This is a genomic window from Streptomyces sp. NPDC001415 (assembly GCF_053597395.1).
Genome location: NZ_JBSFIE010000007.1, coordinates 1 through 57163, shown reverse-complemented (window position 1 = coordinate 57163; position 57163 = coordinate 1). Strand labels below are relative to the sequence as shown.

Sequence of the window (57163 nt, the reverse complement as noted above, 5' to 3'; positions counted from 1 at the left end):
ATCACGTTATCCACAGGCAATTTGACAGCTCTGTGGACAACTGGCGCCCCATAAGGTGTGGTTGGTCAAGTTGGTCCATATATAGGTGATATGGGGGATAGGGGCGCTATCCGCTGTCCCGAGTTGAGAGAGTCAAGGCATCCAAGGCGCGGGCCTGGACCTCGCGTTCGGTGGCCGCCGTGATGAACGCGGCGACGTTGTCCGGGCCCACCAGGTCCTGAACGGCCCGGACCGTCGTGGCGGGGAGCGGCACCGGGCCGGGGTCCGGGGCGGTGGGCGCGGCGGCAGGGGTGCCCAGGTGCTTCTGGAGGTGGCGGGTCGCGAACAGGCGCATGGCCCGGGCCAGTTCGGCGTCGACGGTCTGCTGGGCCAGCGGGCGCAGCCGACGTACCAGATCGGCCGCCTCGGCCGCCTCGGTGTCGGTCGGGGGACGGTGGCCCAGGTAGCGGGCGAAGACGTGTTCCGTGGTGAAGTCGAGGAAGCGGGCCGCGATGTGTTCGACCTGGCCGCGCAGCTCGCGCAGGTGCCCCGAGATGGCGTCGAGCGGCACCCCGGCGGCATGCAACTCGGCGGCCACCGCCAGTTCTTGGGGACTGGGGACGAGGAACTCGGCGTCGTTGTCCGGGACGCGTTCCAGGATGCCGAGCTCCACCGCTTCGGCGACGGCCTTGTCGTCGGGGTTGCCGCCGAAGGTCTCGTCGAGATCGGAGCGGGATATGCGGGCGGCCTCCTCGTCCGTCCAGGGTCCGTTGACCTCGGCGACCAGGCCGAGCACGCCGCCGAGCCCCCGACCGGCGTCCCAGGCCTCCAGGAGTTCCTTGATGGAGGCCAGGGTGTAGCCGCGGTCGAGCAGGTCGGCGATCTGGTGCAGCCGGGCCAGGTGGGTGTCGCCGTACACATTGGAGCGGCCGCGCCGCTCGGGCCGGGGCAGCAGACCCCGGTCCTGGTAGGCGCGGATGGTACGGACCGTGGCGCCGCTGGCATGTGCCAGGTCCTCGATCCGGTACTCGGCCGGTGCCGTTGCCTGCGGCGCCACCTGCTGAGGTGCTGACTGCCCGGACAAACCCACTCCCTCTACCCCAGGGCGGCGCGGCCCACCGCGCCCGCCGCCGCTCAGGCCGCCGGCGAGGTCGCGAGGTATTCGACGGCCTTGCGCAGGGAGCCCTCCTGCGAGGGATGGTACGACCGGCGGAAGTAGCGGGGTATGGCCGAGCCCAACTCCTTCCAAGTGGGCAGCAGGCCGCGGCGTACGGCCCGGTTGTGCTCACGCGGCGAGTAGCGCAGCCGGCCCGCCAGTTGCGGGTCGTGCCGCATCAGATAGGAGGCGCCCCACACCCACAGCCACAGCAGCACCGGGGCGACGACCGCCATGCCCTCGACCCGGCGGGCGTACCGGGGCAGGCCCCTGCCGCCGCAGTGCTGGTACATGTCGAAGGCCACCGCCCGGTGCTCGACCTCCTCCGCGCCGTGCCAGCGCAGCAGATCGAGCATGACCGGGTCCGAGCCGGCCCGGTCCAGGCCCTCGGCGTGCAGCACCCAGTTGCCGAGCACCGCCGTGAACTGCTCGATCGCGGCGATCAGCGAGAGCCTGAAGCGCAGCCACTCCTGGGTGGGAATCGGCGCCCCGAACGGCGGCGCCTCGCCGAGGAGCTTCTCGAAGAGGAAGTCGACGTGCCGGGTGTAGGCGGCGGTGTCGAGCCGCTGGTGCGCCAAGTGGTCCAGCACATAAGCGTGTTGGACGCTGTGGGTGGCCTCCTGGCCCATGAACCCCTTGACGTCCTTGAGCAGCACCGGGTCGTCGAGCAGCGGCAGGGCCTCCTTGAACACCTTCACGAACCAGCGCTCGCCCGCCGGAAGCAGCAGGTGCAGCACATTGATGACATGGGTGGCGGTGGGCTCGTCCGGTATCCAGTGCAGCGGCGTCCCGTCCCAGTCGAAAGAGACCCGGCGCGGGGATATCCGGTAGTGCTCCTCGCCTTTCGTTCCTTCTCGGTGCTCCGTACTCACAACGGCGGCTCCAATCGGGCGATCGCGCGCAGCGTCCTCGGCATGAAGCGGGACATGAGGTGGGCGCCGCGCGCCTCGGGCGTCACCGGCACGACGGCCTGGTTCTTCACCACCGCGCGCAGGATCGCCGAAGCGACCTTCTCCGGTGGGAAGTTGCGCAGGCCGTACAGACGCGATGTCCTCCTCTGGAGGCGCCTCTCCTCCTTGGCATCGGTCCCGGCGAAATGTGTGGTCGAGGTGATGTTGGTGTTGACGAGGCCGGGGCAGATCGCCGAGACGCCGATGCCCCGGCCTGCCAGCTCGGCGCGCAGGCACTCGCTGAGCATCAGTACCGCGGCCTTCGACGTGCTGTAGGCGGGCAGCGCCCGGGACGGCTGATAGGCGGCCGCGGAGGCGGTGTTGACGATGTGGCCGCCCTGGCCGCGCTCGGCCATCTGCTTGCCGAAGATGCGGCAGCCGTGGATGACGCCCCACAGATTGACGTCGAGGACCTTTTTCCAGTCGTCGGCCGTGGTGTCGAAGAAGGAGCCCGAAAGGCCGATCCCCGCGTTGTTGACCAGGACGTCGACGACGCCGTACTCGGTGGCGACCTTCTCGGCGAGCTTCTCCATCGCCTGCTCGTCGCTGACGTCGACGGCCTCGCCCCAGGCCTCGGGCGCGCCGATCAGCCGCGACATCTCCGCGGTCCGAGTCGCGCCCTCGGCGTCCCGGTCCACGGCCACGATCCGTGCCCCGGCCTCGGCGAACGCGAAGGCCGTGGCCCGGCCGATGCCGCTCGCCGCCCCCGTCACCAGGACCAGCTGGCCGCCGAACCGGTCGGCGTACGGGCCCGTCGCGACGGTGTCCTTGGCCGGTGTGGCGCCCTCGTTGGAGCGGACGAACTCGCCGATCCAGGCAGCCAGTTGGTCCGGCCTGGTGCGCGGTACCCAGTGCTTCGCCGGGAGGGTGCGGCGGATCAACTGGGGTGCCCAGTGCTCCAGTTCGGCGTACAGCTTCGGCGAGAGGAACGCGTCGTCGAGCGGCGTGATCAGCTGGACGGGAACGTGGGCGTACGCGTCGGGGCGTGGGCGGCGCAGCCGGGCGCGGACGTTGTCCCGGTAGAGCCAGGCGCCGTGTGCCGCGTCCTGCGGAAGGGAGGCCGTGGGGTAGCCGTCGGCGGGCACCTTCTCCACCCGCTGGAGGATCTTCGGCCACTGCTTGCCGAGCGGCCCGCGCCAGGCCAGCTCGGGCAGGACCGGGGTGTGCAGCATGTACACGTACCAGGACTTGGCGCCCTGGCCGAGGAGCTGGCCGACCTTGCGCGGGGTCGGACGGCTCATCCGGTTCTTGATCCAGTGCCCGAAGTGGTCGAGGGAGGGGCCCGACATCGAGGTGAACGAGGCTATGCGGCCCTCGGTGCGCTCGACGGTCGCGAACTCCCAGCCCTGCACCGAACCCCAGTCGTGGCCGACCAGATGCACCGGCCGGTCCGGGCTGACCGCGTCCGCGACCGCCAGGAGGTCGTCCGTCAGCTTCTCCAGCGTGAAGCCGCCGCGCAGCGGGGCCGGCGCGGTGGAGCGGCCGTGCCCGCGGACGTCGTAAAGGACCACGTGGAAGCGCTCGGCCAGCCGCTCGGCGACCGCGGACCACACCTCCTTGCTGTCCGGGTAGCCGTGCACCAGGAGCACGGTCGGCTGGGACGCGTCGCCCAGTTCGGCGACGCACAGCTCCACACCGCCGGTCCTCACCCAGCGCTCGCGCGCTCCCTCGATGTTCACGCTCGTCACGCTCACGCCGCCTTCTCCTCGGCCCAGCGCCGCACATGCGGCAGGTCGTCGTCCAGCCAGAACGCGCTCTGCTCGGGGTCCCTGGAGTCGGTGACGACCAGGATCTCCTCGAACTTCGCGCCCGTACCCCGGAAGCCGAGGTGCGGCTCGACCGCCCACAGCCCCGGCTGCGGCGGGTGGTCGGAGAACTTGTACGGGGACCACAGCGGCGACCAGCCGTCCCGGTGTCCGTGCACCGCATCGCTCGCCAGGCCCTTCAGCGCCTGGGTGCCGAACCCGAACACGTTCGGCGACCAGCGGCGCTCCTTCACCTGGTCGATCTTGTGGGCGATCACGCCGAACGGATAGGCACGGTGCCGGTTGGCATAGCCCTGGCGCACCATGAGCCGGTCCACGTCCTCGTAGATCTCGCGCAGCGGCCGCTTCTCGCGGACCTCGCGCAGGATGAGGGAGCGATGCGCCTCCAGGTCGGCGAGCAGCCGGTCGTGCATCGGGTTGAGCCCGAGGCAGCCCGAGTAGCCGATGTCCGCGGTGAAGCCCTTGTAGACCGGGGCCATGTCGAGGATGAAGGGCATCCCCGCCTCCAGGCGCCGGTTGGTGGGGAAGAACTGCAGCGGGATGCGGAAGTTCACGAACGCCGTGCGGTCGCCGAACCACGCGAACGGCAGGTGGAACCAGTCCCGCACACCCCGCTCGCGCAGCCAGTCCCGCTGCATCCGCGCGGCCTCCCGCTCGGTCACCCCCGGCTTGAGCTGCGCGGCCACCGCCTCCGCGCACTCGTACGCGAGGCTCTGTACTTCCCTGAACCCGCGCAGCCGCGTGTCGGGTTCAGCCTTCAGTGCCGATGGCATCCGTCCACCCCTGTCGCCGTACGCGTGCGTAACTTGACACTGATGAATGTGACAATGACCGGCGGCTGCGTCAAGGGTCCTGCAGCGGCCTGTGGACAACGGCCTGGCTGTGGACAACTCCGTCCCCTGGTCCAGCGACCCCATCAGCCTCACGTACGGGTTCCCCTACGGGGCCGTACCTCTGGAGTCGGACATGGATCCAGCCGTCTGGGCTGACGATTCGTGTGGCCTGCGCCACTACCGTCGATGACGTGACTGTGATCGCGACCGAAAGCCTGAGCAAGCGGTTCCCCAGGGTGACCGCGCTTGACCGGCTCTCGTTGGACATCGGCCCCGGCGTGACCGGGCTGGTGGGCGCCAACGGAGCCGGCAAGTCCACGTTGATCAAGATCCTGCTGGGTCTCTCGCCCGCCACGGAGGGCACCGCCGCCGTGCTCGGCCTGGACGTGGCCACCAGCGGCGGCGCCATCCGCGAGCGGGTGGGGTACATGCCGGAGCACGACTGCCTGCCACCCGATGTCTCGGCCACCGAGTTCGTCGTCCACATGGCGCGCATGTCGGGCCTGCCGGCCACCGCGGCCCGCGAGCGAACCGCCGACACGCTGCGCCACGTGGGGCTCTACGAGGAGCGCTACCGGCCCATCGGCGGCTACTCGACCGGCATGAAGCAGCGGGTCAAGCTCGCCCAGGCGCTCGTCCACGATCCGCGGCTGGTCCTCCTCGACGAGCCGACCAACGGCCTCGACCCGGTCGGCCGCGACGAGATGCTCGGCCTGATCCGCCGCATCCACACGGACTTCGGCATCTCGGTCCTGGTCACCTCGCACCTGTTGGGCGAACTGGAGCGCACCTGCGACCACGTGGTGGTCATCGACGGCGGCCGGCTGCTCCGTTCCAGCTCCACCAGCGACTTCACCCAGACCACCACCACCCTCGCCGTCGAGGTCACCGACTCCGACACCCACCCCGACGGCACGGAGGCGGTCCGCAAGGCGCTCACCGGCGCCGGGATCACACTGCACGCGGGGGTCGAGGACGGACTGCCGGGCGCCGGCCACATCCTCCTCATCGAGGCCACCGGCGAGGACACCTACGACACGGTCCGCGACACCGTGGCCCACCTGGGCCTCGGTCTCGTACGGATGGAACAGCGCCGTCACCACATCGCCGAGGTGTTCCAGACCCCGGCGCGGGAGCCGGTCTCCGAACGCGCCGCCGCATGGGCAGCCACCGCGGCCGGCGCCGAGCAGAAGGGAGGCGGCCGCGATGGCAACTGACAGCGCCCAGACCCAGATCCACAACATCGGCTACCGCAACTACGACGGACCGCGCCTGGGCCGTGCCTACGCCCGCCGCTCGCTCTTCTCGCAGTCCCTGCGCGGGGCGTACGGCCTCGGCCGCAGCGCGAAGTCCAAGGTCCTGCCGATGCTGCTGTTCGCGGTGATGTGCGTGCCTGCGGCCATCATGGTCGCGGTCGCCGTCGCCACCAAGGCCAACGACCTGCCGGTGCAGTACACGCGGTACGCGATCTTCCTCCAGGCCCTCATCGGCCTGTTCATCGCGTCCCAGGCACCCCAGACCGTCTCGCGTGACCTGCGCTTCAAGACGGTGCCGCTGTACTTCTCGCGGCCGATCGAGCGCCTCGACTACGTCCTGGCCAAGTTCGCCGCCATGACCTCGGCCCTGTTCATCATCACCGGCGCGCCGCTGGTGATCCTCTATGTGGGCGCTCTGCTCGCCAAACTCGACTTCGCGGACCAGACGAAGGGGTTCGCCCAGGGGCTGGTCTCAGTGGCACTGCTCTCCCTCCTCTTCGCCGGACTCGGCCTGGTCATCGCCGCGTTGACGCCGCGCCGCGGCTTCGGGGTGGCCGCCGTCATCGCCGTACTGACCGTCTCCTACGGAGCCGTCTCCGCGGTCCAGGGCATCGCCTTCAACCAGGGCTCCCCCGGAGCGATCGAGTGGCTCGGCCTGTTCTCCCCCATCACGCTCATCGACGGCGTGCAGAGCGCGTTCCTCGGCGCCAGCTCGTCCTTCCCCGGCGGGCACGGCCCGGGCTCCGGGGCCGGTGCGGTCTACCTGCTCGTCGTCCTCGCGCTGATCTACGGCTCGTACGCCGTGCTGATGCGCCGCTACCGGAAGGCCGGGCTGTGACCACCATTGACATCGACCACACCTCACGCTGGTTCGGCAACGTGGTGGCGGTCAACGACGTCACCATGACGGTCGGCCCCGGCGTGACCGGACTGCTCGGCCCCAACGGCGCCGGAAAGTCCACCCTCATCAACATGATGGGCGGTTTCCTCGCGCCCTCCACGGGAACGGTCACGCTCGACGGCGAGCAGATCTGGCGCAACGAGTCCGTCTACAAGAAGATCGGCATCGTCCCCGAGCGGGAGGCCATGTACGACTTCCTCACGGGCCGCGAATTCGTCGTCGCCAACGCCGAGTTGCACGGCCTCGGCGCCCGCGAGGCCGGGCAGGCGCTGGCCACGGTCGAGATGGAGTACGCCCAGGACCGCAAGATCCAGACGTACAGCAAGGGCATGCGCCAGCGCGTCAAGATGGCCTCCGCCCTCGTCCACAATCCGTCGGTGCTGCTCCTGGACGAGCCGTTCAACGGCATGGACCCGCGCCAACGCATGCAACTCATGGAGCTGCTGCGGCGGATGGGGGCCGAGGGACGCACGGTCCTGTTCTCCTCGCACATCCTCGAAGAGGTCGAGCAGCTCGCCTCGCACATCGAGGTCATCGTCGCCGGACGGCACGCGGCCAGCGGCGACTTCCGCAAGATCCGCCGCCTGATGACGGACCGCCCGCACCGCTATCTGATCCGCTCCAGCGACGACCGCGCGCTGGCCGCGGCGCTGATCGCCGACCCGTCGACCGCCGGGATCGAGGTGGACCTCAAAGAGGGCGCGCTGCGTATCCAGGCCGTCGACTTCGGCCGGTTCACCACGCTGCTCCCGCAGGTCGCGAAGGCCAACGGCATCCGCCTGCTGACGGTCTCGCCTTCCGACGAGTCCCTCGAATCCGTCTTCTCCTACCTCGTAGCGGCCTGAGCGCCTCCAGAAAGGAGCGGTGACGTTCCCATGTACAACCCGACCGTCGCCCGGCTCACCTACCGGGCTCTGCTCGGCCGCCGCCGGGCCGCCATTCTCTTCGTCCTGCCCGCCCTGCTGATCGTCATCTCGGTGGCCGTACGGTCCTTCAGCGGGGCCGACGACCAGGTCACCGCCGACCTCCTCGGCAGCTTCGCGCTGGCCACGATGGTGCCGCTGATCGGTGTCATCGCCGGCACCGGCGCGATCGGCCCCGAGATCGACGACGGCTCGATCGTGTACCTCCTGGCCAAGCCGGTGAAGCGGTCGACGATCATCTTCACCAAGCTGATCGTCGCGATCGCCGTGACGATGGCGTTCTCCGCGATCCCGACGCTGATCGCCGGGTTCGTCCTCAACGGCAACGGCCAGCAGATCGCGATCGCCTACACGGTGGCCGCCCTGGTCGCTTCCATCGCGTACGCCGCGGTCTTCCTGCTGCTCGGCACCGTCACCCGGCACGCCGTGGTCTTCGGCCTGGTGTACGCGCTGGTCTGGGAGTCGCTGTTCGGCAATCTGGTACCCGGGGCGCGCACCCTGAGCGTCCAGCAGTGGTCGCTCGCCCTGGCCCAGAAGATCGGCGAGAACGACGTGATCTCCTCCGACGTGGGCCTGCCGCTGGCGGTCATCCTCCTGGTGGGCGTGACCACGGTGGCCACCTGGTACGCGGGCCAGAAACTGCGCACCCTGAAGCTGGCCGGGGAGGAGTAACGGGGGCCCGGGACGGGGGCGGTGCCCGGCGACATCAACTTGCCGCCGGGCACCGCCTGTTGACCGCAGCGCCAGGCCGGTTCATCCGGCCGCCTGCGACTCCGAGCCGCTACGTACTGGCGTGTGCCAGTACGTACTGGCACATGCGGCTACCTCCGGCGCTTGCGGCGCGGGTCCGGGGGATGGGGGAGCCGGCGCTGGATGTCGGCGACGTCCTCGGAGAGATCGGTGAGCCGGACGCTCATCGCACCCACCACGCGGTTGGTGGCGTCGAGCCGACGGTCTACGGATTCCAGCCGCCGGTCCATGGATTCGACGTCCTGGGCGTCTCCTCGGTGTCGAGGAGATAGATACGTACATACTGAGCAACTTCGCTGTCGCGAAGAAGCATGGCTATGTTGAGGACGGCTCGGCGAGTGAAAACCCGGAGGCGCGGGCGCCTCTGTGGATAACTTTCGGGGGCACCGTCGGGTGCATCGGATGTCGTGGTCGTTTTGACCACGACATCGCTGCGCAGGTCATCGCCGCTGAGAGTGATCATTCCGTTGCTGGTCGGCTCCTCGCGATGCCGCCTGGCGAGGCTATGCACAGCCTCCTTGTGGACAACGAAGTACTGGGCGGCCCCCTCGGTGGTCACGTGCAGTCCATCAGGTAGCAGCCGCAACGCCTTGACCTTCTCCAGGAGCGCCCGATTGCCCAGCCTGCCAGCCCGCCCCCGCCTAAACCGTCCGGTCCCGGGCCGCGAAGAGGCCCACCGTCAGGGCCGCCGCGCAGACGCCGAGGACGAGTGCGATCGGTACGGTCCAGCCGTCTGTCGCCTGGTGGACCGCGCCCGCCGCGATGGGGCCGACGGCGGCCAGCAGGTAGCCGACCGTCTGGGCCATGCCGGACAGCTGGGCCGCCGTCCTCGCGTCGCCCGAGCGCAGCACGATCAGTGTGAGGGCCAGGCCCACCGCACCGCCCTGCCCGACGCCGAGGACCGCCGCCCACAGCCAGGCGCCGCTCACCGGGGCGATCATCAGGCCCGCGTATCCGGCCGCGACCAGCGAGGTGACCAGGACGATCAGCGGGCGCTGGCTGCGCATCCGGCCGGCCAGGAGCGGCACGCCGAACGCGCCCGCCACCTGGATCAGGTTGTTGAACGCGAAGATCACGCCCGCCGTGGAGCGGCTCATCCCGTGGTCCGTGAAGATCGTCGGCATCCAGGCGATCAGCACGTACGACCAGAGCGACTGGAGCCCCATGAAGAGGGTGACCTGCCAGGCCAGGGCCGAGCGCCACACGCTCTTGCCCGCGCGGGACGAGGCCGAGGAAGTCGGGAGCCGTACCTCATGGCCCGTACGGCCACGGGCGATCAGTACCTGCGGCAGCCAGGCCACCGCCGCGAGGACCGCGAGCAGCGACCACACCGCCAAGGACGCCTCCCAGCTGCCGCCGAACGCCTTCTCCAGTGGCACCGACGAGGCCGCCACAAGCGTCGCGCCCGCGATCATCGCGCCGGTGTAGACGGACGTCATGGACGCCGCCCGGTCCGGGAAGTCCCGCTTGATCAGGCCGGGCATCAGCACGTTGAGCAGGGCTATGGCCGTGCCGACGAGCACGCCTCCGCCGTACAGCGCCACCGCCGAAGGGGCCACCCGCACCAGGATGCCGGCGGCCAGGAGCAGCAGGGCGAACAGCAGCACCGGCTCGCTCCCGAAACGGCGGGCCAGCCAGGGTGCCACCAGCGCGCCGAGCCCCAGGAAGAGCACCGGCACCGAGGTCACCAGGCTGCTCGCCGTCGACGACAGGCCGAACGACTGGCTGATCTCGCTCACCAGCGGCGACACGCTGGCCAGCGCCGCCCGCATGTTCACCGACGCCAGCACGATCCCGACCAGCAGTACCACCGGATGCGCGAGCAGCGCCCGCCGCGCTGCGGCGCGCTGCGGCGACGGCTGGACATCGGCCTCGGCATCGGGCAACAGCAGGCGATCAGCATCCGGGCGTGACAAAACAAGCACCTTTCTCAACAGTTCAGATCTCGACGACTTCAGATATCGACGACTTCAGCTCGCGACGACTTCAGGCCTCAAGGGGTTCAGACGGCTTCAGATTTCGGACGTCGGCCCCGGTATTCGGGCCTCACCCACTCCGCCGGGCCGCCACCGCCCGCACCGCCTCCAGCGGCTTCCGCAGCAGTTCGCGTACCGCCTGCTCGGCCGCTGCGGGGTCACCGCTCTCGATCGCGTCGACCAGTGCCTCGTGGGTGTCGAGGTCGATCGGGGGCATCTCCTGGTCGCGCAGCGACGTGATCAGGCTCTCGTGCACCTGCACCGAGAAGAACCGGTAGACCTCGATGAATGCCGTGTTGTGCGTGGCCTGCACCACGCCCATGTGGAACGCCATGTCGGCGTCGGCGGCGCGATCGCCGTGTTCGCGCAGGGTCTGCAGCGCGCCCCGCAGGGCCACCATGTCGGCGGTGTCCCGGCGTTCGGCGGCGAGCCGGGCGGCCTCGGCCTCCAATGCGACGCGGAGTTCGAGTACGTCAAGGGCGTCGGCGGCGCGGATTCCCTGCAGGACCGCGGAGGGGTCGGCGGTGGAGCGTACGAAGGTGCCATTGCCCTGGCGCGATTCGAGCAGCCCGGCGTGCACCAGGACACGTACCGCCTCACGGATGGTGTTGCGGCTGACGGCCAGCTGCTCGGCGAGCTCGTGCTCGGTCGGAATGCGGTCGTCGACCGCCCACTCGCCGTTGGTCAGCTGGGCCTTCAGCTGATCGACCACGGTGTCCACCAAGGACTGCCGCCCCGCCGTACGAAGAGCCATGTCGCCCACTCCATTCACCCGGTTGCCCAGTCATCCTACAACTGGCTGCATCCCGGTCCCGCAACCGCAGTCGTCCCGCCGCCTCTCACCTGCTCCTCAGAGTTTCGCGACATCATTTGGGGATGACGACCCTGCTCCCCCGCGGCACCGAGCGCTCGCGGCCGGTCCGGTCCTGGGTGCGCTCCGCCCCCGGGACGCACATCTGGCTGCTGATCATCGCCATCACCAGCCTCGTCATCCAGCTCTCCACCCAGGGCCTGGAGCACTTCCTGCTGCACCGCAACAGCAGCAACATCCACGAGCTGACCAAGCACCCCGCGCAGTCCCTCTTCACCAGCGCGTTCTGGATCGAGAACCCGTCCTCACTCCTGCTCTACCTGGTGCTGTTCGAGGTCGTCCACGCCACGGTGGAGCGCTGGCTGGGCACGCTGCGCTGGCTGTGCACGGTCGTCGTCGGGCATGTGGTGGCGACGCTGATCAGCCAGGAGTACGTCCTGTGGTCGATCCAGAACCAGCATCTGCCCAAGCGGCTCGCGCACGCCATGTCCCATGTCGTCGACATCGGGGTGAGCTACGGGCTCGCCGCGGCGGCGGGCATCCTCGTCTACAGGCTGCCGTATCCCTGGCGCTGGCTATACCTCGTAGGGGTGATCGGGTTCTTCGGGATCCCGCTCGCCACCGGCGGTACGTTCACCGACCTCGGCCATGTGACCGCGCTGTTGATCGGCTTCGCCTGCTGGCCGCTGACCCGGGACGTGCCCACGCGAAAACCAGTGGCGGCCAACGACCGTGCCGGGCACAGTGGTTGAGGCAGTCGCACGCGGCAGGCGCGGGCCCGCCGGACGGGGGAAAGAGCACGACGAGGGCGGTTCGTACGAGTCCGAAGAGGACCGTACGGTCGAGTCCGTCGCGCTCCCGGCGGGGTCGCGCGGGGCATCGGAGCAGCACCGACGACTCCGACGGGCCGCCCGCGAGCGGCTGCCCGGGGCGGCCGCTTCGAGCGCGCGTCAGCGCGAGGCCGCCCCTCCCACATGAGTAAGGGGCGCCCACCATGGTGGGCGCCCCTTACTCATGTCCAATTCGCGTTACCGATGCCCAACTCGCGCCCTATAGGCGGCGTTTGCCGCGCGTGCCTAGGGCGTGCTCCAAAGTCACCAAGCCGCAAGGGCCCAAGGGCCCAAGGGCTCAAGGGCTCACGGGCTCAACGCTGAAGCAGTTGCTCAAGGACGACCGCGATGCCGTCGTCCTCGTTCGACGCGGTGATCTCGTGGGCCACGGCCTTCAGCTCGTCGTGGGCGTTGGCCATCGCGACACCGTGCTGGGCCCAGCCGAACATCGGGATGTCGTTCGGCATGTCCCCGAACGCGATCGTGTCCGCCGCCTTGCAGCCGAGCCGGCGCGCGGCCAGCGAGAGCCCGGTCGCCTTGCTCAGACCGAGCGGCAGCAGCTCCACGACGCCGGCGCCCGCCATGACCACGTCCACCAGGCTGCCGACGACCTGCCGGGTGATCCTCGCCAGCGCGTCGTCGTCGTACCCGGGGTGCTGGATGTAGACCTTGTTCAGCGGGGCCGACCACAGCTCGGCCAAGTCCTCGAAGGACCGGACCGGCAGCGGGCCCTCCTGGACCTGGTAGCCGGGGCCGACCAGGACCTCGCCGTCGATGCCGTCGCGGCTGGCGGCGAGCGCCAGCGGGCCGATCTCCGCCTCGACCTTGGACAGGGCGAGCCCCGCGAGCTGGCGATCGAGCGTCACCGAGGTCAGCAGCCGGTGCTCACCGGCGTGGTAGACCTGCGCGCCCTGCCCGCACACCGCGAGGCCCTCATAGCCGAGGTCGTCGAGGATGTGCCGGGTCCAGGGCACCGACCGGCCGGTCACCACGATGTGCGCGGCGCCCGTCGCGGTGGCCGCGGCCAGCGCGTCACGGGTGCGCTGCGAGACCGACTCGTCGGACCGCAGCAGCGTCCCGTCCAGGTCGGTCGCGATCAGCTTGTACGGGAACGGGCGCCCCACGGCGGTGCTCACTTGGAGATCGGCTCCAGGACCTCGCGACCGCCGAGATACGGGCGGAGCACGGCCGGGACCCGCACCGAGCCGTCGGCCTGCTGGTGGTTCTCCAGGATCGCCACGATGGTGCGCGGGACGGCGCACAGCGTGCCGTTCAGGGTGGCCAGCGGGGTGACCTTGCTCTTGCCCTCGCTGGTGTCACGCATGCGGACCGACAGGCGGCGGGCCTGGAAGCCGTCGCAGTTGGAGGCCGAGGTCAGCTCGCGGTACTTGCCCTGCGTGGGGATCCACGCCTCGCAGTCGAACTTGCGCGAGGCCGAGGCGCCGAGGTCGCCGGTGGCGACGTCGATGACCTGGAAGGGAAGCTCAAGAGCGGTCAGCCACTGCTTCTCCCAGTCGAGGAGCCGCTTGTGCTCGTTCTCGGCGTCGTCCGGGTGGACGTAGGAGAACATCTCGACCTTGTCGAACTGGTGGACCCGGAAGATGCCCCGGGTGTCCTTGCCGTACGTACCGGCCTCGCGGCGGAAGCACGGCGAGAATCCGGCGTAGCGCAGCGGCAGCTTGTCCGCGTCGATGATCTCGTCCATGTGGTACGCCGCGAGCGGGACCTCGGAGGTACCGACCAGGTAGTAGTCGTCCTTCTCCAGGTGGTACACGTTCTCGGCGGCCTGGCCGAGGAAGCCGGTGCCTTCCATGGCGCGCGGGCGGACCAGGGCCGGCGTCAGCATCGGGATGAACCCGGCCTCGGTGGCCTGTGCGATCGCCGCGTTGACCAGGGCGAGCTCCAGGAGCGCGCCGACACCGGTCAGGTAGTAGAAGCGCGAGCCCGACACCTTGGCGCCGCGCTCGACGTCGATGGCGCCCAGCGCCTCGCCGAGCTCCAGGTGGTCCTTGGGCTCGAAGCCCTCGGCGCCGAAGTCGCGGATGGTGCCGTGCGTCTCCAGGACGACGAAGTCCTCCTCGCCGCCGACCGGCACGTCCGTGTGGACGATGTTGCCGAGCTGGAGGAGCAGCTGCTTGGCCTGCTCGTCGGCCTCGTTCTGCGCGGCCTCCGCGGCCTTGACGTCTGCCTTGAGCTGCTCGGCCTTCTTCAGGAGCTCGGCGCGCTCGTCCGGCGTGGCCTTGGGGATGAGCTTGCCGAGCGACTTCTGCTCGGAGCGCAGCTCGTCGAAGCGGAGGCCCGAGGACCTGCGCAGCTCGTCGGCGGAGAGCAGGGCGTCGACGAGGGCGACGTCCTCTCCACGGGCGCGCTGGGAGGCGCGAACACGGTCGGGGTCCTCACGGAGCAGGCGAAGGTCAATCACGCCTCCAGGCTACCGGTGCGGACTCCCGGCACCCCACCGGATATCCCGGCGCCCGCCACCAGCGTGTCACTTTGTCCGAATTGCCCGTATTGGGAAATCTGATCCGGGAATTCCGTGCCGGGCGTCAGGCGGGTGTCAATGAAATCGCCGCTATCCCCCGAAAAGAGGCGCTTTCCGGTTCACCGTTGACCGACTCCCTTGCGGTGCACAGGACTTGTCCACAGAAGCGCACAGTCGCGGAAACTTATCCACAGGCTGTGCGGTGGATCTGTGGACTGCGGAAGGGATCGTTCCGAAAGCCGCATGCGGGACGGAGGTTTCCCCTCTCAAACCCGTTCCACACGCTCATTCGGGTGGGAATTACTCGCTCTAAAGAGTTGATCAATGGAATTGAGGTGACAGAGGATGTCCTGGCGGCCTGTGGACTGCTGTGTCGTCACTAGAGTGATTTGTCGACTGTGTCCGATTGTGTTGTCGACTTACCCACAGGTCGAGAAGTGAGCCTGTGGATAACTTTGTGGACAAAGAAAATCAGCAGGTAGGACCGGCCGCCGGGCTGGATGAGGGGCTGGGGCAGCGCTCTCGAATGCCCCCGGCCCCGGCTTACGCCTGAGCCCTGCGGCCCCGGCCTACGCCCGGCCGTCCTGGCAGCGGGCCAGCCACTCCGCCGCCTCGACGAACTCGGCGTCCGAGGTCCCCGCCCGCAGCGCTCGTACGTCGTCGAGCGTCACCTCGGCCCGGGGGTACGAACCGAGGAAGCGCACCTCCGGGCAGATCCGCCGCAGCCCCATCAGCGCCTCCCCCACCCGGCGCTCCGAGATGTGACCCTCGGCGTCGATGGCGAAGCAGTAGTTGCCGATGCCCTGACCGGTCGGCCGGGACTGGAGCAGCATCAGGTTGACCCCGCGCACCGAGAACTCCTGGAGCAGTTCGAGGAGGGCGCCCGGATGGTCCTCGCGCTGCCACAGGACCACCGAGGTCTTGTCCGCGCCGGTCGGCGCCGCCGGGCGGGCCGGGCGGCCGACGAGCACAAAGCGCGTCTGCGCGTTGACCGCGTCGTGGATGTCGGTGATCAGCGGTTCCAGACCGTACGTCGCCGCCGCGAACTCGCCCGCGAACGCCGCGTCATAACGCCCCTCCTGGACGAGACGGGCGCCGTCCGCGTTGGAGGCGGACGATTCCCAGAGCGCCTCCGGCAGGTTCGCCTTCAGCCAGTTGCGGACCTGGGGCTGGGCGGCCGGGTGCGCGGTGACCGTCTTGATGTCCGCCAGCGTCGTCCCGGGGCGTACGAGCAGGGCGAACTTGATGGAGAGCAGCACCTCGCGGTAGATCATCAACGGCTCGCCCGAGACCAGCTCGTCGAGGGTGGTGGTGATGCCGCCCTCCACCGAGTTCTCGATCGGGACCAGGGCCGCGGCCGCCTCCCCGCTGCGCACCGCGTCCAGGGCGGCCGGCACGGACACCATCGGAACGAGTTCGCGGGTCGCGGCCTCGGGGAGCGTGCGCAGGGCGGCCTCGGTGAACGTGCCCTCGGGACCCAGATAGGTGTATCGCGTGGCGGACATGCACGTCACACTAATGGCCCGAAGTCACGGGCACCCACCGCTCGGCGCGACCGGGGGCGACCCGCGGCGAACCGTTCCACCGGGCGGGCTCACCCACAGCGGCCGTCGGTCGCCACCGTCACGACTCCAGGAGCCGCTGGCCCACGTACTCGCCCGCCCGCGGCCCGCCCGGCACCGCGAACAGGCCGCTCGCCTCGTGCCGCAGGAACGCGGACAGGGCGTCCCCCCGGTCGAGTTTGCGCTGCACCGGTACGAATCCCTTGACCGGGTCGGCCTGCCAGGCGACGAAGAGCAGGCCCGCGTCCGGGGTCCCGTCCGCCGCGATGCCGTCGTGGTACGAGAACGCGCGGCGCAGCATGGCCGCGCCGCCGTTCTGCTCCGGGGCGGCGATGCGGGCGTGGGCGTTCTCCGGGATGACCAGCTTGCCGTCCGGGCCGAACTTGTCGAGCTGCATCTTCGTCGTCTCCGTACCCCCCGAAAGAGGGGCGCCGTTCGACTTCCTGCGGCCGATCACCTGCTCCTGCTGGGGGACCGGCAGCTTCTCCCAGGTGTCCAGGAGCATCCGGATCCGGCGTACGACCGCGTACGAGCCGCCCGCCATCCACGCGGGCTGCGCGGTGTCCGGCACGAAGATCCGCTGCTCGAAGTCGGCGTCCGAGGGCTTGGGGTTGCCGGTGCCGTCGATCTGGCCCATCAGATTGCGGGCGGTCATCGGCTTCTGGGTGGCGCCCGGGGTGCGGTTGAAGCCGTTCATCTGCCAGCGCACCTTCGCCGCCGAACCCGCGTCCTGCTGGATCGCACGCAGCGCGTGGAACGCGACCAGGGCGTCGTCCGCGCCGATCTGCACCCACAGGTCGCCGTTCGAGCGCCTGGGGTCGAGCTGGTCGGAGGAGAAGTCGGGCAGTGGGTCCAGCTGTGCGGGGCGCCGGTCGGTCAGCTGCGTACGGTCGAAGAAGCTGTGGCCGAAGCCGAAGGTGACGGTCAGCGAGGAGGGGCCGGCGTCCAGGGCCACCCCGGTGTCGCCGCTGCTCGCGGGCTCGCCCGCCATCAGGGACTTGGCTGTCTGAGACCAGCGCCGCATCAGCGCGGCCGCCTCCTTGCGCCCGGCGCCCGGGGCCAGGTCGAAGGCGATCAGATGGCCCGTGGACTGAAGCGGAGTGGAGATCCCCGCTTGATGTTTCCCGTGAAACATCACCTCCGTGGAACCGACCGACGTCAACGGGCTTGCGCCGTCCGGGGATTCGACGGCCGCATAGACCCCGGCCCCGCCCGCCGCGCCCAGCGCCAGGCCGGCCGCGCCGACTCCGCCTACGGTGCCGAGCAGCTTGCGGCGGGAGATGTCGAGGGCGGGTTCGGCGGAAGTGGCCGGAGCCCGGTCGGAGTTCTTGGTCTCGCTCATATCAGTTCTACTCAGCCGATCTTGACGTTCTTGTCCACGGTGGTCTCGTCGATCTCCGAGGTGCGTACGGTCACCGAGATCTGCCAGTCGCCCGCCATCGGGATCTGGACGCCGCTCGCCTTCCACTGCCCGGCGGCGACCCGGTCGGGCACGACGGGCAGCGGGCCCACCGATTTCGCGGCCAGTGTGAAGGAGACCTTCACCTCGGGGGCGTCCTTGGGCTTGCCCGCCGGGTCCTCCAGGGAGACCCGCAGATCGTTGGAGCCGGTGCGGCCCGGGTCGAGGGCGAGCTCGACGGTGCCCTTGCCGTTCTGGCCGCCGGTGTCGAACGGCAGCCGGATGTCGACCGGCCGGTCCGCGACAGCGACCTGGGACCCGGCCTTCGCCTTGTCCACCGCCTCCTGGGTGCGGGCGGGTTCGGTCGAGGTCAGCACGGTCGTCACGGCGAGCAGCACCACGGCGACGCCGGCTTCGGCAAGGACCGTGCGGCGCAGCCCGGTCCGCTCGGGGTCGGCGTCGCGGATCCGCTTCTCGCGGGCGGTGCTCAACGCGGCCCGCTGGCGTGCGAGTTGAGCGGCCCGCTTGGCGTCCTTGCCGTCGTCGGGGACGGTGACGGGCTCCGGTTCGCTCGCGCGCTCCTCGACGATCAGGGCGGCGTCGGCCTCCGGCGCGGTGCGTTCGGAGAGGCGCGCGGTCCAGCGCCGCGAGACCGAAGCGGTCCCGACAAGGACCGCCACCAGGCCGATCTTGACGAGCAGCAGCTGCCCATAGGCGGTGCCGACGAGCGCCGACCAGGTGCCGACCTGCCGCCAGGACTGGTAGACGCCGGTCGCGGCGAGGACCGCCACGCTCCAGAACGCGATCCGCGAGAACCGCAGGACGGCCGCGCGTTCGATGCCCGGCGCGCGGTACAGGACGACGAGGAGGGTGACGAGCCCGCCGAGCCAGGTCGCCACGGCCAGCAGGTGCAGCACGTCGACGGGCATGGCGATGCCCGGCTGGAGCCCCGTCGAGGCGTGCTCGGCGAGCGCCCAGGTCGCGGCGAGACCGGCGGCGACCACGGCCCCGCCGATGGCCAGGCCGAAGGTGAGGTCCTTCTTCTCGTCCTTCTCGGTCTCGTCGTCCCGCCTGGCGTACGCGCCGAACAGCACGGACACGAACAGGGCGGCGGCGCCGAGCAGCAGCAGCCGGGAGATGAGCGCCGCGCCCGGCTTGGTCTCCAGGACGGCCCGCAGACCGTTCAGGTCGAAGGCGTCCGAGAGCTTCCCGGAGCCGGTGTAGGGGGTGCGGAGCAGCAGCATCGCGAGGGTGGCCGCGGTCATGGTGAGCCAGCCGCCGACGACGACCCGCTGCACCGGGCCGACGGTCGCCCCGCGCCGCCAGCACGCGAGCACGAACGCCGCGCCGCCGGTGAGCAGCACGAAGCCGCCGTACGCCGCGTACCGCGCGATGCCGTAGAGGCCGCCGACCAGGCCGCCGCCGACCGCCTGGGTGGGGATGACCGCGGTGGTCGCCGAGGGGGCGCCGATGGAGAAGGTGAAGGCGCCCGAGACGGGGTGGCTGTCGGCGGAGATCGCCTGCCAGGCCACCGTGTAGGTGCCGTTGGGGATGCCGGTGCGCAGCCGGACGCCGTACTTGACGACGTCGCCGCTGCACAGGTTGACGAGTTCGGCGGTGTCGGAGCGCTTGCCCGTGGGGTCGAGGACCCGGATGGAGTTGGCGTCCAGGGCGACGCCCTCGGAGAAGGTGAGGGTGACCTGGGCGGGGGCGGTGGCGACCACCGCCCCGTCCTTCGGGTCGCTGCCGGTCAGTGCGGCGTGCGCGGACGCGGGCACGGCGCCCGCGAAGAGCGCGCCGAGCAGCGCCACCGTGACGAGCAGCAGCCGGGTCAGGCTTCGGCTCGCGGTGGTTCGAAGGCGTGGGGCGGTGGCCGTCATGTCAGTCCCTCAAGTCCCTCTGGTTACCTCAGTGGTGCTTCGGGTTGTAGGTGGCTTCCTTCACCGCGAGGTCGACCTTGACCGGGTCGGCCTTCTGGAAGTGCAGCTCGATGGTGACCTTCTCGCCCTGCTTCGGCTTCGTCTTGAGACCCATGAACATGATGTGGCTGCCGCCGCGCTCCAGGTCCAGCTCGCCGCCCGCGGGGATGTCGAAGGACGCCACCTCCTGCATCTTCTGGTTCTTCGTCTCGTGGATCGTGACGTTGTCCGACAGGTCGCTGGTGACCTTGGTGAGCTTGTCGGCGGTCTTGCTGTCGTTCTTGACGGTGAGGAAGCCGCCGGCCATGTCACTGGTCGGCACCGGCATGAACGCGTCGCTCACCTGGAGCTTCGGCTTGGCCTCGGCGCTGTCGGAACAGCCCGCCAGGGCCAGGCCGGCCGACAGGGCTATGACGGAGGCGACGGTCGAGCGGACGGCGTGGGTGGTGCGGCGGTTCACGGGTTCTCCCCCTTGATGATCTTCGGCAGGTCCTTGGTGTAGTCGGCCACGGTCGCGTCCTCGCCGTAGAGGACGTACCCCTGGTCGGTCTTGGGCGAGAACGCGATGACCTGGGCACCGTGCATCGAGACGACCTTGCCGTCCTTGTCCTTGGTGGCCGGGTCGATGCCGATGCCCAGTTGGCGGGCGCCTGCCTGAATGGTGGGGAAGTCACCGGTCAGGCCGATGAAGGACGGGTCCTGGCCCTTGAGCCACTTGCCGAGCGAGGCGGGGGTGTCGCGCTCGGGGTCGGTGGTCACGAAGACGACCTGGAGCTTGTCCTGGTCGGCCTTGGGCAGCGCCTTCTTGGCGACGGCGATGTTGCCCATGGTGAGCGGGCAGACGTCCGGGCAGTTGGTGTAGCCGAAGTAGATGAGTGTCGGCTTGCCCTTGGTCTCGGCCCGGAAGTCGAACTTCTTGCCGTTGGTGTCCGTCAGGACGAAGTCGGGCTTGGCGAACGGCCGGTCGAGCAGCGTCGCGGCCTGGGTCTTCGCCGAGGCGGAGACATCGGCGACAGGGCTGTTGGAGCCGCTGTCACCGCTGCTTCCGCACGCGGTCAGGGTGAGCGCCGCTGCCGCCGCGAGGGCGGCGGCAGTCAGCGCGGTTTTAGTGCGCATGGGGTGATTTTCCGGTCTTTTCCGGTTGAAAGGGTGCAGGGGACGGGCTACGCGGAGCGGCGGCGTCCGGCGAACACGCCGAAGGCCACTCCGGCGATGCCGACGACGATGCCCACGACGCCCAGGATCCGCGCGGTGGTGTCGGTGTCCGACGAGGACGAGGCCTCGGTCTTCTTGCCGGCCGCGCTCGCGTTGGCGGCGGGCGCCGCGTCGTCGTCGTCGTGCCCTCCGGCCGCTGCGGCGGTCAGCTTGAGGGTCGGCGCCGGGTTCGCGGGCTCGGGCTGGCCCTTCTGCGCCTCCTGGATCCAGCGCACGACCTCGTTGTTGTCGTACGTCTGGAGCGCCTTGAAGACGAGCTGGTCGGTGTCGGTGGGCAGCGAGCCGACGGACAGCGGGAACTTCTGGAACTGGCCGGGCTCGATCGCCCCGCCGCTCCAGGTCACCTTGGTGACGGCCTCGTTGATCTGCTTGCCGTGCACGGTCAGCGGCTTGTCCAGCTTGGACTTGGTGACCTCGACGTTCCAGCCCGGCACCGGCTGCGGCATGACGGACGCCAGCGGGTGGTCGGCCGGGAAGTTGACCTCCAGCTTGACCGTCTTGGCGTTGTCGCGCTCGTTGGGGACCTTGAAGTCGACGACGGCGTAACCGCCCTTGGCGGCCGCGCCCTCGGGCTGCACGGAGACGTGGGCGAAGGCCGATCCCGAGAGCAGCAGGACGGACCCGGCGGCGACGGAACCGACGACGGCGAGGCGGGTGCGCGAACGGGCAGCGTTCATGGCAGAGACACTCCAGTGAGCAGGAAGGGTGAGGACGTCCACCGCGCAACGGGTGCGCGGGGACCCGCGACACCACCCCTGCGGTACGTGTGGGGAGTGGGCCGCGTTCAGGCTGCGAGGGCGTACGCCGCGGGCGGCCCGCGCCTGATCACCGAGTGCTGAAGTGCCGTCCCGGACCGGGGCGGAGTCTCGCGACGGTCCCCGACGGGGATGCTCGGGTCGGCGGCTGTCAGGAGCCCGGCGCACAGCGCCGCCGCGAAGGACAGGGCACGGCGCAGCGAGCGTACGGTCGTGGCCTCGGCCGCCGCCGTGACGGATTCGGCGGCCAGGCGCACCACGCGGAACAGGGCGACCTCGCCGCGCCGCAGCAGCCATCCGGTGGCAAGCGCCGCGAGGAGGTGGCAGAGCAGCATCGGGAGCGTGGGCAGCAACGAGGAGGCGAGCGACGCCGAGCCCGGGCCGCTGCCCGCCATGCCGGACATCATGTCGGCCATCTGGGACATGCCGGACATGGAGGCGTGGCCCGTGTCGGTGACCCTGGACGGGTCGATGCCCGCGTCGGTCACGATCCGCTGGGCGTCCGCCGCGGTGAGCGGGGCCGCGCCGCTGCCGCAGATCAGCTTCGCGGCGAACTGGATCAGCGGGAGGTCCCCGGTGGATCCGCTGCCGGAGACGGCCGCCGTGTGCTGGCCGATGCCGAAGAGCGTGTGCAGGCCGAGCTGTCCGGCCGCGAGAGCGCCCGCGATGGACGGCAGCGTGCGCTCGCGTCCGGCGAGCGGCGCCGCGACCGCGAACACGCCGAGGAAACCGGCGAGCAGCGTCCACCAGGGGACGCTCGCACAGGCCGCCATGATGTGCCCCATCGCGGACAGCACGACGCAGACCGCGGCGAACACCGCGGCCCTGAGCAGCCGGAGACCGGCGCCTGCTGGGGCGTGGGGGGTAGACATGGCGGGGCCATCATCGCACTGCCCTTACCCGCTCCATACGGCAGGTCCGGAAGGTCGCCTTTGGATACGGGGTGGGGGTTCCGGTGAACCGGAGGAGAGGGTTCCGGGGTGCTTTACACCGGCGTGAGAGGCGCGTACATCCGCCGAATGGGCGCCATCACGTCAAGAGCGCGCTTACAGAGGAGGACTTGGGGCAATACTGCGCCCGTAGGGAGAAGGAACTACGTCGAGCCGCAGCGCCGCAGCCAGGAGGCTGGAGCATGAGCATCTGGTGGTCCCTCCACTTGCGGCGCGAGGCTGCGAGCGTTCCGTTCGCCCGTCGTCTTCTGCTCGGCGCCATGGAGACCGCCGGGGTCGACCCGGACATCTCCTACGACCTGTCGGTCGCGCTCAGCGAAGCCTGCGCGAACGCGGTCGAGCACGGCGGGGACGCGGTGTCGGGCAGCGCGTCGGCGGCTTACCGGGTGACCGCCTACCTGGACGGCGAGAAGTGCCGCATCGAGGTGGCGGACTCGGGCCCGGGCTTTCCCGTACGACGCAGCCGGCCCGCAGCGGTGTCGGCCTGGGGCGGGGCGCTGCCCGAACACGGCAGGGGCCTCGGCCTGATCGAACAGCTCGCCGACCACGTGCACTTCCGGAACCGGCCCGGCCGGGGCGGCGCGGTGATCAGCTTCGACAAGATCCTGAAATGGCGCGAGGACGCGCTGCTCAAGGTGTCCTGAGCGGCGCGCCCCCGGGCGCTGACGACAAGCGGCTTCGGATCAGGCCTGCTTGAGCCGGGCCATCCACGCCTCGACCTCGTCCGCGCGGCGGGGCAGCGCGGCGGACAGGTTCTCGTTGCCGTCCTCGGTGACCAGGATGTCGTCCTCGATCCGGACGCCGATGCCCCGGTACTCCTCGGGCACGGTCAGGTCGTCGGCCTGGAAGTACAGACCGGGCTCGACAGTCAGGCACATGCCCGGCTCCAGGTCGCCGCCGACGTACGTCTCGGTGCGCGCGGCCGCGCAGTCGTGGACGTCCATGCCGAGCATGTGACCGGTGCCGTGCAGGGTCCAGCGGCGCTGCAGGCCGAGCTCCAGGACCTTGTCCACGTCCAGGTCGCCGAGCAGACCCCACTCGACGAGCTTCTCGGCGAGCACGCGCTGGGCGGCGTCGTGGAAGTCGCGGTAGGGGGCACCCGGCTTGACCGCCGCGATGCCGGCCTCCTGGGCCTCGTACACCGCGTCGTAGATCTTGCGCTGGAGCGGCGAGAACGTGCCGTTGATCGGCAGGGTGCGGGTGATGTCGGCGGTGTAGAGCTCGTTGGTCTCGACGCCCGCGTCCAGGAGCAGCAGGTCGCCGGAGCGGACCTCGCCGTTGTTGCGCACCCAGTGCAGGGTGGTGGCGTGCGGGCCCGCGGCGCAGATCGAGCCGTAGCCGATGTCGTTGCCCTCGACGCGGGCGCGCAGGAAGAATGTTCCCTCGATGTAGCGCTCGCTGGTCGCCTCGGCCTTGTCGAGCACCTTGACGACATCCTCGAAGCCGCGGGCGGTCGAGTCGCACGCCTTCTGCAGCTCCGCGATTTCAAACGCGTCCTTCACCAGGCGCGCCTCGGAGAGGTACACGCGCAGCTCTTCGTCGCGCTCGGCGGTCACCTTGTCGGCCAGCGCGGCCTCGATGGACGCGTCGTGGCCGCGTACGCCCCGGACCGGACCGGTCGCCTCGGCAAGGGCGGCGGCCAGCTCGCGCACGTCCTTGGCGGGCAGCCCGAGCAGCTGCTCGGCCTCGGCCAGGGAGTGGCGGCGGCCGACCCACAGCTCGCCGGTGCCGGACAGCCAGAATTCCCCGTTCTCGCGGTTTGAACGCGGAAGCAGATAGAGCGTGGCTTCGTGCCCGTCACCGGTGGGCTCCAGGACGAGCACGCCGTCCTCGGTCTGGTCGCCGGTCAGGTACGCGTACTCGGTGGACGCGCGGAAGCTGTACTCGGTGTCGTTCGAGCGGGTCTTCAGGTTGCCCGCGGGGATCACCAGACGCTCGCCCGGGAAGCGCTGGGAGAGCGCGGCGCGGCGGTCGGCGGTGTGGCCGGCCTGGGCGATCGGCTCCAGGCCGCGCAGCTCGGTGTCGGCCCAGCCGGACTTCATGTTCTCGGCCAGCTCGTCGGACACGCCCGGGTACAGGCCGTTCTTCCGCTGCTGGATCGGCTTCTCGTCCGCTTCGTCCGGGGTCTCCGGAGTGAGCTGGTCAGCCACGGTCTGCCTCCACACTTAGTACGACGTCGACTCCCCCGGTCTGCGGGACCACAGGGGACCCCCACCATCGTACGGGCGTGCGGAAAAGGGTCCAGGGCCGAAGTGCCTCTTACCGGGGCTAGGCGAAGCGGGCCGCCAGGATCACCACGTCCTCGGCGCCGTCCGCCTCGTCGAGGCCGTCGGGCAGCACGGTGCGCAGCACGTGGTCGACCACGGCGTCCGGGTCGTCGCGCACCGCCTTGGGGACGCTCGCCGCGGCCGCGTGCAGCCGGGCGAAGGCGCGGTCCATGGGGTCGCCGGTGCGGTGCAGCAGGCCGTCCGTGTACAGCAGCACCGTTTCTCCGGGGTGCGGCGAGATCTCCACGCTCGGCGCCTCCCAGCAGGCCAGCATGCCAAGGGGCGCCGAGAGCGAGGTCTCCACGAACTCGGTCCGCCGGTCCCCGACGATCAACGGCGGGGCGTGCCCGGCCCCAGCCAGGACGATCTTGCGCCGGACGGGCTCGCAGTAGGCGAACAGGGCGGTGGCCGAGCGGGCGGGCTCGGTGAGGCGCAGGAGCAGTTCGAGGTCGGAGAGCACGGCGACGGGGTCCTCGCCCTCCATCACGGCGTACGCCCGAAGGCTCGCGCGCAGCCGTCCCATCGCGGCCACCGCGCTCGGCCCCGATCCGGTGACGGAGCCGACGGCGAGGCCGAGCGCGCCCTCGGGCAGCGGCAGCGCGTCGTACCAGTCGCCGCCGCCGCGCGGCCCGGTGCGGTGGCGGGCGGCCAGCTGGACGCCGGCGACCCGGGGCAGCCGGCTGGGCAGCAGCTCCTCGGCGACGGTCGCCACATGGGCGCGGGCCCGCTCCAGTTCGACGAGCCGGGCCAGGTGCTCGGCCGCGTACCGGATGTAGAGCCCCACCAGGTGCTGCTGGCGCTCGACGGGCTCCGCGCTCTCGTCGTAGAGCCAGACGGCGGCGCCGAGCCGGCCCGCGGCGTCGGTGGTGAGGGGGAGCGCGTAGCTGGCGGCGTAGCCGAGGCGGGCCGCCACCTCGCGGTGGCGCGGGTCGATTCCGTCCGGGTCGGCCATGAGGTCGGGACCGCCGGCGGCGTCCGGAAGCCCGTCCAGGATCCGGCCGTACGCGGTGGCGCTGCGCGGCACGGTCTCGATGTGGCCGAGGTCCGCGTGGGCGAGTCCGAGGCCGGTGGTGACAGCCGGGCCCAGGCCGTCGGAGGGTTCGAGGACGACCAGGCCGCGCCGGGCGCCGACCAGCGCGGCACCGGCCTTGAGGAGCTCGTCCAGGGCCTCGTCGAGAGCGGTGGTGCGGGCGAGCCGCTCGGTGAGTTCGTGCAGCGTGGTGAGGTCGGAGACCCAGCCGGCGAGCCGGTCCTGGAGCACCGCGCCGGGTGGGGTGTGGGTGGCGGACGAAGGCAGAGGCGCATGAGTGTGCGCGGGGGGCGGAACGGCTGGATCGATTCCAGCCACTTTCGGCAGGTGAGGGGCGCTCATGGCAGCCGGCTTTCCGACTGGTTGATTCCGCTCAATAGCATCGCAAACCCCCATGTCATTCTGCGCCGCTATCAATGCATCCACATGTACACGCACAAGTGAGGGGATGTCCAGCATTGTCATAGCGGGACTATTGGTGTCCGTGGGGCGTTGAACTTGGCCAAAAAATGGCCCTGGTGGCCCAGCCCTGAGGTCGACTGAAGGCGTTCAACTGTGCGTCGTTTCAACCGCGTTGGGTACGTAATCGGTGTGGTCCGGGGCAGTTGAGGACGCCTCGGAACCTTGCGGTCGGCCTGAGCGTCTTAAGAGCCGACCGGCCACGCCTCATCCCCGAGCGGCCGGGTTTTTGTGCACAGGACGGCAAGCGCCACGTACGCGCCACCCTTCGCCATGCTTTAAATGGTTACGGGCAGTGGCCGTCGCAACCAGTGGTGACCGCCCATGATCGGTCCTGGCGGGTTCCCCGTACCGCAGACTCAAGCTCACAGAGCAAGTACGCGCAGTGAAGAGATGCACACATGGTGTGATGTGGACTCGGCGTTCAACGGAAAGGAACGAGCGCCCATGCGCGAGATCCTCGGAAGGCGACGCAGGTTCCGGTTCCGGCGCAGTGAAAGGGCTGCTCAGCTCGGCGCCGCGCTGACCTGTGCGACCCGATGGAAATGGCCCGTGCTCCCGGGTGTGGGACTGGCCGCGGGCGGGCGCGGCTGTGCCTGTCCCGACGCTGAATGTGTGGTGCCCGGGGCGCACCCCTTCGACCCCGTCCTGCTCGCGGCGACCACCGACGAGCGCATGATCCGCTGGTGGTGGACGAACCGGCCGGCCGCGCCGGTCCTGCTCGCCACCGGTGCCGGCGCGCCCTGCGCGATCAGCCTTCCGGCCGTCGCAGGAGCCCGGGCGCTCGCCGCCCTCGACTCCATGGGCGTGCGGCTCGGCCCGGTCGTGGCGACCCCCACTCGGTGGTCGCTCCTGGTCGCTCCGTACTCGATGGAGCGCCTGGGCGAGCTGCTCTACTCCAAGGACTGGGTGCCCAGTTCGCTCCGCTTCCACAGCGAGGGCGGGTACTTGGTGCTGCCTCCGTCGCAGACCGGCAAGGGGCAGATCCGCTGGGAGCGGCCCCCGCTGGGGGCGGCCGGGCCGTGGCTGCCCGATGTGGAGGCGGTGGTGGACGCGCTGGTCGAGGCGAGCACCAGCGCACCGGACGGCGGGAGCCGGCTGGCGTACTGAGAGCAGGGCGGTCCCGACAAGCGTGCGGGAGCCGGGACGCCCAATGAGCGTGAAGGCGGCTCGGTTCCCGGGCCGCCTTCACTCTTTCGAGTGCGAGCAAGCCCTGGTTGTACGGGAATTGGGCGCACGCGCCACGGGGTGCCCGGTTTCCGTCGATATCTTCGGCCCACCATCAGGAATTCCAGGGCAGACGGGTCCCCTCCATGAATCTCCAGCACCTCCGCATGGCCGGGCTCACCGCCGTCGTGGTGGGCACCGTGCTGCTGCCGCTGGTCGCCTCCGCCGGGCCGGCCGGAGGCCCCGAGCAAGGGGGCGCTGCGGATGACGCAAAAAGCCCCCTCGCGCACGCCCTCGCGCGGGTGAACAAGCCACTGCTGCCGGCCCCCGAGGACGCGGCCGCGCACTGCGGACCCGAACTGGTCTCCCCCGAAGGGGTCGAGGCGCAGACCTGCGTAATGAACCGGGCGCACGACACCTGGGCGCGTACCTACTACCGCAACGCCACCGGCCAGGAACTGCGCGCGGTCCTTACGCTGCTCGGCCCCGACGGCCGGACCGTCGAGACGAACTGCCAGGTGGCGGCCGACGACCAGCCGGATTCCTGTGAAACCCCGCACGAGAACTCATCCGGGCAGTCCGCTGGATCGGGGGCGTATTCGGCGGTGGCGGAGTTCTCCGGGGCGGGAGAGGACTCACCGCTGCTCCTGCGTTCCGGTAGCAACTCCACGGAACCCACGGCTCGTTGACCGAACCGGTAAATGGAAGGGCCCGATCGCTGGCGACGGGGGATGCACCAGCGACCGGGCTCTTAGAACGGTAACAAGAGATCTGTCGTTCGCAAATTCGATCTCGGTAATTCGGACACCGATTTACCTGTGAGTACGGGCAGTTGTGACAGGAGTCACCTGTCGGTCGACCGAAACCGTCCCGTCGTCACTCTCAGCTGAGGGTCACTTGGCGGTTGGTGAGCCCGCCCCGGGCCCGGCGCTCGTCCGCGGTGAGCGGCTCCTCGTTCGCGAGCGCCCCGGCGAGCCGCTCGGCGAACTCAGCGGCCGGCTTCTCGCACTCGTCGGCGCCCATGTCGCTCGGCAGGTCCCAGACCGGCACGGTCAGGCCGTGCGCCCGGAAGGAGCCGACGAGCCGGGTGCCCTCGCCGAGCGAGGACGTCCCCGCCGCGTGCAGCCGCGCAAGGGCGTCCAGGAGCTTCTCCTCGGGGTACGGCATGACCCACCGCAGGTGGTTCTTCTCGGGGGTCTCGCACCAGTACGAGGAGTCGACCGACTTCAGCCGTACGGTCGGGATCGCGGCGGCGTTGGCCCGCTCAAGGGAGGCCGCCACCTCGGACGCGGCGCTGTCGGCGTCCGGCACCCAGAACTCGAAGCCGGTGTGCACCTCCGGCTCGAACGCGGCGGCCGGGTCGAGCAGGTCCTGCAGGCGTACGCCGTCGGACTCGGCGCGCCGGGCGGCGACTGGCGAGCCGGGCTCGGCGACCAGCGCGCGCTTCAGCGTGTCGGCGAGGTCGCGGCTGATGTCGCCGGAGGGGGTCTCGTTCTGCAGGCCGATCAGCACGGACCCGTCCTCGCGGCGCAGCGCCGGCCACGCCATCGGCAGCACGGTCGCGAGCGTCACGGACGGCACGCCCTCGGGCAGCCCGTCCTTCAGGGTCAGCGGGACGGTCGCGGCCGGGACCAGCTCGCGCAGCGCGACCCAGTCGCACTCGCCGGCCAGGCCTTCGAAGGGGCGCTGGACCAGCTCGGTCACGGCGTGCGCGGCGGCCCGCCCGTGACAGGCCTTGTAACGGCGGCCGGAGCCGCAGGGGCAGGGCTCACGAGCCCCGACGACCGGGATTTCCCCGTCGCTGATCTGCGGCTTGACGGCCTTCGCCTGGGGACGCTTCTTGGCCATGATGTGGCTCTCTCCCGACTGCGGTGGTGCGGTGTCGCTGTGTCGGGCGCGAGCCTAGCCGTACCGAACCGCCACAGGCGGCAGCGTCGGTTGTCGGCCCGGAGGCGGTCGGCGTGCCTCCGGGTGTCGTACGTCCCCCGGGCCCTTGGCCCGGGGTTGTTCAGTCCAGGTCGTCGAACGCGTCCGCGAACTCCAGGCTCGCCGCCGCCCCCGGCCCTGCGACGCGCGTAGCGAAATCGTCGTGACGGTGCCCCGCGGTGAGGATCACCCACACGGTGACCTCGCCGGACGCGCTGTCCCGGACGCCCCAGTCCTGGGCGAGGGCGCTGATGATGTTCAGCCCCCGGCCGCCGCGCGCGGTCACCGACGGAGTCGCCGGGACGGGCCGTGTCGGGCCGCCCCCGTCCGTCACCTCGACCGTCAGCCGTCCTGTCTTGTCGATTCGCCAAGCTGCCTCGATGTCGCCGTCGCCTATGTCGGACCGCCCCAGCGGCCTGCCGTGCCGGCAGGCATTGCTGAGCAGTTCGGAAAGGATCAGAACGGCATCGTCCACGACCGGCTCGGACACCCCGCTGCCGAGCAGTTGCTCGCGCATCCGGTGTCTTGCCTTGCCCACGCCCGCAGGGCCATGGGGTACGGCCATGCTCGACGACGTGGGCACCTCCTGTGCCACCACCAACGCCACCCCCGAGACCTCCTTCGCCCCACGCCACGGTGTGGATGCCCCAATGGACTGGACCGGAAACCGGCCAACCGGCGACGGGCGACGCATTCGTCACGATCGGATACGGAGCGAACGCGCCGGTGCACTCCCTGTAGTGGCCGTTACATGCGGCCCAGTTGGGACAGAACCTGTTTCGGGCGGTTGGTGATGATTGCCTCCACTCCGAGGCTTACGCACAGGTCCACGTCCTCGGGCTCGTTCACCGTCCAGACGTGCACACGGTGCCCCGCGCGGTGCAGCCGCTCGATGTACGCCGGGTGGTTGCGCACGATGCGCATGCCGGGGCCCGCGATCCGCGCCCCGGCCGGCAGCCGCCCGTCGCGCAGCCGCGGGGAGAGGAACTGCATCAGGTAGACGGTCGGGATGTCGGGGGCGGCCGCCGCGACCCGGTGCAGGGACCGCGCCGAGAAACTCATGATGCGGACCGGGGAGGTTTCACCGGCCGGCGGCGGCTCAGTGAGGCCGAACCTCTTAAGGAGGTGCAGGAGACGCTCCTCGACCTGGCCGGCCCAGCGGGTGGGGTGCTTGGTCTCGATGGCGAGCTCCACCCGGCGCCCGGCGTCCGCGACGAGTTCGAGCAGCCGTTCGAGCGTCAGTACGGAGGTGAACTCGCGGTCCCCCCAGTCCGGGCTCTCCTCGCTGTCCTTCCAGGAGCCGAAGTCGAGCGCGGCGAGCTCGGAGAGCTCCAGGGTGGACACGGCGCCACGGCCGTTCGAGGTGCGGTTGACGCGCCGGTCGTGGACGCAGACGAGTTGTCCGTCGGCGGTCAGGCGGACATCGCATTCCAGGGCGTCGGCCCCGTCCTCGATCGCCTTCACGTACGCGGCGAGAGTGTGCTCGGGGGCGTCCTCGGAGGCTCCTCGGTGGGCGACCACCTGGACGCGGGGGTGGTCCGGGGTGTGCGGGCTGTGCTGCCGTGCTTGGGTCACCGCGTCATCGTGCCACCGTCGGGTCACAGGTTGGCGCACGAATACACAGCTCCTGCTTACAGTGGCCTGACGTGCGGTGGGAAAAGCTGAGCGGAGCCGTCTGCACAGTGCGGGATCCGTTGTCAGACCCCTGGCGCACCATGGTTGTCGCCGAGGCTCCACGCCGCGGCGTCCGGCACCACCACCGAGCACCACCCGCACCACCGACGTCAGCCAGCCCGCCGAATCCGTCCCCAAGACCGAGTGGAAACCGAGGAGAGCAAGCTGTGAGCACCGAGAACGAGGGCACCGCGGTCCCGGCCGTCCCGCCTGCCCCGTCGTCTGCACCTGCTGCACCTCCCACGCCCGCCGCCCCCGCTCCGTCGGATGCCGCACCCGGCGAGGCGGAGAGCCCGTTGGTCCACGAGGCCGTACCGCAGTCGTCCGGAGCGGCCCCGCACCCCGGCCCGGACCCGGTCACCGAGCCGATGCCCGCGACGCCGGTGGCTCCCGCGCAGCCGGCGTACGCGGCGCACGAGGCGGCGCCCCCGCAGAGCGGTGGAGCCGGCTGGCCGCCGCCCCCGCCCACGCTGCCCTCCTACGGAGGCGGCGGCGCGGGCAACGGAGGCGAGCCCTGGGGCGCCCCACAGCCCCCGGCCCCGCGCAGGCGCGGCGGCGGGCTGATCGCCGCCGTGGTCGCGGCCGCCCTGGTGGCCGGCGGCATCGGCGGAGCCATCGGCTACTTCGCCGCGGACCGGGACAACGGCTCGGGCTCCACCACCGTCGCGTCCTCGGACACCCCCAAGGACTTCAAGCGCGACCCGGGCACGGTCGCGGGTGTCGCCGCCAAGTCGCTGCCCAGCGTGGTGACGATAGACGCCCAGGGCAGTGACGGTGAGGGCGGCACGGGCACGGGCTTCATCTACGACAAGGAAGGCCACATCCTCACGAACAACCACGTGGTGGCCTCCGCGGCGAGCGGCGGCGGCAAGCTGACCGCGACCTTCTCCAACGGCAAGAAGTACGAGGCCGAAGTGGTGGGCCGCGCGCAGGGCTACGACGTGGCCGTCGTGAAGCTGAAGAACGCACCGTCGGACCTGAAGCCGCTGTCCCTGGGCGACTCGGACAAGGTGGCGGTCGGCGACTCGACCATCGCGATCGGCGCCCCCTTCGGCCTCTCCAACACCGTCACCACCGGCATCATCAGCGCCAAGAACCGGCCGGTGGCCTCCAGCGACGGCCAGAAATCCAAGTCCTCGTACATGAGCGCCCTGCAGACCGACGCCTCCATCAACCCGGGCAACTCGGGCGGCCCGCTGATCAATTCGGCCGGCGCGGTCATCGGCATCAACTCGGCGATCCAGTCGGCCGGCACCGGCGGCCTGGGCCAGTCCCAGGCCGGCTCGATCGGCCTCGGCTTCGCCATCCCGATCAACCAGGCGAAGAACGTCGCGGAGCAGCTCATCAAGACCGGCCAGCCGGTGTACCCGGTGATCGGCGCCTCGGTCGGCATTCAGCAGGGCAGCGGCCCCGGGACAGGCAGCACCGACGGCGCCCAGATCTCCCAGCAGGGCAACGCGAGCCAGCAGCCGATCACCCCGGGCGGCCCGGCGGACAAGGCCGGTCTCAAGCCCGGCGACGTCATCACCAAGTTCGGCGACATGCCCATCGACAGCGGCCCGACGCTGATCAGCGAGATCTGGACGCACAAGCCGGGCGACCAGGTCCCCCTCACGTTCAAGCGGGGCGGCAAGGAGACCACGGTCACGATCACCCTCGGCGAACGCAAGGGCGACAGCAACTGACCCGTTGCCGGTAGGCTGTAGCCGCTTCCGCCGCTGTTCGGCGGGGCGTGGGTGGGTTGCCCGAGCGGCCTAAGGGAACGGTCTTGAAAACCGTCGTGGCAGCGATGTCACCGTGGGTTCAAATCCCACACCCACCGCATGCGCCGGCCCGAGGGCCGGCTGACGAGGGGCGTTCCGGAATCCGGGGCGCCCCTTCTTCATGCCCATCCCGTAAAGCCGCCCACAGTCGACGTCTTCGCACGTCAGCGGTGTGGGAGGTCCCTGCGCATCCCAGGGATGCCATACCAGCGTGTGGCTCGCGGGGTGAGCAACCAGTTGGCCGCCCCGGGTTTGGAACGTACGCAACCGCCAAGAGGCCGCCTGCCGTGGTCCCCGCGTAGCGGCACCGCGATTTTGTCCAAGCCCCAATGCCGGGGCGGATGCCAGAGTTCCCGGTACGGGGACGGGCTTCCCGTCCGGGCGAGCTGGTGGGGTCGTGCTCCCAGCTGATCAGGACGCGTCCGAAGCCGGCCGACGCATGGGAGGCGCCTCGGGGGAAGCCTTCGATGCGCCCGGCCGGGCCACGCGCCGCAGACTCGACCCGCCGGGCCACGCCCCGAACAGGGCCGCGCGCCCCGTCGGCCCCGGCCCCGTCACCAGGCCGTACGCACTCGTCGGGCCCGGCCCCAGCCTCGTCACCGAGCCGCACTCATCCGCGCCGCGGAGGCGATCGTCGCGAGGGCCTCGCGTTCGGTGAGACCCGTACGGATCGCGGCCGACGTGAGCGCCCCCGTGAGCTCCTCTCCGATGCCGTTCTCGTACGCGCGGCACGCCGCCCAGAACAGCCGGGTGTTGCGCTGGCCTTCGTGGGCGGCCAGCACGAACTGGACAAGACCCTGCCCCTGGTGATCTCCGTGCTGATGGGGATGGTGGGGGCGCGCGGGGGGTGTGAGCAGGTCGAGGAGTGCGCCGGGGCAGGGAGCCGGGCCGAGGTGGGCGGTGCCGGGCGCGAGGCGGTAGACGCCCCGGGTGCTCAGGGAGCCGGGCCCGACCATATAGCCCCCGGCGCCCCGGATGTCGATGCCGGGGGCGAGTCGGCTCGCGGAGTTCGGCACGACCGCGCCGGGCGGGCCGGTCAGCCAGATGTGGCGGCCCCCGCTCGGGGTGATCACGACCACGGTCTCGGGGATCGTGAACAGGTGCCGCAGCGCCAGGTGTTGGAGCGCCGCCGTCGCGTCGGCCGCCGGAGGTTTGGTGTCGAGATCGATCCCTATGAGGTGGTGCGGCGGCCGGCCGCAGGCGATGCCGTAACCAGTGGCCCAGGGTGCGGCCGCGAACAGCGCGCGCACCGCGGCCGGGTCGGTGGTGGCGTCGTGCACCCCATGCCCCGCGAGCCCGCACTCGCCCCGGCAGAGCACCGGCCGTGGGTCCTCCCGGTGCGGCGAAGGCAGCGCGGGGAGCTTGGTCCGGGACAGCGGGATGACGGGCAGGCCGCGCTCGGCGGCGGACAGGGCGTGGGCGAGGGCCAGGGTGGCGGCCTGCCGGTCGATGGTGGCCATGGCTCCATGTTCGTACGAATGTTCGAGAAAGGGAATCCCTTTCAGGGGTGAGTGGCGCGACTCGGATGCGCCCGGCACGGCTCCCGGGGTGGGCGGCACGACTTCCGGGGCGGGGGCGCCGACCCCGGAATGACCGGCGCGACTGCGGGCGCGGCCCGCACGACGACCCGGTGTCGTATCGGCGTCCCTCGGGCGGGCTTTCGGTGACGGCCAAAGGTTGGCCGAATCCATGCCGAAACGGTTCTCCCCTTGGGAGGGCGTGGCTCCGGCGCCGCAAACCATTCCCGGTCGGCGCCTTGGGGGCGCATTGGGGGTTTATCGACATGTCCTCACGCTTGCGGGCGAAAGGTGGCGCGATGACTGGTTCGCCGGGGATTCGGTGGGCAACTCTGATCTCGCGACGTCGTCACAGCGTCCGGGGCGGTCGGCCAACTGCCTTGGACCAGGCCGTACTTACGACCAGTACGTACGACCTGGAACGAGCCGAACTACCCGTACTTCTGGTTCCTGGAGGAATTGACATGGCAAGCATCCGTACCGCCCGCGTCCTCGCCGCCGTTGCCGCGCTGCCTCTCGCCGCCGCCCTCTTCTCGGGTGTGGCCACCGCCGACAACGGCTCCATCGCGGGCCACGGATCGAACGCGGCGGTGGCGAACGTCGTCGGCAGCGGGGTCGGCCACGACAACCATGGAAACTCGTCCACCACGCAGCAGCAGGCCGTCGGAGCCGGCGCCACCAACCAGAGCAATACAGCCCAGGTGAACGGCTCCGCATTCACGTCGATCAACCAGGGCAACGGGAACGTCGCCGTGAACTTCTCCCGCCTGTGGTGAGCCGCCACCCCTGCCGCGGGGTCCGGTCCAGGGGGTGATCGGCGGCCCGGGTGACAGTGCTTCGGCACTGCCACCCGGGCCGCTCGCGCGTGTGGGGCGCGATGCGACCGTGGCCCGGGGCATTGACAGCAAGGCCAAATCTGACGGACAGTCAGAATCGAAAGCCGATCCGTCCCCCTGATCCTGAACCGTGATCCTGAACTCTGATCCGTAACCCTGATCCAGGGACCTGTCCGCACGCCTCGGAGCGGTCCGCGGGCCGGATCTGTCCGTACGCCTTCGTACGCGTCCCGTACGCACGGAAAGGCCGCCGTCGTGCACCTCGCCCCGACCGAGCGCCAGCAGCGGCTGCGCGCCGAACTCCGCACGTACTTCGCGCGATTGATGCCCGACGGGCCTCCGCTCGGGGCGGGCCCGGACGAACAGCGGGCACTGCTGCGCCGGATCGGCGCGGACGGGCTGCTCGGGCTCGGCTGGCCCGTCGAGTGCGGCGGCCAGGGGCGCGGCCCCGACGAGCAGTTCGTCTTCTTCGACGAGGCCTACCGGGCGGGCGCGCCCGTCTCGATGGTCACCCTGAACACGGTGGGCCCGACGCTGATGAAGTACGGGACCGCCGAGCAGAAGGCGTACTTCCTGCCCAGGATCCTCAGTGGTGACCTCGTGTTCGCCATCGGCTACAGCGAGCCCGAGGCCGGCACCGACCTCGCCTCGCTGCGCACCAAGGCCGAACGGGACGAGGAATCCTGGGTGGTCGACGGGCAGAAGATCTTCACCTCCAACGCGCAGAACGCCGACTGGATCTGGCTCGCCTGCCGCACCGACCCCGACGCTCCCAAGCACAAAGGGATTTCGATCATCCTGGTGCCGACCGACGCGCCCGGATTCTCGTGGACCCCGATCGAGACGGTCGGCGGCCTGACCACCACGGCGACGTATTACGACGGCATCCGGGTGCCCCTGGGAAATCTGGTCGGTGAGGAGAACGCGGGCTGGGGGCTGATCACCAACCAGCTCAACCACGAGCGGGTCGCGCTCGCCGCGATCGGCATGCAGGCAGAGGACTTCTACGACGCGGCGCTCGCATATGCGTGTACGCCCGATCCGGTGAGTTTGGAACGCCCCGTTGACCACGAATGGGTGAAGGCGAAGGTGGCCGCCGTGCATGCCCGGCTGGCGGTGAATCGCCTGCTCAGCTGGCGTTTGGTGGGCGATGTGGGGGCCGGGAATCTCGCGCCCGGAGACGCCAGCGGCGTGAAGTTCACGGGAACGGAGTCCGCCGTCGAAACGTATCGAATGTGTCGGGAAATCGTGGGGGACGCGGGCCTGATCAGGGGTGGTTCGCCCGGCGCCTTCGGGGACGGGGAGCTGGAGCGGATGAACAGGGCGGCACAGATCAACACGTTCGGGGGCGGGGTGAGCGAGGTGCAGCGGGAGATCGTCGCGACGATGCGGCTCGGGATGAAGCGGGGGAGGAGGTGAGCGGGGTGAATGGGGTGAAGGAGGCGGATTTCCTTGGCCGGTTGAAGAAGTTCGAGGGGCAGCCGGCGGCGACCGCGGGGGTCGGCAAGGACCTCGTCAACGAGCCCATGATCAGGCATTGGTGCGAGGCGATGGGCGACGCCCATCCCGCGTACACGGGGCCGGACGCCATAGCGCCGCCGACGATGCTTCAGGCGTGGACGATGGGCGGCCTCTCCGGACACGGCGACGGTACGGGCCGCACCTCGGGCTACGACGAGCTGTTCGAGCTGCTCGACGGCGCCGGGTTCACCTCGGTGGTGGCGACGGACTGCGAGCAGGAGTACGTCCGTGACCTGCGGCCGGGCGACCGCATCACGTACGACGCGGTGATCGAGACGGTGTCGGAGCGCAAGACCACCAAGCTGGGGACCGGGCACTTCGTCACGACGCGGATGGACGTCCGGGCGGACGGCGAGGTAGCGGGCACGCACCGCTTCCGGATCCTCAAGTACGAGCCTGCGCAACGCAGTTCGCATCTTCCTGAGGAAGGGCTCGCTCAGGCCGAGGGGAAGGCGGCGGAAGCGTCGGGTGAGGCGCCTGGGAGAGCTCTGAGACCCAGGCCCGTCATCAACCGGGACAACGCCGGGTTCTGGGCGGGCGTCGCCGAGCACCGGCTGCTCATCCAGCGCTGCGAGGACTGTGCCGAGCTGCGTTTCCCCTGGCTGCCGGGGTGCAACGCCTGCGGTTCGGGGCGGTGGGACACGGTCGAGGCGAGCGGCAGCGGGACCGTCTTCTCGTACGTCGTGATGCACCACCCGCCCTTCCCCGCCTTCGACCCGCCCTACGCGGTGGGCCTGGTCGAGCTCGCGGAGGGGGTCCGGATCATCAGCAATGTGGTCGGAGTGCCACCGGACCAGGTACGGATCGGAATGCCGGTACGGCTCGAATTCCTGAGGGCGGACGACGAGTTGGAGCTCCCTGTGTTCCGGGCGGAGGTGGCCTGATGGACTTCACGCCCACGGAGGAACAGTCGGCGGTCCGCGAGCTCGCCGGGCGGATCTTCGGCGACCTCTCGACGCACGAGCGGCTCGCCGCGGCCGGTACGGGGAGTGACGCCGAGCTGTGGAAGGCGCTGTGCGGAGCCGGCCTCGTGGCGGCCGTCGAGGAGGTGGGTCTCCTCGGGCTGGTCCTGGCCCTTGAGGAGCAGGGCAGGACGACGGCCCAGGTCCCGTTCGCGGCGAGCTGCGTCTACGGAGTGCTCGCGCTCAGCGCACACGGCACGGCCGGGCAACGCGACCGGCTGCTTCCCGCACTGCGCGAGGGCGGCACTGTGGTGGCCGGGGCGTTCCCCGCGTCCGGAAGCCGCGTACGGGCAACGGCGGAGAGCGAGTTGACCGGGGTCGTGCCGCTCGTGCCGTGGCTGCGGGACGCGACCCACGTGCTGGTCCCCGACGAGGAACGCCGCCTGTGGCTGGTGCGGGTCGCCGATGCGGGGGCCGAGCCGGTGGAGACGACCGCACCTTGGTCGGCCGGGCGGCTCACCCTCGATGACACCCCGGCCGATCGGGTGGGCGGGGCAGAGGCGTACGAGGACGTGCTGGCCACCGCCCGGACGGCGTTCGCCGGACTCCAGGCCGGGGTGTGCGCGGGCTCGCTGGCCAGGGCGGTCCAGCACACCACGACCCGGGAGCAGTTCGGTCGGCCCCTCTCCACCAACCAGGGCGTGCTGTTGCGGGCGGCCGACGCGTACATGGACACCGAGGCGATACGGGTCACCTCCTACGAGGCGGCCTGGCGGCGGGACGAGGGCCTGCCGTACGGGACGCACGCGCTGACGGCGGCCTGGTGGGCATCCGAGGCGGGCACCCGCGTCGTGCACGCGGGCCAGCACCTGCACGGCGGGCTCGGCGCCGACCTGGAGCATCCCGTCCACCGGCACTTCCTTTGGGGGCGACAGCTCGATGCGTATCTGGGGTGCGGGGGTGAACTCCTCGCAGAATTGGGTGAGTTGATCGTGGCGGAGAAGCTGGCGGAGAAGGCGTCGGCGTCGGAGGAGGCGGCGGTACGGCCTTCGGTGGAGAGGGCCGGCAGGGGAGAGACGGAACGGCCTTCGGTGGAGAGGGCCGGCAGGGGAGAGGGGGTGGGGGCGTGAGGGCAGGAGACGAGCTGGCGCCGCTGGAGATCCCGATCACCCGGACGCTGATCGTGGCTGGGGCGGTGGCCTCCCGCGACTTCCAGGACGTCCACCACGACGCGGTCATCGCCCGGGAGAAGGGGTCCCCGGACATCTTCATGAACATCCTGACAACCAATGGCCTGGTCGGCCGGTACGTCACCGACCACTTCGGGCCGACGGCCCGGCTGCGGTCCGTGAAGATACGGCTCGGCGCGCCCAACTACCCCGGGGACACCATGACGTTGACCGGCACGGTGACGGCTGTGGAGGGGGAGATCGCGGAGGTGCGGGTGATCGGGGCGAATGGGCTGGGCCATCACGTCACGGGCACCGTGCGGGTGGCTGTCCCTGAAGCCGCCGGGTCCGCCGGGTCTGCTGGGCACGCCGGGCGCGCTCGGCATGCAGGGGTTGCCGGGCGCGCTGGGCTTGCAGGGGCTGCCCGGGCTGCTGGGACCCATGGGGTGCCTGGGGTCACCGGTGCCGCCGATGGCACGGGGCGCTCCGGGCTCCCCCGGACCCCCGAGACCGCCAGGCCCTCCGGAGCTACCAGGACCTCCGGGGCTACCAGGACTTGCGGTCCCACCGGGGCGGAGTCATGAGCGTGCGCAGGGTCGACTCGCTCGGTGGGCGGGCGGCCGTCGTGGGGATCGGGGCGACCGAGTTCTCCAAGGACTCCGGGCGCAGCGAGCTGAAGCTGGCGGTCGAGGCGGTGCACGCGGCGCTCGACGACGCGGGGCTCGCGCCCTCGGACGTCGACGGGCTGGTCACGTTCACCATGGACACCAGCCCCGAGATCACCGTCGCGCAGGCGACCGGCATGGGCGAGCTGTCGTTCTTCTCGCGCATCCACTACGGGGGCGGCGCGGCCTGCGCCACCGTGCAGCAAGCGGCGCTCGCGGTGGCGACCGGCGTGGCCGAAGTGGTCGTCTGCTACCGGGCGTTCAACGAGCGCTCGGGCCGGCGCTTCGGCTCCGGAGTGCAGCACCGGGAGCCGTCGGCGGAGGGGGCGGCGCTGGGCTGGTCGCTGCCGTTCGGGCTGCTCACCCCCGCGTCCTGGGTCGCCATGGCCGCTCAGCGCTATCTGCACACCTACAACCTGACGCCCGAGGCGTTCGGCCACGTCGCCGTCACCGGCCGCCGCCATGCCGCGAACAACCCGGCGGCCTACTTCCACGGCAAGCCGATCACCCTGGCCGACCATGCGGCATCGCGGTGGATCGTCGAGCCGCTGCGGCTCCTGGACTGCTGTCAGGAGACCGACGGGGGCCAGGCCATCGTCGTCACCACCACCGAGCGGGCCAGAGACCTGCGGCAGCGGCCCGCCGTGATCACCGCGGCGGCGCAGGGAGCCGGCCGCCGGCAGGAGGCGATGACCAGCTTCTACCGGGACGAACTGGCCGGGTTGCCGGAGATGGGGGTGGTGGCGCGACAGCTGTGGCGGACGTCCGGACTCACGCCCGCCGAGATGGATGTGGCGATCCTGTACGACCATTTCACGCCATTTGTGCTGATGCAGCTGGAGGAGTTCGGTTTCTGCACACCGGGTGAGGCGGCCGACTTCGTGGCGGCGGACGCGGTGCCGCTCAACACGCACGGAGGGCAGCTGGGGGAGGCGTACCTGCACGGGATGAACGGCATCGCGGAGGCGGTCCGCCAACTCCGGGGCACTTCGGTGAACCAGATACCCGACGCGGCCCACGTCCTGGTCACGGCCGGCACGGGTGTCCCCACGTCGGGGCTCGTGCTGGGGAGGGAGGGCTGAGGGAGCGGCAGGGACGAATGCGTGACTGGGGCTGTCCGGCTGGGGGCTGTCGGCGCCGAGCACCTGGGAAAGGGCGCGCGACCGGGGGCTGTCAGGGTCGGACGGGCGCGGCTGAGGGCCCGTCAAGGTCGCGCGGGGGAACCGACTGAGGAGCAGTCAGATGGCTTGTGCCGCCGGTCAAGTTGGTCCGTGAAGGGCGGCCGGCGCCAGGGCTGGAACTGGCCTGGAACTGGCCCGGAACTGAGGTGGATCTGGGCTGGAACTGGGGCGGACGGATGATCTTGTGCTCGTACGGCGGAAGGCGGTGGGCCGAGCGGTGGCCGGTTCGGGCGGGCGGCCGTTCACTCGGGCCATGCGCCGTCTCAAACTGACCTTCGCCTGTTCCGCCACCATCCTGGCCGCCCTCGCCACCCTGCTCGTCCCCTCCGCGGTCGCGGACGCGGGGCAGGAGGAGCGGGCGGCTGCGGTGGCCGTCACGCCCTTCAAGGGCGCCGCGTTCGACATCTGCAACACGCCCTCGCTGGCCGCGATGCGGGCTTGGCGAAGTTCGCCGTACCGCGCCGTCGGCATCTACTACGCGGGCCGCGGCAGGCACTGCCCGGTGCAGCGGAACCTGAACAAGAGCTGGGTGACCCAGGTGCACCGGATGGGCTGGAGGGTGCTGCCCGTCTTCGTGGGTTCGCAGTCCCCATGTGTGTACGCCCAGAACAAGAAGGGAGTGCGGATCGGCAAGCAGCCCGCGAAGCAGGGCAGGTCCGAGGGAGGCCAGGCCGTCCAGGCGGCGCGGGCGCTCGGCATCGTGGCCGGCAGCGCGCTCTACCTCGACCTGGAGGCGTACAACATTGGCAACGCGTCGTGCGCCCGGACCACGCTCGACTTCGTGCGGGCCTGGAACCGGGAGGTACGCGGGCGCGGCTACCTGCCGGGGTTCTACAGCAGCGCGGGTTCCGGCGTACGGCACATGGAACAGGCCAGGCTGGCGGGGGTGAAGGACCTGCCGGCGGCGATCTGGTTCGCCCGCTGGCACACCGGCCCCGCGCTGTACCAGGAGGCGTCGCTGCGCAAGAACGCCTGGCAGCACATGCGGATCCACCAGTACGCGGGCGACGCCGCCGAGTCGCACGGCGGATACCGGCTGCTCGTAGACCGAAACCAGGTCGACGGGCCGGTCGCGCGCATCGGCTGAGCGGGGGTTCGGGGGGCTCTGTCTCGGTTGAGCCGGCGCGGGGGAAGCCCCCCGTCTCGGCAGAACCGGAGGGTGGCCGGGCGCTCGCACGCGGGTCGGTGCGGGCTCGTATCGGAGGGGGTGAACCCTGAGGGCCGGGGATGCGTCCTCCACCTTCAGGAGGTGTGGCCACCCCTACCCCTACAACCTGAGGCGGACACCGCTTCGGGACCTGGGGCCGATCCCCGGGGGCCTCGGCGCTCATAGCGTGGAGTCATGACAACGCCCGTCTGCACCAGCGCCTCCCGAGCGGCGACGCCCTACCACGCGTACTCGTCGTTCTCGTCGTACGTCCGCGCCAGGGGCCCCGTGCTGCTGCGCACCGCGCGCTCGCTGACCGCGAACCCGAGCGATGCGGAGGACCTGCTGCAGACGGCGCTCACCAAGACGTACGTCGCCTGGGACCGGATAGAGGACCACCGGGCGCTCGACGGCTATGTGCGCCGCGCGCTGCTCAACACCCGCACCTCGCAGTGGCGCAAGCGCAAGGTCGACGAGTTCTGCTGCGACGAGCTGCCCGAGCCGGAGACCGTGCCCGGGCCCGACCCGGCCGATCAGCAGGTGCTGCACGACGCGATGTGGCGGGCGGTCATGAAGCTCCCCGACCGCCAGCGGGCCATGGTCGTCCTCAGGTATTACGAGGACCTGAGCGAGGCGCAGACCGCCGAGGTGCTCGGCGTCTCGGTCGGCACGGTCAAGAGCGCGGTGTCGCGCGCGCTCGGCAAGCTCCGCGAGGACCCGGAGCTGGAGCCCATAAGGTGACGCGGCGTGACGGCCACGGCGGCGGAAAGAGCGCCCGGCCAGGGTTTCTGCAGGTAACTTCGCGGAACCGCGGCTGAAACTACTCCCGGGTAGTGACATACCGCGCGGTACGTGAGCAGAATTCGGCACACCCCTATCGCCTCAGAGCGCACCGTAGCGCTCACCGGGAGGACGCCGTGCTGAGCACCATGCAGGACGTACCGCTGCTGATCTCGCGGATCCTGACCCACGGGTCGACGATCCACGGCAAGTCCCAGGTCACGACCTGGACCGGCGAGGCCGAACCACACCGCCGCAGCTTCGCGGAGATCGGTGCCCGGGCCGCTCAGCTGGCCCACGCCCTGCGCGAGCTCGGCGTCGAGGACGGCCAGGCGGCCGGCACTCTCATGTGGAACAACGCGGAGCACGTCGAGGCGTATATGGCGATCCCGTCCATGGGCGCCGTGCTGCACACCCTCAATCTGCGGCTGCCCGCCGAGCAGTTGATCTGGATCGTCAACCACGCCGCCGACCGTGTGGTGATCGTCAACGGTTCGCTGCTGCCGCTGCTCGCCCCGCTGCTCCCGCACCTGCCGACGCTTGAGCACGTCGTCGTGTCCGGTCCCGGCGACCGTTCGCTCCTCGACGACATCGACGGCGCCGGCCCGCAGGTGCACGAGTACGAGGAGCTGCTCGCCGGGCGGCCGACGACGTACGACTGGCCGCAGCTGGACGAGCGCAGCGCCGCAGCCATGTGCTACACCTCCGGCACGACCGGCGACCCCAAGGGCGTGGTCTACTCCCACCGTTCGATCTACCTGCACTCCATGCAGGTCAACATGGCCGAGTCGATGGGGCTCACCGACTCGGACACGACGCTGGTCGTGGTGCCGCAGTTCCATGTGAACGCCTGGGGGCTGCCGCACGCCACGTTCATGGCCGGCGTGAGCATGCTCATGCCCGACCGCTTTCTGCAGCCCGCGCCGCTCGCCGACATGATCGAGAACGAGAAGCCGACGCACGCGGCCGCCGTCCCCACCATCTGGCAGGGCCTGCTCGCCGAGGTCACCGCCCGTCCGCGCGACCTCACCTCGATGCGGAACGTCACGATCGGCGGCGCGGCCTGTCCGCCCTCGCTGATGGAGGCGTACGACAAGATCGGCGTGCGGCTCTGCCACGCCTGGGGCATGACGGAGACCTCGCCGCTCGGCACGATGTCCAACCCGCCGGCCGGGCTCAGTACCGAGGAGCAGTGGCCGTACCGCATCACCCAGGGCCGCTTCCCCGCCGGCGTCGAGGCGCGGCTCGCCGGTCCCGGCGGCGAATTCCTGCCCTGGGACGGGGAGTCGGCGGGCGAGCTGGAGGTACGCGGCCCCTGGATCGCGGGCGCGTACTTCGGCGGCGTGGGCGGCGAGGACTTCCGCCCGGACGACAAGTTCAGCCCGGACGGCTGGCTGCGGACCGGGGACGTCGGCGTCATCAGCCCGGACGGCTATCTGACCCTGACCGACCGCGCCAAGGACGTCATCAAGTCCGGCGGCGAATGGATCTCCAGCCAGGAGCTGGAAAACGCGCTGATGGCACATCCCGAGGTCGCCGAGGCGGCGGTCGTCGCCGTCCCGGACGACAAATGGGGCGAACGCCCGCTCGCCACAGTCGTGTTGAAGCCCGGCGCCACCGCGGACTACGCCGCCCTCAAGGCCTTCCTCGCCGGAAAGATCGCCAAGTGGCAGCTCCCCGAGCGCTGGGCGCTGATCGAGGCGGTGCCGAAGACGAGCGTGGGCAAGTTCGACAAGAAGGTGATTCGGAGGCAGTACGCGGATGGGGAGCTGGATGTGACGGAGCTGCGCTGACCGCTCCGCGGGGCGTTCCCCTGGGGTGCGGGTAATCCGACTGCGGGCCGATGGGGGTCCCCGGCTCGAACGAAGTTGAGAGCTTGGGGGAGGCTGGTCGCGCAGTTCCCGCGCCCCTGGGGCGTTTCGGCCGCGCCCGGTCCGCTTGGTCCGGGCGGTCCGTAGGCGAACGGAACTACCCTGCTGGACCGCTCAGTTGGTTCCGATCTTCGCCAGGAGGTCCACGATGCGCCCCTGCACCTCGCCGCTGGTGGAGCGTTCCGCCAGGAACAGGACCGTCTCGCCGGACGAGAGCTTCGGGAGCTCCGCCTGGTTGATGCCGGCCGAGGTGTAGACGACCAGCGGGGTGTGGTTCAACTGCCCGTTGGCGCGCAGCCAGTCGACGATTCCGGCCCTTCGGCGGCGTACCTGCATGAGGTCCATCACGACCAGGTTCGGCCGCGTCTGGGCGGCCAGGGTGACCGCCTCCGAGTCGGTGGCGGCGCGGGCGACCTGCATGCCGCGCCGCTCAAGTGTCGCGGTGAGCGCGAGCGCGATCTCCTCGTGCTCCTCGATCAGCAGGACGCGGGACGGATGCTGCTCGCTGTCGCGCGGCGCGAGCGCCTTGAGCAGGACGGCCGGGTCGGCGCCGTACGCCGCCTCCCGCGTCGCCTGCCCGAGCCCCGCCGTGACCAGTACGGGAACCTCGGCCGCGACCGCCGCCTGACGTAGCGACTGGAGCGCGGTACGGGTGATGGGGCCGGTCAGCGGGTCGACGAACAGCGCGGCGGGGAACGCGGCGATCTGCGCGTCGACCTCCTCGCGGGAGTGCACGACCACCGGGCGGTAGCCGCGCTCGCTCAGCGCCTGCTGGGTGGAGACGTCGGGCGCGGGCCACACGAGAAGTCGGCGCGGGTTGTCGAGCGGCTCGGGCGGCAGCTCGTCGTCGACGGGCTGGGGCTGCGGCCGGTTGGCCACCTCGACCGCACCGCCGGGCCCGTCCAGCGGCTCGGGGCCCTCGGCACCCTCGTCGGGCGCGCCGATGGCGTACGCACGGCCCCGGCCTTCCGAGGGGGGCGAGGGGAGTACGGGGTGCGGCCGGGCGGCAAGTTCGGCGGGCCGCTCGACGCCCTCGGGAGGCGTGCCGAGCTTGCGCCGCCGCCCGGAACCGAGCGAGCCGCCGGAGGTCTGGGCCGATGCCTGGGCCTGCGTCTGGCTGAACGGCGCACCCTGCCCGAGCGCCCGCACACTGAACGCCCGTCCCTGTGTGTCCCCGCCGACGGCCGGGATGCCCCCGGGCGGAGTCTCGGCGGGCAGCGGCTGCCGAGCGGGCTGGGCGGGCGCGGGCGCGGACTTGGCCGTGTCCTGGGGCTGGTTGGCCTGGGCCTGGTTCTGGCCCTGCGGCGGTACGGGACCGGCCGCACCCGGCGCCGGAACCGCGCGGGCGGCCCAATCGGGCTGGTCGGCGGGGTGCGGCTGGGGCGGGGTGTGATCGGCCACGGGGTCGCCGGGCGCGGCGTTGTCGCGGGCCGGGTTGCTGCGGTTCGGCCCGGCGGTGGTGGGGTCGGCCTCCGTGGGTCCGGCGGGGGCGGTGGAGTTGGCGCCAGCGGGATCACCACCTGTGGGGCCGGAGCCTGTGGACTCAGCACCTGTGGCGCCAGCACCCATGTGCCCAGCACCCGTGGAGCCGGCACCCATGTGCCCGGCATCCATGGAGCCGGCACCCATGTGTCCGTGTCCGGCATCCGTGGGGCCGGCGCTCGTGTGGCCAGCACTCATGGGCCCCACACCCATACGCCGCCGGGTGCCCGTGGGCTCAACACCCCTGGGCGCAGCGCCTACAGACCCAGAACCCATAGTCCGACCACCCATGGCCTCGGCACCCACAGCCCCGGAACCCATGTGGCCAGCACCCATGCCCCCAGCACCCGTGGAGCCGGCACCCATGTGCCCGGCACCCATGTGCCCGGCACCCATGTGCCCGGCACCCATATGCCCGGCACCTACATGCCCAGCCTCCCCCGAGCGTGCCGAACCTGTGGACCGTACGGAGTCCTGCCGACCCGCTGCGGCAGCCCCAGCCCCAGCCCCAGCACCCGGGGCCGGGTTCGGGGGCACAGGCGCCGGATGCGGCGCCCGGTCGGCATCGGCGGGCGGCAGCGCGAACGCGGTCCGCACCGAGCCCTCCTGCCCGCCGGCAGCACCGCTCGGAGCACCGCTGGGAGTCCCGGTCGGCGCGGCGCCCAAGGCGCGGCGGGCCCGGCGTCCGGTCGGCTCGGCAGCGTTCTCGGGGGAGCCGGAAGCAGAACCGGAAGCTGAACCGGACCCGGCCGGTCCCTCGGTGGAGGCAGGCGCGGGCAGGGCGCGCCGGGCGCGGCGCCCGGTGGCCTCGGTGGGCACCCCCTGCGGTGGCACGGTCTCGCCCAGCGCGGCCCGGCCCATGCCGGAGGACTCGCGAGCGCTCTCCGCACCGGTGACGACGGACCCCTCGGCGGCCTGCCCCAAAGGCAGTCCGGCGGCCTGCGCGGCGGCTTGCTCGGCAGGACTGGGCCGCCCGCGCCGCCGCCCGGACCCGGACGCGCCTCCAGAACCGGAAGCACCCCCGTTCCCACCCTCAACAGACTCGGGAGTCGCCCCACCCTCATGGCCCTGCTGGCCCTGCTGAGCCGGAATCCGAGCCGGGCCACCGTCCGGCCCAGCATCACTCTCCCCGCCCCCACCCGAACCAGCGCCAGAACCGGAACCAACCCCCGGCCCGACACCGGCACCGGACCCAGTACCGACGCCACCGTCACCCGGCCCCGCCCCCGAACCGTCCTCGGCCCGGGCCCGCCGACGCCCGGTCGGGGACCTCTCCTCGCTGACCGGGCTCTCCAGGAACGCGTCCGTGGACGCCCGCCGGGCCCGCCGACGCCCGCCGCCGTCCTGCTGCGCGGGCAGCAGCGCCTCGTCGGGCTGGGGGGCCGCGGGCGCCTCGACGGTCCCGGCACCCGCGCCGAGCGGCACTTCGAGCACGTACGCCGAACCGCTCATGCCCGGCACGTCCACGGTTTGCAGGACGCCGCCGTGCGCCCGCACGATGCCGCGCACGATGGGCCCGTGCACCGGGTCGCCGCCGGGGTAGGGGCCGCGCACCTCGATGCGTACGACCTTGCCGCGCACCGCGGCCGCGACGACCACGGTGGAGTCCATGTAGCCACCGGCGGCGACCGGCGCCTTGCCCGTCGCGTCGACGCCGGCCACGTCCGCGATCAGGTGGGCCAGCGCGGTCGCCAGGCGGGGCGCGTCGACCTCGGCCTCGATGGGCGGGGTGTGCACGGCGAACTGGGCGCGCCCGGGCCCGATCAGCTCGACGGCGCCTTCGACACCGGCGCCGACGACCGAATCGACAAGGACCTTGGCCTTCTTGAGCTCCTCGCTGCCCGCGTCGAGCCGCTGGTAGCCGAGGACGTTGTCGACGAGCGTGGTGATGCGGGAGTACCCGGCGGCCAGGTGGTGCAGGACCTGGTTGGCCTCGGGCCACAGCTGGCCCGCGTCGTCGGAGGCGAGCGCGGCGAGTTCGGCGCGCAGTTCGTCGAGCGGCCCGCGCAGCGAGCCCGCGAGCACCGAGAGCAGCTGCTGGTGCCGGGCGGCGAGCGCGTCGTAGCGCGCGGTCTCCCGCTCCAGGACCTCGGCGTGCTTGGCGGCCTGCTCCTCGTACGGGCGCCGGTCGGTGAAGGTCATGACGGCGCCGACGAGCAGGTCGCCGTCGCGGACCGGAGCGGTGGTGAGGTCGACGGGCACCTGGGTGCCGTTCTTGGTCCAGATGACCTGCCCGCGCACCCGGTGCTTGCGCCCGGACTTGAGGGTGTCGGCCAGCGGGCTCCCTTCGTAGGGGAACGGCTCGCCGTCCTCGCGCGAGTGCAGCACCAGCGGGTGGAGTTCCTGCCCGCCGAGGTCGCTGGCCCGGTAGCCGAGGATCTGCGCGGCGGCCGGATTGACCAGCACCACCCGTCCGTCGGTGTCGGTGCCGACCACTCCCTCGGCCGCCGCGCGCAGGATCATCTCGGTCTGCCGCTGCGAACGGGCGAGTTCCGCCTCGGTGTCGACGGTGCCGGAGAGGTCGCGCAGGACGAGCATGAGGAGTTCGTCGCCCGAGTACGAGCCGGGCCCGCCGCCGCTTCCGTAGGAGGCGTAGGCGTCCCGCCCGTCCTCCAGGTTGGCGCTGGTCACCTCGACGGGGAACTCGGTGCCGTCGGTGCGGCGCGCGATCATCCGGGTCGGTTTGGTGCGGCCCTGGTCGTCCTCGCTCTCGGGCCGGCGCATGGAGCCGGGGATGAGCTTGGAGTCGAAGGTGGGCAGCAGATCGAGAACTCCCCGCCCCACAAGGCCGGTACCCGGCGCCTCCAGCATCCCCAGCGCGACGGTGTTGGCGTTGACGACCGTGCCGTTGCAGTTGACGAGCAGGAGCCCGTCCGGAAGGGCGTCAAGTATGGCTGCGAGGCGAGCAGCGCCTCGGGATGGCCTGCTGCTCACGACGACGCTTCCTCCCTGAACCACTGCACCTTGCGGCCTGTCACTGGGAGGGAGTCTAAAGGCTGGCGATGCGCGAGCGGCGGCGGATGAGGGGGAGCTCTCACCAAGGTTGTGTGACCAAGGGGTACGCGCGGTGGGCGTACGGGGTCCCCTACCTGGCGCTCGGCAGCATCGGCGCCAGGTTGTCCCACCGCGAGATCTCGCACCCATTGGCACGGTTGTACGTCGCGTCGACGGGCCGCCCGGCCCAGGTGCCGGTGATGTGGGCGGTGGCGGGACCGCCGTACATCATCGTGCACATCTGCCCCTTGGGCACCGGCGCGAAGGGGTCCTTGCCCCACGTCGTCACGGAGTCGAGTTTGTCGCAGGCCTGCTGCCGACGCGGATGACTCCCGCCCGACGGGTGGCACTCAAGCGTGTACGTCCCCTCGGCACCGGGGTTGTGCTCGACGGTGAGGGTGAGGCGGTCCTCGGTGTGGCCGTCGCCGAGCAGGGACAGCGGGACGGGGAGGGGCCCCGCGGAGGCGGCGGGCGCGGCGGCGAGCGCGGTGAGGGAGGCGGCGGCGGTGACGGCGAGGCGGCGCAGCATGGGTCTCGTATCTCCAGACGTTGGGACGGACAGCGGACAGCGGACAGCGGGCATTCGGCGGAGGTCCGGCGGACCTTCGGTCCCCGGGGTCTCCTGAGGCCCCCTGAGGGCTCCTGACGGTTCCCGGGGTCTAACGCGCGTCAACGCCCGGCGTTGCGCCGCGCATACGGCTTTGCTCTGGTGCCCACCTGCCTAGTACCGTGGGGTGCGATTGGTGACGGCCCGCAAGGCTGTGTCATCATCTGCACGCACCACTCGCGCACGCGACGGTGTGCTGGAGGCGTCGCCTAGTCCGGTCTATGGCGCCGCACTGCTAATGCGGTTTGGGTCTTAAAGCCCATCGAGGGTTCAAATCCCTCCGCCTCCGCCAGCAACACCCGAAGCCCCGGCCCCACGGCCGGGGCTTCGGTCGTTCTCCGGGGCTGTTGCCCCGCGGCTGGTCTGGTTCTGGGCCGTTCTTGGCCGCCGCCCGGCCCCACCCAACATCCCCGAGGTTGCTCACGCAGAGGCATTTCCGCAGGTCAGGGGCGGTAGGGCTAATGGATTTCGCGTCCCGGCGCAGGTCATGTAATGTTGTTCTCGCAACGCCGACGGGGCAGAAAAAACCCCGGAAGCACAAGCACTCGTAGCTTAACGGATAGAGCATCTGACTACGGATCAGAAGGTTGCAGGTTCGAATCCTGCCGAGTGCACACAGGTGAGAGGCCCCGGACATCGCGTCCGGGGCCTCTTGCGTTGCCCGTAAAGCCCCGTGCGGCAGCGAAGTACAGCGACCGTTCCTCCCGACGGCGGACCCGTTGTCAGTGGCGGGAGGTAGCTTCGACAGGTGGCTGGGTTGTGGCGGTGTGTGGGGGTTCGGTGGGGCGAGGGGGTGCCTCGGCTTGTCTGGGAGGAGGGGCGGGTCAGCCCGCTTGACTACGGGCGGGACGTGGCGTTTCGGGTGGTGGGGGAGCGCAGCTGTGTGGGAGCTCGGGGGAATCGTTGTCCGGGGGCGGTGGCCGTGCCGGGGCGGAGCACTCAGGCGCGGTGTGCCGAGTGTGCGCGGCTTGATCGGGCGCATTCCGTCGCGGCCGATACGTACCTCGACGATCCGCGGACCTATCGCGTCTACCTCGCCTGGTTCGGGAGCGGGATGGTCAAGGTCGGGATCACCGCCGAGGAGCGGGGTTCGGCCCGGCTGCTCGAACAGGGGGCGGTGGCCTTCGGCTGGCTCGGGCGGGGGCCGTTGATGGCGGCCCGGCGCTGCGAGGAGTTGCTCAGGGCCGCCCTCGGGGTGCCCGACCGGATCCCGTACGCCGAGAAGCGGGCGGTACGGGCCCGGCTTCCCGAGGTGGACGAGCGGGCTGCCGAAGTGGCCGAGCTGCACGCACGGGCCGTCGCACTGGCCGGCTGGCCCGAGTCGCTTGAGCGCGTCCGGTGTCAAGTCGTCGACCACGCCGAGCAGTTCGGGCTGACCGGGCTCGCGCCGGCCTCCGGGGTGGTCACCGAGTTGGTGGACGGCGGGATCGTGGGTGGGCGGCTTGTCGCTGCCGCCGGGCCCGATCTGCATCTGGAGATGGGCGACGGGGGTGGCGTTCTCGTGCTGGATACGCGGCTCATGAGCGGGTGGGATCTTGCCGCCGTCCGCGCGGGCGAGGGCGGAAGCGGGGGAGATGCCGGGGGCGGCGTCAGTGTGCCTGTGCGGGAGGTGCCCAGGGAGAGTGGGGTGCAGGACTTGTTGTTCTGATCCCGGCCCCCTGCGCCGCCACCCCCTGGCCCCCCTGCGTCGCAGGCGGTCGCCCCCAAAGCCCGGCCCTCCTGTGGCTCAGGCGGTCTGCTTCTGCGGGTTCAGGTCGAGTGTGATGTGCGGGGCGAGTGCGCGCAGGAAGTCCGGGGCGTCGAAGATCTCGCCCGCGGAGGCGACGCCGGTGGTCTTGGTGCGGCCGGTCAGGACGCGTTCGAGGGCTTCGGCGACCAGGGGGGCGGTCACGGCGTAGATGTCCCGGCCGGCGGCGGTGGCTCGGCGTTCGGTTCCGCCTGAGCGTACGACGGCGTCGACGAGGAAGGTCTGGTCCGAGCGGCCGCTGGGGTCGGTGGCGGTCGGGGCGGGGGTGTGGGGGGCGGCGATGTCGCGGACCGCGTCGGTGGTCATGTAGGTGGTCACGTCGGGGATGGACAGGTGCTGGGGGACGGTGATGACGTCCGCCATCGTGAACTCCCCGATCACCTGACGGGGCCCCACCGGAGAGGGGAAGGTCCACTCCAGGGTGGGTGCCTGGTCGGTGCGGCGCTCCCACTGGCCGCCGCGGTAGCGCAGGCGGTGGTTGCCGCGCCGCTCGCGGGAGACCGCGCCGGAGAGCCGGGTGCCGGCGGTGGGGTGCCAGCTGCTGAGCGCGTAGGCGATGTGGGCCTCGTCGGCCGCGGCCCAGTCGCCCATCGCGGCGGTGGCCAGCAGATCGCCGAGACCGCCGAAGAAGGCCATGGCCGGCACGATCACCGCACCCGCTTCCCGGGCCCGCTCGCGGTAGTGGGCGAAGGTGTCGAGATTGGCCTCCAGTTCGGCGGCCACGTCCAGGTACGGGATCCCCGCGCGCAGCGCGGCCTCGATGACCGGGCCGGTGGTCGAGGCGAACGGCCCGGCGCAGTTGATGACCGCCACCGTCCCCGCCAGGGCCCCGTCCAGCGACGCCGGGTCCTCGACCGACGCCACCCGCGCCTCCAGCCCGTGCTCGCCGGCCAGCTCCCCCACCGCCCGCGCATCGCGCCCCGACGGCACCGGCACGAACCCCCGCGCGGCCAGCTCCGCCACCACGAACCGCCCCGTGTGCCCGTACGCCCCGAACACCGCCACCAGCCGACCCGCCCCCACGCCCGACTCCATGCCTGACCCCATAAGACTGCTCCCCGTCCACGTGAACGCCCGCTGCGATGTGATCCGCTGCGGCCTGACACCCTCATCCTGGCCTCGCGGCGGCACCCCGCACGAGCGTCGGAAACGACGTGGCACGTACAGTTTCGGACATGCCCACTGTCGCCCTTGCCGTCACCGACGGCATGCTCCACTACGAACTGTCCGTGGCCGTCGAGATCTTCGGGTCCGACCTGACCCACCTCGTGGATCCCTGGTACGACTTCTCCCTCTGCGGGAACGGCCCGGTGCGCGTGGACCGCTTCAGCCTCGAACCCGACCACGGACTCGACCACCTCGCGCAGGCGGACACGGTGATCGTCCCCGGCTGGGCCGACACGGACCGCGAACCGCCCCGCGAACTGGTCGACGCGGTACGGGCCGCGCACGCCGCCGGTGCCCGCGTGGCCTCACTGTGCACGGGTGCCTTCATCCTCGGCGCGGCAGGGCTGCTCGACGGCCGGCGCGCCACCACACACTGGGCCCACACGCGGGAACTGGCCCGGCGCCACCCGGCGGCCACCGTCGATCCGGACGTCCTCTACGTCGACAACGGCGACGTCCTCACCTCCGCGGGCAAGGCCGCCGCCATGGACCTGTGCCTGCACCTGGTCCGCCTCGACCACGGCTCGGCCGACGCCAACAAGATCGCCCGGCGGCTGGTCGTCCCGCCTCACCGCGACGGCGGCCAGGCCCAGTTCATCTCCACCCCGCTCCCCGCCCCCGGCAACCACCCCCTGGGCGAACTCTTCCCCTGGGCATTGGAGCGACTTGACCAGCCGCTCAGCGTGGAGGACCTGGCTCGCCAGGCCCGCATGAGCTCACGCCACCTCGGCCGGCACTTCAAACATCTCACCGGCACCACGCCGCTGCAGTGGCTCCACACCCAGCGCATCCGCCACGCCCAGGAGCTGCTTGAGACCACCAACGCCACCGTGGACACCATCGCCGCGGCCACCGGTATGGGCACCGCCACCACCCTGCGCCGCCACTTCCACCGCAGCGTCGGGGTCCCACCCGACACCTATCGCCGCACCTTCCGCCCGTAAGGGGCGGCCCCAACAGAGCCGCGCTCCGCCGCAGGCCCTTGGCAAAGTCCTGGATCCCCTTTGGATCCCTTCCGGTAAGGGATCTGGACAGCGTCCCGCGTGGCGGCCGAGGGTGGGGGCATGAGCGATCAAGGGCATGTGCACGGGCTGGTTTCCGGAATCCAACCGCCTTACTACGCCGTCGTGTTCACCTCCCTCAGGAGGCAGGACGGCGACACATCCGACGACGGATACGGCAACGGATCCGACGACGGATACGCCGAGACCGCCGTCGAGATGCAGAAGCTCGTGGCCGGGATACCCGGGTACCTCGGGTACGAGAGCGCGCGCAATCCCGGCGGGCTCGGCATCACCGTCGGGTACTTCCGGGACGAAGAGGCCATCGCCGCCTGGCGGGGGCGGCTTGAGCACCAGCGGGCGCAGCGGCGCGGGCGGGCCGAGTGGTACGAGGGCTACAGCGTCCATGTCGCCAAGGTCGAGCGGAGTTACGGATTTGAGCGGGAGCGGGAGCGGTAGCGGGGCCGGTGTCAGGGCGTTCTGGGGGCGGCTCGGGCTGCCGGGGCTCGTCGACGTACACACCCATTTCATGCCCGAGCGCGTGCTCAACAAGGTGTGGGAGTACTTCGACTCGGCCGGGGAGCTCGTCGGCGGGGTCGAGTGGCCCATCACGTATCGGGAGGAGGAGGCCGAGCGGGTGCGGTTGCTCCGGGAGGAGTTCGGGGTGCTCGCCTTCACCTCGATGATCTATCCGCACAAGGCTCACATGGCCGAGTGGCTCAACGGGTGGGCCTCGGAGTTCGCGAAGCGGACCCCCGGGTGTCTGCACACCTCCACCTTTTTCGCCGAGCCCGGGGCCGCCGCATACGTGCGCGGCGCCCTCGACGAGGGTGCTCGTGTCTTCAAGTCCCATGTGCAGGTGGGTGGTTACGATCCCGGCGATCCGCTGCTCGACGCCGTCTGGGGGCTGCTCGCCGAGGCCGGGGCACCCGTGGTCATCCACTGCGGGTCCGGGCCCGCGGCCGGGAAGTTCACCGGGCCGGGCCCCGTCGGACGGGTGCTCGCGCGGCACCCCCGGCTGCGGCTGGTCGTCGCGCACATGGGGATGCCGGAGTACGCCGACTTCCTCGACCTCGCCGACACGTACGGCTCGGTCATGCTCGACACGACCATGGCCTTCACCGACTTCGCCGAGCGCGGCGCGCCCTTCCCCGTGCGGGAGCGGGGGCGGCTGCTCGATCTGGGCGAGCGGATTCTGTTCGGGTCCGACTTCCCCAACATCCCGTACCCCTATCTCCATCAACTGGAGGCGCTGGAGCGGCTCGGGCTCGGGGACGAGTGGCTTCGCGCGGTCTGCCACGGGAACGGGGCGCGTCTCTTCGGGCTGCCCGGCTGAGCACCCTGAGCTCGGGGCCCCGCCGAATTCTCAGGGAAATCACAGGGTCGGGCAAGAATGTTCTCACCGCCCGCTCACAGGGTGAGGCCCATGACCGTTACCTCCTCGCCCCAGGGGCGGACCGAAATGCTCAGGACGGACGGCAGTCCCGTCCGAGTGCTCGTCGTGGACGACGAGGCGCCGCTCAGCGAGCTGCTCTCCATGGCGCTGCGCTACGAAGGCTGGGAAGTGCGCAGCGCCGGCGACGGGGCCGGGGCGGTGCGCGACGCCCGGGACTTCCGGCCGGACGCCGTGGTCCTCGACATCATGCTGCCCGACATGGACGGGCTCGCCGTCCTCGGGCGGCTGCGGCGCGAACTCCCCGACGTGCCGGTCCTCTTCCTCACCGCCAAGGACTCCGTGGAGGACCGGATCGCCGGGCTCACGGCGGGAGGCGACGACTACGTCACCAAGCCGTTCAGCCTGGAGGAGGTCGTGGCCCGGCTGCGCGGGCTCATCCGCCGCTCGGGCACGGCCGCCGTACGGAGCGAATCCGTGCTGGCCGTCGGCGACCTCACGCTCGACGAGGACAGCCACGACGTGACCCGGGGCGGGGTCAACATCCACCTCACCGCGACCGAGTTCGAGCTGCTCCGCTTCCTCATGCGCAACCCGCGCCGGGTGCTCAGCAAGGCGCAGATCCTCGACCGCGTCTGGTCGTACGACTTCGGCGGCCAGGCCAACGTCGTCGAGCTGTACATCTCCTACCTGCGGCGGAAGATCGACGCCGGGCGCTCCCCGATGATCCACACCCGGCGCGGCGCGGGATATCTGATCAAGCCCGGGGAGTAGCGGCGCGTGGGCGGGTTCCGGCGGCCCTGGTCGCTCCGTACGCGCCTTGTCGTGTCGGCGGTGGCGCTGCTCGCGGTGGTCGGCGCCGTCATCGGCACGGTCACCGTCCTCGCCATGGGTGCCAACCTCCAGCGCCAGCTGGACGACCAGCTGCGGGCCGGGCTGCCCCCGCGGGGGCTCGGGCACGGCGCCCCGGCCCCGGGCGTGGTGCCCGACCGGGGCCGTCTCGACTTCATCGTGTCCAAGCCGGGCCAGCCGGTGCCCACGGTCGGCGCGGGCGTGCTGCCCGACGGGTCGCTCACGGGACTGCGGAGCACCGCTCCCGAGCACGAGGGCGAGAGCCACAGCCGGCCGATGTCCGACGAGCAGGCCCGGGCGCTGGCCGCCGTCCCCAAGGACGGCGAGGTGCACTCCGTCACGATCCCCGGCCTCGGCGACTACCGGGCCATGTGGGATCCCGACCGTGCCTTCGTCCTCGGCTTCCCCACCGAAAGGGTCGACGCCACCGTCAACACCCTTGTCATCGTGGTCATTTGCGTGACCGCCGCCGGGCTCGTCGCCGCCGGGATCGCGGGTGCGGCCATCGTCGGCGTTGCCCTGCGGCCGCTGCGGCGGGTCGCCGCCACCGCCACCCGGGTGTCCGAACTCCCCCTGCACAGCGGGGAGGTGGCGCTGCACGAACGCGTGCCGGCGGCCGAGGCGGACGCCCGGACCGAGGTGGGTCAGATGGGCGCCGCGCTCAACCGGATGCTCGACCACGTCCACGAGGCGCTCAGCGCGCGGCAGGAGAGCGAGACGCGGGTACGGCAGTTCGTCGCCGACGCCAGCCACGAGCTCCGCACCCCGCTCGCCTCCATCCGCGGTTACGCCGAGCTGACCCGGCGCGGCCGCGAGGACGTCGGGCCCGACACCCGGCACTCCCTTGGCCGCATCGAGTCGGAGGCGGCCCGCATGACCGGGCTCGTCGAGGACCTGCTGCTGCTCGCCCGCCTCGATGCCGGACGCCCGCTCTCGTATGAGAGCACTGATCTCTTCTCTGCGAGCACTGATCTCTCCGCCCTGGTGGTGGACGTGGTCGGGGACGCGCACGCCGCAGGCCAGGGCCACACGTGGCGGCTCGAACTGCCCGGGGAGCCCGTCGCCGTACGCGGGGATCGGGAGCGGTTGCAGCAGGTGCTGGTCAATCTGCTCGCCAACGCCCGTACGCACACGCCGCCCGGCACCACCGTCACCGCCCGGGTCGAGGTGCGCGGGCCCTGGGTCGTCGTCGAGATCGAGGACACCGGGCCTGGCATCCCGCCCGAGCTGCTTCCGCACGTCTTCGAGCGGTTCGCCCGCGGCGACGCGTCCCGCTCCCGCCAGGCCGGCTCCACCGGTCTCGGCCTCGCCATCGTGCAGGCCGTCGTCGCCGCGCACGGGGGGCGGGTCACGGTGCGAAGTGAGCCTGGGCGGACGGTATTCGGAGTGCTCCTGCCGGGCGTGCCCGGTGCCGATGCCGAGGGGCGTCTCTCGTCGGACCGCCTCTCGCAGGCCGGGCTCCCCGGCGCCGGCCGACCCGCTGCCGCCCACCCCTCGAAGGCCGAGGCCCCGGCCCGCTTCTCAGAGCCTGTGTCTGAACCCCGCCCGGGCCCGTGGCGCCTGGCACGCACTCCCCCAAGGCCTTAAGGGCCAGGGGGGACCCCCATGCCGCGTTGCCGAAACGCCCTAGTA

The 57163-nt window shown here is 71.1% G+C and carries 48 protein-coding genes, 3 tRNA genes and 1 pseudogene; 27 read left to right on the top strand and 25 right to left on the bottom strand.

Annotated features, from left to right (window positions below; translation table 11 throughout):
* Positions 1-106 precede the first annotated feature (106 nt).
* The 4 genes from ACWC2B_RS11495 to ACWC2B_RS11480 are packed head-to-tail and all read right to left on the bottom strand — an operon-like array spanning position 107 to position 4624.
* Entirely contained in the window at positions 107-1063 is a 957-nt protein-coding gene (locus ACWC2B_RS11495; protein WP_450716266.1) for a MerR family transcriptional regulator, read from the bottom strand.
* A 50-nt stretch (positions 1064-1113) separates the two neighbouring features.
* Positions 1114-2007 (bottom strand): metal-dependent hydrolase, encoded by an 894-nt coding sequence (locus ACWC2B_RS11490; RefSeq protein ID WP_450716265.1) that lies wholly within the window; start codon positions 2005-2007, stop codon positions 1114-1116.
* The gene (locus tag ACWC2B_RS11485) at positions 2004-3764 is read right to left on the bottom strand and encodes an SDR family oxidoreductase (RefSeq protein ID WP_450716491.1); all 1761 of its coding nucleotides are present in this window, start codon (positions 3762-3764) and stop codon (positions 2004-2006) included. Before ACWC2B_RS11485 ends, ACWC2B_RS11490 begins: the two co-directional genes overlap by 4 nt.
* Before the next feature lie 11 nt (positions 3765-3775).
* Positions 3776-4624 carry a M24 family metallopeptidase gene (locus tag ACWC2B_RS11480; RefSeq protein ID WP_450716264.1) on the bottom strand — a complete coding sequence of 283 codons (849 nt, stop codon included), beginning with the start codon at positions 4622-4624 and terminating at the stop codon, positions 3776-3778.
* Positions 4625-4881: 257 nt separating this feature from the next.
* On the opposite strand from ACWC2B_RS11480, the gene ACWC2B_RS11475 reads away from it, so the two are divergent.
* From ACWC2B_RS11475 to ACWC2B_RS11460, 4 genes are read left to right on the top strand one after another with little or no spacing between them, the layout of a single operon-like run.
* Entirely contained in the window at positions 4882-5901 is a 1020-nt protein-coding gene (locus ACWC2B_RS11475; protein WP_450716490.1) for an ABC transporter ATP-binding protein, read from the top strand.
* Positions 5891-6778 carry an ABC transporter permease gene (locus ACWC2B_RS11470; protein ID WP_450716263.1) on the top strand — a complete coding sequence of 296 codons (888 nt, stop codon included), beginning with the start codon at positions 5891-5893 and terminating at the stop codon, positions 6776-6778. Before ACWC2B_RS11475 ends, ACWC2B_RS11470 begins: the two co-directional genes overlap by 11 nt.
* Positions 6775-7686, top strand: a complete 912-nt coding sequence (locus ACWC2B_RS11465; RefSeq protein ID WP_450716262.1) for an ABC transporter ATP-binding protein — start codon at positions 6775-6777, stop codon at positions 7684-7686. The genes ACWC2B_RS11470 and ACWC2B_RS11465 overlap by 4 nt, the downstream gene beginning before the upstream one ends.
* Positions 7687-7716: 30 nt before the next feature.
* The gene (locus ACWC2B_RS11460; RefSeq protein ID WP_450716261.1) at positions 7717-8436 is read left to right on the top strand and encodes an ABC transporter permease; all 720 of its coding nucleotides are present in this window, start codon (positions 7717-7719) and stop codon (positions 8434-8436) included.
* Between the two features lie 149 nt (positions 8437-8585).
* Here ACWC2B_RS11460 and ACWC2B_RS11455 read toward each other — a convergent pair whose 3' ends face one another.
* The 3 genes from ACWC2B_RS11455 to ACWC2B_RS11445 form a co-directional block, all read right to left on the bottom strand.
* On the bottom strand, positions 8586-8744 hold the full coding sequence (locus ACWC2B_RS11455; RefSeq protein WP_450716260.1) for a hypothetical protein: 159 nt from the start codon (positions 8742-8744) through the stop codon (positions 8586-8588).
* 411 nt (positions 8745-9155) lie between these two features.
* Positions 9156-10430, bottom strand: a complete 1275-nt coding sequence (locus tag ACWC2B_RS11450) for a CynX/NimT family MFS transporter (RefSeq protein ID WP_450716259.1) — start codon at positions 10428-10430, stop codon at positions 9156-9158.
* A 130-nt stretch (positions 10431-10560) separates the two neighbouring features.
* On the bottom strand, positions 10561-11244 hold the full coding sequence (locus ACWC2B_RS11445) for a FadR/GntR family transcriptional regulator (RefSeq protein ID WP_450716258.1): 684 nt from the start codon (positions 11242-11244) through the stop codon (positions 10561-10563).
* A gap of 122 nt (positions 11245-11366) precedes the next feature.
* On the opposite strand from ACWC2B_RS11445, the gene ACWC2B_RS11440 reads away from it, so the two are divergent.
* Positions 11367-12053: a rhomboid-like protein gene (locus ACWC2B_RS11440; protein ID WP_450716257.1), complete on the top strand. Its 687-nt coding sequence runs from the start codon at positions 11367-11369 to the stop codon at positions 12051-12053.
* A 392-nt stretch (positions 12054-12445) separates the two neighbouring features.
* Here ACWC2B_RS11440 and ACWC2B_RS11435 read toward each other — a convergent pair whose 3' ends face one another.
* The 9 genes from ACWC2B_RS11435 to ACWC2B_RS11395 all read right to left on the bottom strand — a co-directional run bounded on the left by ACWC2B_RS11435 (position 12446) and on the right by ACWC2B_RS11395 (position 22335).
* Positions 12446-13267 carry an HAD family hydrolase gene (locus ACWC2B_RS11435; protein WP_450716256.1) on the bottom strand — a complete coding sequence of 274 codons (822 nt, stop codon included), beginning with the start codon at positions 13265-13267 and terminating at the stop codon, positions 12446-12448.
* Positions 13264-14553, bottom strand: coding sequence for a serine--tRNA ligase (gene serS / locus ACWC2B_RS11430; protein ID WP_450716255.1), 1290 nt, complete (start codon positions 14551-14553; stop codon positions 13264-13266). The genes ACWC2B_RS11435 and serS overlap by 4 nt, the downstream gene beginning before the upstream one ends.
* A 629-nt stretch (positions 14554-15182) precedes the next feature.
* Positions 15183-16118: a prephenate dehydratase gene (gene pheA / locus ACWC2B_RS11425; RefSeq protein WP_053729810.1), complete on the bottom strand. Its 936-nt coding sequence runs from the start codon at positions 16116-16118 to the stop codon at positions 15183-15185.
* A gap of 118 nt (positions 16119-16236) precedes the next feature.
* Positions 16237-17517: an iron uptake transporter deferrochelatase/peroxidase subunit gene (gene efeB / locus ACWC2B_RS11420; protein ID WP_450716254.1), complete on the bottom strand. Its 1281-nt coding sequence runs from the start codon at positions 17515-17517 to the stop codon at positions 16237-16239.
* Between the two features lie 11 nt (positions 17518-17528).
* Positions 17529-19454: a copper resistance CopC/CopD family protein gene (locus ACWC2B_RS11415; protein ID WP_450716253.1), complete on the bottom strand. Its 1926-nt coding sequence runs from the start codon at positions 19452-19454 to the stop codon at positions 17529-17531.
* Positions 19455-19482: 28 nt separating this feature from the next.
* On the bottom strand, positions 19483-19953 hold the full coding sequence (locus tag ACWC2B_RS11410; protein ID WP_450716252.1) for a copper chaperone PCu(A)C: 471 nt from the start codon (positions 19951-19953) through the stop codon (positions 19483-19485).
* Positions 19950-20609, bottom strand: a complete 660-nt coding sequence (locus ACWC2B_RS11405; protein ID WP_450716251.1) for an SCO family protein — start codon at positions 20607-20609, stop codon at positions 19950-19952. Before ACWC2B_RS11405 ends, ACWC2B_RS11410 begins: the two co-directional genes overlap by 4 nt.
* Positions 20610-20656: 47 nt before the next feature.
* Positions 20657-21385 carry a YcnI family copper-binding membrane protein gene (locus ACWC2B_RS11400; RefSeq protein ID WP_450716250.1) on the bottom strand — a complete coding sequence of 243 codons (729 nt, stop codon included), beginning with the start codon at positions 21383-21385 and terminating at the stop codon, positions 20657-20659.
* Positions 21386-21492: 107 nt separating this feature from the next.
* The gene (locus tag ACWC2B_RS11395; RefSeq protein WP_450716249.1) at positions 21493-22335 is read right to left on the bottom strand and encodes a hypothetical protein; all 843 of its coding nucleotides are present in this window, start codon (positions 22333-22335) and stop codon (positions 21493-21495) included.
* Between the two features lie 260 nt (positions 22336-22595).
* Between ACWC2B_RS11395 and ACWC2B_RS11390 the strand changes: the two genes are divergently transcribed.
* The gene (locus ACWC2B_RS11390) at positions 22596-23057 is read left to right on the top strand and encodes an ATP-binding protein (protein ID WP_450716248.1); all 462 of its coding nucleotides are present in this window, start codon (positions 22596-22598) and stop codon (positions 23055-23057) included.
* Positions 23058-23096: 39 nt separating this feature from the next.
* Here ACWC2B_RS11390 and ACWC2B_RS11385 read toward each other — a convergent pair whose 3' ends face one another.
* Positions 23097-24563 (bottom strand): aminopeptidase P family protein, encoded by a 1467-nt coding sequence (locus ACWC2B_RS11385; RefSeq protein ID WP_450716247.1) that lies wholly within the window; start codon positions 24561-24563, stop codon positions 23097-23099.
* 118 nt (positions 24564-24681) lie between these two features.
* Positions 24682-26169: a PP2C family protein-serine/threonine phosphatase gene (locus tag ACWC2B_RS11380; RefSeq protein WP_450716489.1), complete on the bottom strand. Its 1488-nt coding sequence runs from the start codon at positions 26167-26169 to the stop codon at positions 24682-24684.
* 447 nt (positions 26170-26616) lie between these two features.
* Between ACWC2B_RS11380 and ACWC2B_RS11375 the strand changes: the two genes are divergently transcribed.
* Complete coding sequence (locus ACWC2B_RS11375) at positions 26617-27279, top strand: bifunctional DNA primase/polymerase (RefSeq protein ID WP_386033544.1); 663 nt, start codon at positions 26617-26619, stop codon at positions 27277-27279.
* 203 nt (positions 27280-27482) lie between these two features.
* A complete protein-coding gene (locus ACWC2B_RS11370; protein ID WP_450716246.1) occupies positions 27483-28025 on the top strand; it encodes a hypothetical protein in 543 nt (180 codons plus the stop codon).
* A 193-nt stretch (positions 28026-28218) separates the two neighbouring features.
* On the opposite strand, the gene ACWC2B_RS11365 is transcribed toward ACWC2B_RS11370, so the two are convergent.
* From ACWC2B_RS11365 to ACWC2B_RS11355, 3 genes are all read right to left on the bottom strand, one after another.
* Positions 28219-29184, bottom strand: a complete 966-nt coding sequence (locus tag ACWC2B_RS11365; RefSeq protein ID WP_450716245.1) for a DUF5926 family protein — start codon at positions 29182-29184, stop codon at positions 28219-28221.
* A 160-nt stretch (positions 29185-29344) separates the two neighbouring features.
* Entirely contained in the window at positions 29345-29956 is a 612-nt protein-coding gene (locus ACWC2B_RS11360) for an ATP-binding protein (protein ID WP_450716244.1), read from the bottom strand.
* Positions 29957-30009: 53 nt separating this feature from the next.
* The gene (locus tag ACWC2B_RS11355) at positions 30010-30837 is read right to left on the bottom strand and encodes a glycerophosphodiester phosphodiesterase (protein ID WP_450716243.1); all 828 of its coding nucleotides are present in this window, start codon (positions 30835-30837) and stop codon (positions 30010-30012) included.
* Positions 30838-31103: 266 nt separating this feature from the next.
* Here ACWC2B_RS11355 and ACWC2B_RS11350 point away from each other — a divergent pair, with 266 nt between their 5' ends.
* Both ACWC2B_RS11350 and ACWC2B_RS11345 read left to right on the top strand, forming a co-directional pair.
* Positions 31104-32621 (top strand): S1C family serine protease, encoded by a 1518-nt coding sequence (locus ACWC2B_RS11350; RefSeq protein WP_450716242.1) that lies wholly within the window; start codon positions 31104-31106, stop codon positions 32619-32621.
* Between the two features lie 50 nt (positions 32622-32671).
* A tRNA-Ser gene (locus ACWC2B_RS11345) sits at positions 32672-32758 on the top strand.
* A gap of 537 nt (positions 32759-33295) precedes the next feature.
* Here ACWC2B_RS11345 and ACWC2B_RS11340 read toward each other — a convergent pair.
* The gene (locus tag ACWC2B_RS11340; RefSeq protein WP_450716241.1) at positions 33296-34159 is read right to left on the bottom strand and encodes a bifunctional DNA primase/polymerase; all 864 of its coding nucleotides are present in this window, start codon (positions 34157-34159) and stop codon (positions 33296-33298) included.
* 521 nt (positions 34160-34680) lie between these two features.
* On the opposite strand from ACWC2B_RS11340, the gene ACWC2B_RS11335 reads away from it, so the two are divergent.
* The 9 genes and pseudogenes from ACWC2B_RS11335 (at position 34681) to ACWC2B_RS11295 (ending at position 44210) form a co-directional block, all read left to right on the top strand.
* Entirely contained in the window at positions 34681-34992 is a 312-nt protein-coding gene (locus tag ACWC2B_RS11335; RefSeq protein WP_450716240.1) for a hypothetical protein, read from the top strand.
* 315 nt (positions 34993-35307) lie between these two features.
* Positions 35308-36471 carry an acyl-CoA dehydrogenase family protein gene (locus tag ACWC2B_RS11330; RefSeq protein ID WP_450716239.1) on the top strand — a complete coding sequence of 388 codons (1164 nt, stop codon included), beginning with the start codon at positions 35308-35310 and terminating at the stop codon, positions 36469-36471.
* A 5-nt stretch (positions 36472-36476) separates the two neighbouring features.
* Entirely contained in the window at positions 36477-37457 is a 981-nt protein-coding gene (locus ACWC2B_RS11325) for a bifunctional MaoC family dehydratase N-terminal/OB-fold nucleic acid binding domain-containing protein (RefSeq protein ID WP_450716238.1), read from the top strand.
* The gene (locus tag ACWC2B_RS11320) at positions 37457-38605 is read left to right on the top strand and encodes an acyl-CoA dehydrogenase family protein (protein ID WP_450716237.1); all 1149 of its coding nucleotides are present in this window, start codon (positions 37457-37459) and stop codon (positions 38603-38605) included. The genes ACWC2B_RS11325 and ACWC2B_RS11320 overlap by 1 nt, the downstream gene beginning before the upstream one ends.
* A pseudogene (locus tag ACWC2B_RS11315) lies at positions 38602-38994 on the top strand (MaoC family dehydratase); the annotation flags it as partial. The gene ACWC2B_RS11320 and the pseudogene ACWC2B_RS11315, both read left to right, overlap by 4 nt.
* A 230-nt stretch (positions 38995-39224) precedes the next feature.
* Positions 39225-40391, top strand: coding sequence for a lipid-transfer protein (locus tag ACWC2B_RS11310; RefSeq protein ID WP_450716236.1), 1167 nt, complete (start codon positions 39225-39227; stop codon positions 40389-40391).
* Positions 40392-40743: 352 nt separating this feature from the next.
* A complete protein-coding gene (locus ACWC2B_RS11305) occupies positions 40744-41577 on the top strand; it encodes a DUF1906 domain-containing protein (RefSeq protein WP_450716235.1) in 834 nt (277 codons plus the stop codon).
* A gap of 255 nt (positions 41578-41832) precedes the next feature.
* Entirely contained in the window at positions 41833-42378 is a 546-nt protein-coding gene (locus ACWC2B_RS11300; protein ID WP_450716234.1) for a SigE family RNA polymerase sigma factor, read from the top strand.
* A gap of 176 nt (positions 42379-42554) precedes the next feature.
* Positions 42555-44210, top strand: coding sequence for a long-chain fatty acid--CoA ligase (locus ACWC2B_RS11295; protein ID WP_450716233.1), 1656 nt, complete (start codon positions 42555-42557; stop codon positions 44208-44210).
* A 192-nt stretch (positions 44211-44402) separates the two neighbouring features.
* Here ACWC2B_RS11295 and ACWC2B_RS11290 read toward each other — a convergent pair whose 3' ends face one another.
* Both ACWC2B_RS11290 and ACWC2B_RS11285 read right to left on the bottom strand, forming a co-directional pair.
* Positions 44403-48704 (bottom strand): PAS domain-containing protein, encoded by a 4302-nt coding sequence (locus tag ACWC2B_RS11290; protein ID WP_450716232.1) that lies wholly within the window; start codon positions 48702-48704, stop codon positions 44403-44405.
* Positions 48705-48855: 151 nt separating this feature from the next.
* Positions 48856-49293 (bottom strand): SSI family serine proteinase inhibitor, encoded by a 438-nt coding sequence (locus tag ACWC2B_RS11285; RefSeq protein ID WP_450716231.1) that lies wholly within the window; start codon positions 49291-49293, stop codon positions 48856-48858.
* A gap of 276 nt (positions 49294-49569) precedes the next feature.
* Here ACWC2B_RS11285 and ACWC2B_RS11280 point away from each other — a divergent pair.
* The 3 genes from ACWC2B_RS11280 to ACWC2B_RS11270 all read left to right on the top strand — a co-directional run bounded on the left by ACWC2B_RS11280 (position 49570) and on the right by ACWC2B_RS11270 (position 51019).
* Positions 49570-49663: transfer RNA gene (locus tag ACWC2B_RS11280), tRNA-Ser, on the top strand.
* A gap of 249 nt (positions 49664-49912) precedes the next feature.
* Positions 49913-49985, top strand: a tRNA-Arg gene (locus ACWC2B_RS11275).
* A gap of 134 nt (positions 49986-50119) precedes the next feature.
* Positions 50120-51019 carry a DUF2797 domain-containing protein gene (locus ACWC2B_RS11270; RefSeq protein WP_450716230.1) on the top strand — a complete coding sequence of 300 codons (900 nt, stop codon included), beginning with the start codon at positions 50120-50122 and terminating at the stop codon, positions 51017-51019.
* Between the two features lie 78 nt (positions 51020-51097).
* On the opposite strand, the gene ACWC2B_RS11265 is transcribed toward ACWC2B_RS11270, so the two are convergent.
* Positions 51098-52153 (bottom strand): saccharopine dehydrogenase family protein, encoded by a 1056-nt coding sequence (locus tag ACWC2B_RS11265; protein WP_450716229.1) that lies wholly within the window; start codon positions 52151-52153, stop codon positions 51098-51100.
* Between the two features lie 140 nt (positions 52154-52293).
* On the opposite strand from ACWC2B_RS11265, the gene ACWC2B_RS11260 reads away from it, so the two are divergent.
* The 5 genes from ACWC2B_RS11260 (at position 52294) to ACWC2B_RS11240 (ending at position 57118) form a co-directional block, all read left to right on the top strand.
* A complete protein-coding gene (locus ACWC2B_RS11260; protein WP_450716228.1) occupies positions 52294-53229 on the top strand; it encodes a helix-turn-helix domain-containing protein in 936 nt (311 codons plus the stop codon).
* Positions 53230-53349: 120 nt separating this feature from the next.
* On the top strand, positions 53350-53745 hold the full coding sequence (locus ACWC2B_RS11255; RefSeq protein ID WP_450716227.1) for an antibiotic biosynthesis monooxygenase family protein: 396 nt from the start codon (positions 53350-53352) through the stop codon (positions 53743-53745).
* On the top strand, positions 53693-54622 hold the full coding sequence (locus ACWC2B_RS11250) for an amidohydrolase family protein (RefSeq protein ID WP_450716226.1): 930 nt from the start codon (positions 53693-53695) through the stop codon (positions 54620-54622). Before ACWC2B_RS11255 ends, ACWC2B_RS11250 begins: the two co-directional genes overlap by 53 nt.
* A 90-nt stretch (positions 54623-54712) precedes the next feature.
* Positions 54713-55453, top strand: coding sequence for a response regulator transcription factor (locus ACWC2B_RS11245; protein ID WP_450716225.1), 741 nt, complete (start codon positions 54713-54715; stop codon positions 55451-55453).
* Between the two features lie 6 nt (positions 55454-55459).
* Positions 55460-57118 (top strand): HAMP domain-containing sensor histidine kinase, encoded by a 1659-nt coding sequence (locus ACWC2B_RS11240; protein ID WP_450716224.1) that lies wholly within the window; start codon positions 55460-55462, stop codon positions 57116-57118.
* Positions 57119-57163 lie beyond the last annotated feature (45 nt).

Bases quoted from the DNA above. Each gene is read 5' to 3' on its own strand.
- ACWC2B_RS11395 (WP_450716249.1), bottom strand. From the start codon at position 22,335: ATGTCTACCCCCCACGCCCCAGCAGGCGCCGGTCTCCGGCTGCTCAGG.
- ACWC2B_RS11390 (WP_450716248.1), top strand. From the start codon at position 22,596: ATGAGCATCTGGTGGTCCCTCCACTTGCGGCGCGAGGCTGCGAGCGTT.
- ACWC2B_RS11305 (WP_450716235.1), top strand. From the start codon at position 40,744: ATGCGCCGTCTCAAACTGACCTTCGCCTGTTCCGCCACCATCCTGGCC.
- ACWC2B_RS11375 (WP_386033544.1), top strand. From the start codon at position 26,617: ATGCGCGAGATCCTCGGAAGGCGACGCAGGTTCCGGTTCCGGCGCAGT.
- ACWC2B_RS11285 (WP_450716231.1), bottom strand. From the start codon at position 49,293: ATGCTGCGCCGCCTCGCCGTCACCGCCGCCGCCTCCCTCACCGCGCTC.
- ACWC2B_RS11300 (WP_450716234.1), top strand. From the start codon at position 41,833: ATGACAACGCCCGTCTGCACCAGCGCCTCCCGAGCGGCGACGCCCTAC.
- ACWC2B_RS11400 (WP_450716250.1), bottom strand. From the start codon at position 21,385: ATGAACGCTGCCCGTTCGCGCACCCGCCTCGCCGTCGTCGGTTCCGTC.
- pheA (WP_053729810.1), bottom strand. From the start codon at position 16,118: ATGTCCGCCACGCGATACACCTATCTGGGTCCCGAGGGCACGTTCACC.
- ACWC2B_RS11340 (WP_450716241.1), bottom strand. From the start codon at position 34,159: ATGGCCACCATCGACCGGCAGGCCGCCACCCTGGCCCTCGCCCACGCC.
- ACWC2B_RS11380 (WP_450716489.1), bottom strand. From the start codon at position 26,169: ATGCTGGACATCCCCTCACTTGTGCGTGTACATGTGGATGCATTGATA.
- ACWC2B_RS11310 (WP_450716236.1), top strand. From the start codon at position 39,225: ATGAGCGTGCGCAGGGTCGACTCGCTCGGTGGGCGGGCGGCCGTCGTG.
- ACWC2B_RS11365 (WP_450716245.1), bottom strand. From the start codon at position 29,184: ATGGCCAAGAAGCGTCCCCAGGCGAAGGCCGTCAAGCCGCAGATCAGC.
- ACWC2B_RS11405 (WP_450716251.1), bottom strand. From the start codon at position 20,609: ATGCGCACTAAAACCGCGCTGACTGCCGCCGCCCTCGCGGCGGCAGCG.
- ACWC2B_RS11460 (WP_450716261.1), top strand. From the start codon at position 7,717: ATGTACAACCCGACCGTCGCCCGGCTCACCTACCGGGCTCTGCTCGGC.
- ACWC2B_RS11265 (WP_450716229.1), bottom strand. From the start codon at position 52,153: ATGGAGTCGGGCGTGGGGGCGGGTCGGCTGGTGGCGGTGTTCGGGGCG.
- ACWC2B_RS11455 (WP_450716260.1), bottom strand. From the start codon at position 8,744: ATGGACCGGCGGCTGGAATCCGTAGACCGTCGGCTCGACGCCACCAAC.
- ACWC2B_RS11320 (WP_450716237.1), top strand. From the start codon at position 37,457: ATGGACTTCACGCCCACGGAGGAACAGTCGGCGGTCCGCGAGCTCGCC.
- ACWC2B_RS11335 (WP_450716240.1), top strand. From the start codon at position 34,681: ATGGCAAGCATCCGTACCGCCCGCGTCCTCGCCGCCGTTGCCGCGCTG.
- ACWC2B_RS11370 (WP_450716246.1), top strand. From the start codon at position 27,483: ATGAATCTCCAGCACCTCCGCATGGCCGGGCTCACCGCCGTCGTGGTG.
- ACWC2B_RS11250 (WP_450716226.1), top strand. From the start codon at position 53,693: ATGTCGCCAAGGTCGAGCGGAGTTACGGATTTGAGCGGGAGCGGGAGC.
- ACWC2B_RS11440 (WP_450716257.1), top strand. From the start codon at position 11,367: ATGACGACCCTGCTCCCCCGCGGCACCGAGCGCTCGCGGCCGGTCCGG.
- ACWC2B_RS11470 (WP_450716263.1), top strand. From the start codon at position 5,891: ATGGCAACTGACAGCGCCCAGACCCAGATCCACAACATCGGCTACCGC.
- ACWC2B_RS11445 (WP_450716258.1), bottom strand. From the start codon at position 11,244: ATGGCTCTTCGTACGGCGGGGCGGCAGTCCTTGGTGGACACCGTGGTC.
- efeB (WP_450716254.1), bottom strand. From the start codon at position 17,517: ATGAGCGAGACCAAGAACTCCGACCGGGCTCCGGCCACTTCCGCCGAA.
- ACWC2B_RS11245 (WP_450716225.1), top strand. From the start codon at position 54,713: ATGACCGTTACCTCCTCGCCCCAGGGGCGGACCGAAATGCTCAGGACG.
- ACWC2B_RS11415 (WP_450716253.1), bottom strand. From the start codon at position 19,454: ATGACGGCCACCGCCCCACGCCTTCGAACCACCGCGAGCCGAAGCCTG.
- ACWC2B_RS11480 (WP_450716264.1), bottom strand. From the start codon at position 4,624: ATGCCATCGGCACTGAAGGCTGAACCCGACACGCGGCTGCGCGGGTTC.
- ACWC2B_RS11260 (WP_450716228.1), top strand. From the start codon at position 52,294: ATGCCCACTGTCGCCCTTGCCGTCACCGACGGCATGCTCCACTACGAA.
- ACWC2B_RS11360 (WP_450716244.1), bottom strand. From the start codon at position 29,956: ATGCGTCGCCCGTCGCCGGTTGGCCGGTTTCCGGTCCAGTCCATTGGG.
- ACWC2B_RS11255 (WP_450716227.1), top strand. From the start codon at position 53,350: ATGAGCGATCAAGGGCATGTGCACGGGCTGGTTTCCGGAATCCAACCG.